The 56,779-nt window shown below is 61.6% G+C and carries 53 protein-coding genes (1 of these 53 cut by a window edge); 24 read left to right on the top strand and 29 right to left on the bottom strand.

What is annotated here, in order from left to right; genetic code table 11:
• The 3 genes from EPK99_RS16855 to EPK99_RS16840 all read right to left on the bottom strand — a co-directional run.
• On the bottom strand, window positions 1-1,065 hold the 5' portion of the coding sequence (locus EPK99_RS16855; RefSeq protein ID WP_128444215.1) for a cisplatin damage response ATP-dependent DNA ligase. It extends 591 nt beyond the left edge of the window; only the first 1,065 of its 1,656 coding nucleotides appear in the window; the start codon lies at window positions 1,063-1,065; the stop codon falls past the left edge of the window.
• A 238-nt stretch (window positions 1,066-1,303) separates the two neighbouring features.
• A complete protein-coding gene (locus EPK99_RS16845) occupies window positions 1,304-2,314 on the bottom strand; it encodes a ligase-associated DNA damage response exonuclease (protein WP_164901795.1) in 1,011 nt (336 codons plus the stop codon).
• Window positions 2,315-2,389: 75 nt separating this feature from the next.
• Window positions 2,390-3,928 carry an MDR family MFS transporter gene (locus EPK99_RS16840; RefSeq protein WP_128444214.1) on the bottom strand — a complete coding sequence of 513 codons (1,539 nt, stop codon included), beginning with the start codon at window positions 3,926-3,928 and terminating at the stop codon, window positions 2,390-2,392.
• Between the two features lie 118 nt (window positions 3,929-4,046).
• On the opposite strand from EPK99_RS16840, the gene EPK99_RS16835 reads away from it, so the two are divergent.
• Window positions 4,047-4,604 carry a MarR family winged helix-turn-helix transcriptional regulator gene (locus tag EPK99_RS16835; protein WP_128444213.1) on the top strand — a complete coding sequence of 186 codons (558 nt, stop codon included), beginning with the start codon at window positions 4,047-4,049 and terminating at the stop codon, window positions 4,602-4,604.
• A gap of 4 nt (window positions 4,605-4,608) precedes the next feature.
• Here the strand turns inward: EPK99_RS16835 and EPK99_RS16830 are convergent, their stop codons facing one another.
• Window positions 4,609-6,117, bottom strand: a complete 1,509-nt coding sequence (locus EPK99_RS16830) for a sensor domain-containing protein (protein ID WP_164901794.1) — start codon at window positions 6,115-6,117, stop codon at window positions 4,609-4,611.
• 166 nt (window positions 6,118-6,283) lie between these two features.
• Between EPK99_RS16830 and EPK99_RS16825 the strand changes: the two genes are divergently transcribed.
• Window positions 6,284-7,675 (top strand): TIGR03808 family TAT-translocated repetitive protein, encoded by a 1,392-nt coding sequence (locus EPK99_RS16825; protein ID WP_128444211.1) that lies wholly within the window; start codon window positions 6,284-6,286, stop codon window positions 7,673-7,675.
• Between the two features lie 73 nt (window positions 7,676-7,748).
• Here the strand turns inward: EPK99_RS16825 and EPK99_RS16820 are convergent, their stop codons facing one another.
• Window positions 7,749-8,036: a ribbon-helix-helix domain-containing protein gene (locus EPK99_RS16820; RefSeq protein WP_128444210.1), complete on the bottom strand. Its 288-nt coding sequence runs from the start codon at window positions 8,034-8,036 to the stop codon at window positions 7,749-7,751.
• Between the two features lie 131 nt (window positions 8,037-8,167).
• Here EPK99_RS16820 and EPK99_RS16815 point away from each other — a divergent pair, with 131 nt between their 5' ends.
• Entirely contained in the window at window positions 8,168-8,815 is a 648-nt protein-coding gene (locus EPK99_RS16815; RefSeq protein ID WP_128444209.1) for a glutathione S-transferase family protein, read from the top strand.
• A 71-nt stretch (window positions 8,816-8,886) separates the two neighbouring features.
• Here EPK99_RS16815 and EPK99_RS16810 read toward each other — a convergent pair whose 3' ends face one another.
• Window positions 8,887-9,510, bottom strand: a complete 624-nt coding sequence (locus EPK99_RS16810; protein WP_128444208.1) for a glutathione S-transferase family protein — start codon at window positions 9,508-9,510, stop codon at window positions 8,887-8,889.
• Window positions 9,511-9,827: 317 nt separating this feature from the next.
• A complete protein-coding gene (locus tag EPK99_RS16805) occupies window positions 9,828-10,184 on the bottom strand; it encodes a DUF4406 domain-containing protein (RefSeq protein ID WP_128444207.1) in 357 nt (118 codons plus the stop codon).
• A 115-nt stretch (window positions 10,185-10,299) separates the two neighbouring features.
• Between EPK99_RS16805 and EPK99_RS16800 the strand changes: the two genes are divergently transcribed.
• The gene (locus EPK99_RS16800; protein WP_128444206.1) at window positions 10,300-11,055 is read left to right on the top strand and encodes a DeoR/GlpR family DNA-binding transcription regulator; all 756 of its coding nucleotides are present in this window, start codon (window positions 10,300-10,302) and stop codon (window positions 11,053-11,055) included.
• Between the two features lie 56 nt (window positions 11,056-11,111).
• Here the strand turns inward: EPK99_RS16800 and EPK99_RS16795 are convergent, their stop codons facing one another.
• The 6 genes from EPK99_RS16795 to EPK99_RS16770 all read right to left on the bottom strand — a co-directional run bounded on the left by EPK99_RS16795 (window position 11,112) and on the right by EPK99_RS16770 (window position 16,616).
• Window positions 11,112-12,119 (bottom strand): asparaginase, encoded by a 1,008-nt coding sequence (locus tag EPK99_RS16795; RefSeq protein WP_128444205.1) that lies wholly within the window; start codon window positions 12,117-12,119, stop codon window positions 11,112-11,114.
• A 215-nt stretch (window positions 12,120-12,334) separates the two neighbouring features.
• Window positions 12,335-12,481, bottom strand: a complete 147-nt coding sequence (locus EPK99_RS16790) for a DUF1127 domain-containing protein (protein WP_128444204.1) — start codon at window positions 12,479-12,481, stop codon at window positions 12,335-12,337.
• 589 nt (window positions 12,482-13,070) lie between these two features.
• Entirely contained in the window at window positions 13,071-13,352 is a 282-nt protein-coding gene (locus tag EPK99_RS16785) for a helix-turn-helix domain-containing protein (RefSeq protein ID WP_128444203.1), read from the bottom strand.
• Window positions 13,353-13,363: 11 nt separating this feature from the next.
• A complete protein-coding gene (locus tag EPK99_RS16780; protein WP_128444202.1) occupies window positions 13,364-13,675 on the bottom strand; it encodes a type II toxin-antitoxin system RelE/ParE family toxin in 312 nt (103 codons plus the stop codon).
• 44 nt (window positions 13,676-13,719) lie between these two features.
• Complete coding sequence (locus EPK99_RS16775) at window positions 13,720-14,721, bottom strand: NAD(P)H-quinone oxidoreductase (RefSeq protein ID WP_128444201.1); 1,002 nt, start codon at window positions 14,719-14,721, stop codon at window positions 13,720-13,722.
• An 89-nt stretch (window positions 14,722-14,810) separates the two neighbouring features.
• Window positions 14,811-16,616 (bottom strand): GGDEF domain-containing protein, encoded by a 1,806-nt coding sequence (locus EPK99_RS16770; protein ID WP_128444200.1) that lies wholly within the window; start codon window positions 16,614-16,616, stop codon window positions 14,811-14,813.
• Window positions 16,617-16,893: 277 nt separating this feature from the next.
• On the opposite strand from EPK99_RS16770, the gene EPK99_RS16765 reads away from it, so the two are divergent.
• From EPK99_RS16765 to betA, 5 genes are all read left to right on the top strand, one after another.
• Complete coding sequence (locus EPK99_RS16765; protein ID WP_128444199.1) at window positions 16,894-17,121, top strand: DUF4160 domain-containing protein; 228 nt, start codon at window positions 16,894-16,896, stop codon at window positions 17,119-17,121.
• Complete coding sequence (locus EPK99_RS16760) at window positions 17,114-17,518, top strand: DUF2442 domain-containing protein (protein ID WP_128444198.1); 405 nt, start codon at window positions 17,114-17,116, stop codon at window positions 17,516-17,518. The genes EPK99_RS16765 and EPK99_RS16760 overlap by 8 nt, the downstream gene beginning before the upstream one ends.
• A gap of 153 nt (window positions 17,519-17,671) precedes the next feature.
• Complete coding sequence (gene betC, locus EPK99_RS16755; protein ID WP_128444197.1) at window positions 17,672-19,195, top strand: choline-sulfatase; 1,524 nt, start codon at window positions 17,672-17,674, stop codon at window positions 19,193-19,195.
• 8 nt (window positions 19,196-19,203) lie between these two features.
• Window positions 19,204-20,685 carry a betaine-aldehyde dehydrogenase gene (betB, locus tag EPK99_RS16750; RefSeq protein ID WP_425374207.1) on the top strand — a complete coding sequence of 494 codons (1,482 nt, stop codon included), beginning with the start codon at window positions 19,204-19,206 and terminating at the stop codon, window positions 20,683-20,685.
• 161 nt (window positions 20,686-20,846) lie between these two features.
• Window positions 20,847-22,496, top strand: coding sequence for a choline dehydrogenase (betA, locus tag EPK99_RS16745; protein ID WP_128444195.1), 1,650 nt, complete (start codon window positions 20,847-20,849; stop codon window positions 22,494-22,496).
• Here the strand turns inward: betA and EPK99_RS16740 are convergent, their stop codons facing one another.
• The 8 genes from EPK99_RS16740 to EPK99_RS16705 form a co-directional block, all read right to left on the bottom strand.
• Entirely contained in the window at window positions 22,497-22,796 is a 300-nt protein-coding gene (locus EPK99_RS16740) for a type II toxin-antitoxin system RelE/ParE family toxin (protein WP_128444194.1), read from the bottom strand. It lies immediately after the preceding gene.
• Entirely contained in the window at window positions 22,793-23,074 is a 282-nt protein-coding gene (locus EPK99_RS16735) for a YlcI/YnfO family protein (protein WP_128444193.1), read from the bottom strand. Before EPK99_RS16735 ends, EPK99_RS16740 begins: the two co-directional genes overlap by 4 nt.
• Before the next feature lie 63 nt (window positions 23,075-23,137).
• Complete coding sequence (locus tag EPK99_RS16730) at window positions 23,138-24,499, bottom strand: virulence factor family protein (protein WP_128444192.1); 1,362 nt, start codon at window positions 24,497-24,499, stop codon at window positions 23,138-23,140.
• Window positions 24,496-25,818 (bottom strand): GNAT family N-acetyltransferase, encoded by a 1,323-nt coding sequence (locus EPK99_RS16725; protein WP_128444191.1) that lies wholly within the window; start codon window positions 25,816-25,818, stop codon window positions 24,496-24,498. Before EPK99_RS16725 ends, EPK99_RS16730 begins: the two co-directional genes overlap by 4 nt.
• Window positions 25,819-25,981: 163 nt before the next feature.
• On the bottom strand, window positions 25,982-27,019 hold the full coding sequence (locus EPK99_RS16720) for a sulfate/molybdate ABC transporter ATP-binding protein (protein WP_128444190.1): 1,038 nt from the start codon (window positions 27,017-27,019) through the stop codon (window positions 25,982-25,984).
• A gap of 14 nt (window positions 27,020-27,033) precedes the next feature.
• Window positions 27,034-27,894, bottom strand: a complete 861-nt coding sequence (gene cysW, locus EPK99_RS16715; protein ID WP_128444189.1) for a sulfate ABC transporter permease subunit CysW — start codon at window positions 27,892-27,894, stop codon at window positions 27,034-27,036.
• Between the two features lie 172 nt (window positions 27,895-28,066).
• Window positions 28,067-28,924, bottom strand: coding sequence for a sulfate ABC transporter permease subunit CysT (gene cysT, locus EPK99_RS16710; protein WP_128444188.1), 858 nt, complete (start codon window positions 28,922-28,924; stop codon window positions 28,067-28,069).
• An 11-nt stretch (window positions 28,925-28,935) separates the two neighbouring features.
• Window positions 28,936-29,958: a sulfate ABC transporter substrate-binding protein gene (locus tag EPK99_RS16705; RefSeq protein ID WP_128444187.1), complete on the bottom strand. Its 1,023-nt coding sequence runs from the start codon at window positions 29,956-29,958 to the stop codon at window positions 28,936-28,938.
• Window positions 29,959-30,300: 342 nt separating this feature from the next.
• On the opposite strand from EPK99_RS16705, the gene EPK99_RS16700 reads away from it, so the two are divergent.
• On the top strand, window positions 30,301-30,942 hold the full coding sequence (locus EPK99_RS16700; protein WP_425374213.1) for a class I SAM-dependent methyltransferase: 642 nt from the start codon (window positions 30,301-30,303) through the stop codon (window positions 30,940-30,942).
• Between the two features lie 37 nt (window positions 30,943-30,979).
• On the opposite strand, the gene EPK99_RS16695 is transcribed toward EPK99_RS16700, so the two are convergent.
• From EPK99_RS16695 to EPK99_RS16685, 3 genes are all read right to left on the bottom strand, one after another.
• On the bottom strand, window positions 30,980-31,288 hold the full coding sequence (locus tag EPK99_RS16695; protein WP_128444185.1) for a type II toxin-antitoxin system RelE/ParE family toxin: 309 nt from the start codon (window positions 31,286-31,288) through the stop codon (window positions 30,980-30,982).
• Window positions 31,278-31,523 (bottom strand): type II toxin-antitoxin system ParD family antitoxin, encoded by a 246-nt coding sequence (locus EPK99_RS16690; protein ID WP_128444184.1) that lies wholly within the window; start codon window positions 31,521-31,523, stop codon window positions 31,278-31,280. The genes EPK99_RS16695 and EPK99_RS16690 overlap by 11 nt, the downstream gene beginning before the upstream one ends.
• A gap of 72 nt (window positions 31,524-31,595) precedes the next feature.
• Window positions 31,596-32,051 (bottom strand): RrF2 family transcriptional regulator, encoded by a 456-nt coding sequence (locus tag EPK99_RS16685; protein ID WP_128444183.1) that lies wholly within the window; start codon window positions 32,049-32,051, stop codon window positions 31,596-31,598.
• A 362-nt stretch (window positions 32,052-32,413) separates the two neighbouring features.
• Between EPK99_RS16685 and EPK99_RS16680 the strand changes: the two genes are divergently transcribed.
• From EPK99_RS16680 to cysN, 3 genes are read left to right on the top strand one after another with little or no spacing between them, the layout of a single operon-like run.
• A complete protein-coding gene (locus EPK99_RS16680; RefSeq protein ID WP_128444182.1) occupies window positions 32,414-33,229 on the top strand; it encodes a phosphoadenylyl-sulfate reductase in 816 nt (271 codons plus the stop codon).
• A 55-nt stretch (window positions 33,230-33,284) separates the two neighbouring features.
• Window positions 33,285-34,238, top strand: a complete 954-nt coding sequence (cysD, locus tag EPK99_RS16675; RefSeq protein ID WP_128444181.1) for a sulfate adenylyltransferase subunit CysD — start codon at window positions 33,285-33,287, stop codon at window positions 34,236-34,238.
• A complete protein-coding gene (gene cysN, locus EPK99_RS16670; RefSeq protein ID WP_128444180.1) occupies window positions 34,238-35,752 on the top strand; it encodes a sulfate adenylyltransferase subunit CysN in 1,515 nt (504 codons plus the stop codon). The genes cysD and cysN overlap by 1 nt, the downstream gene beginning before the upstream one ends.
• Window positions 35,753-35,801: 49 nt before the next feature.
• On the opposite strand, the gene EPK99_RS16665 is transcribed toward cysN, so the two are convergent.
• Window positions 35,802-36,758, bottom strand: a complete 957-nt coding sequence (locus EPK99_RS16665) for a bile acid:sodium symporter family protein (RefSeq protein ID WP_128444179.1) — start codon at window positions 36,756-36,758, stop codon at window positions 35,802-35,804.
• Window positions 36,759-36,889: 131 nt separating this feature from the next.
• Window positions 36,890-37,897 (bottom strand): LacI family DNA-binding transcriptional regulator, encoded by a 1,008-nt coding sequence (locus tag EPK99_RS16660; RefSeq protein ID WP_245582447.1) that lies wholly within the window; start codon window positions 37,895-37,897, stop codon window positions 36,890-36,892.
• Between the two features lie 394 nt (window positions 37,898-38,291).
• Here EPK99_RS16660 and EPK99_RS16655 point away from each other — a divergent pair, with 394 nt between their 5' ends.
• Both EPK99_RS16655 and EPK99_RS16650 read left to right on the top strand, forming a co-directional pair.
• On the top strand, window positions 38,292-41,012 hold the full coding sequence (locus tag EPK99_RS16655) for an ABC transporter transmembrane domain-containing protein (RefSeq protein ID WP_128444177.1): 2,721 nt from the start codon (window positions 38,292-38,294) through the stop codon (window positions 41,010-41,012).
• Between the two features lie 35 nt (window positions 41,013-41,047).
• Complete coding sequence (locus EPK99_RS16650; RefSeq protein ID WP_128444176.1) at window positions 41,048-41,503, top strand: cyclic nucleotide-binding domain-containing protein; 456 nt, start codon at window positions 41,048-41,050, stop codon at window positions 41,501-41,503.
• Between the two features lie 145 nt (window positions 41,504-41,648).
• Here the strand turns inward: EPK99_RS16650 and EPK99_RS16645 are convergent, their stop codons facing one another.
• On the bottom strand, window positions 41,649-42,131 hold the full coding sequence (locus EPK99_RS16645) for a class I SAM-dependent methyltransferase (protein WP_128444175.1): 483 nt from the start codon (window positions 42,129-42,131) through the stop codon (window positions 41,649-41,651).
• A 34-nt stretch (window positions 42,132-42,165) separates the two neighbouring features.
• Window positions 42,166-43,503, bottom strand: coding sequence for a nucleotide sugar dehydrogenase (locus EPK99_RS16640; RefSeq protein WP_128444268.1), 1,338 nt, complete (start codon window positions 43,501-43,503; stop codon window positions 42,166-42,168).
• 185 nt (window positions 43,504-43,688) lie between these two features.
• Here EPK99_RS16640 and EPK99_RS16635 point away from each other — a divergent pair, with 185 nt between their 5' ends.
• Together EPK99_RS16635 and EPK99_RS16630 are read left to right on the top strand one after the other, a co-directional pair.
• Window positions 43,689-44,783: a glycosyltransferase family 4 protein gene (locus EPK99_RS16635; RefSeq protein WP_128444267.1), complete on the top strand. Its 1,095-nt coding sequence runs from the start codon at window positions 43,689-43,691 to the stop codon at window positions 44,781-44,783.
• Window positions 44,780-45,511, top strand: coding sequence for a polysaccharide deacetylase family protein (locus EPK99_RS16630; RefSeq protein WP_128444174.1), 732 nt, complete (start codon window positions 44,780-44,782; stop codon window positions 45,509-45,511). Before EPK99_RS16635 ends, EPK99_RS16630 begins: the two co-directional genes overlap by 4 nt.
• 6 nt (window positions 45,512-45,517) lie before the next feature.
• Here EPK99_RS16630 and EPK99_RS16625 read toward each other — a convergent pair whose 3' ends face one another.
• On the bottom strand, window positions 45,518-46,501 hold the full coding sequence (locus tag EPK99_RS16625) for a glycosyltransferase family 32 protein (RefSeq protein ID WP_245582446.1): 984 nt from the start codon (window positions 46,499-46,501) through the stop codon (window positions 45,518-45,520).
• A 485-nt stretch (window positions 46,502-46,986) separates the two neighbouring features.
• Between EPK99_RS16625 and EPK99_RS16620 the strand changes: the two genes are divergently transcribed.
• The 7 genes from EPK99_RS16620 to EPK99_RS16590 all read left to right on the top strand — a co-directional run bounded on the left by EPK99_RS16620 (window position 46,987) and on the right by EPK99_RS16590 (window position 56,723).
• Window positions 46,987-48,873 carry a dipeptide ABC transporter ATP-binding protein gene (locus EPK99_RS16620; RefSeq protein WP_128444173.1) on the top strand — a complete coding sequence of 629 codons (1,887 nt, stop codon included), beginning with the start codon at window positions 46,987-46,989 and terminating at the stop codon, window positions 48,871-48,873.
• Window positions 48,870-50,771 (top strand): ABC transporter substrate-binding protein, encoded by a 1,902-nt coding sequence (locus EPK99_RS16615; protein WP_128444172.1) that lies wholly within the window; start codon window positions 48,870-48,872, stop codon window positions 50,769-50,771. The genes EPK99_RS16620 and EPK99_RS16615 overlap by 4 nt, the downstream gene beginning before the upstream one ends.
• A 1-nt stretch (window position 50,772) precedes the next feature.
• A complete protein-coding gene (locus EPK99_RS16610; RefSeq protein ID WP_128444171.1) occupies window positions 50,773-51,771 on the top strand; it encodes an ABC transporter permease in 999 nt (332 codons plus the stop codon).
• Window positions 51,768-52,940, top strand: a complete 1,173-nt coding sequence (locus EPK99_RS16605; protein ID WP_164901793.1) for an ABC transporter permease — start codon at window positions 51,768-51,770, stop codon at window positions 52,938-52,940. Before EPK99_RS16610 ends, EPK99_RS16605 begins: the two co-directional genes overlap by 4 nt.
• Window positions 52,941-53,097: 157 nt before the next feature.
• Window positions 53,098-54,300 (top strand): glycosyltransferase family protein, encoded by a 1,203-nt coding sequence (locus tag EPK99_RS16600; RefSeq protein WP_128444170.1) that lies wholly within the window; start codon window positions 53,098-53,100, stop codon window positions 54,298-54,300.
• A gap of 9 nt (window positions 54,301-54,309) precedes the next feature.
• The gene (locus EPK99_RS16595; protein ID WP_128444169.1) at window positions 54,310-55,575 is read left to right on the top strand and encodes a glycosyltransferase family 4 protein; all 1,266 of its coding nucleotides are present in this window, start codon (window positions 54,310-54,312) and stop codon (window positions 55,573-55,575) included.
• On the top strand, window positions 55,572-56,723 hold the full coding sequence (locus EPK99_RS16590) for a glycosyltransferase family protein (RefSeq protein WP_128444168.1): 1,152 nt from the start codon (window positions 55,572-55,574) through the stop codon (window positions 56,721-56,723). Before EPK99_RS16595 ends, EPK99_RS16590 begins: the two co-directional genes overlap by 4 nt.
• Window positions 56,724-56,779 lie beyond the last annotated feature (56 nt).

The raw sequence follows: 56,779 nt of genomic DNA, 5'->3' as shown, positions 1-56,779 counted from the left end.
ATCGATGATATCGCCAAGCCGGCCGCGGCGCTCCAGGAAGGATCTGGCGCGAACATCCACATCGCCTTCGAACAGAAGATCGTAGGCGCGCACGAAGGCCGGATACTCCTCCAGCATCTTGCCCGAGACCGTCTTGCGGTTGAGGCGCTGCTGGAGGTCGGAAAAGGTGCGGGTCGGGCTGTTGGAGCGCAGGGTGCCGCCGACCAGAAGCTCGCCGTCGATCACGCCGTCAAAATTGATCGCATCCACGATATCGGGAAAAGCGCCGGTAATGTCGTCGCCGGAGCGCGAATAGAGCTTGCGGGTGCCGCCATAGCTCGACATCTGGATGCGGATGCCATCCCATTTCCACTCGGCGGCGTAGTCGGCGGGATCGAGCTTGGCGAGATCGCCGTCCTCCACCGGATTGGCGAGCATGACCGAATGGAAAATGGCGGGCGTCGCCAGCACCGGCCGCTCGCCGCGCCCTTCGAGCCAGGCGAACAGCGGCTCATAAGGCGGCTCCAACCCATGCCACAGCGTCTCGATCTCGGTGACGTCGCGGCTATGGGCCGGCTTTTCCTCATCGCCGTGGCCGCTCATGTCCGACAGGGCCTGCTTGGCAAGCCGGGCCGAGACGCCGATGCGCAAGCTACCGGTGACGAGCTTCAGGAAGGCGAAGCGGCCGGACGGATCGAGATGCCCCAGGAGATCGCGGACGGCGGAGCGAACCTCGGTGCGGCCGAGCGCGTTCATGCGCGTGACGACTTCGGACAGGCTCGGCTGTTCCGCATCCGTGCTGTCGTCCTTCTCCCCGCCGTCCCAGACCAGCGCAATGGTTTCGGCCAGATCGCCGACATAATCGTAGGAATACTGAAAGAGCACCGGGTCCATGCGCTCCAGCACGAGTTCACGCAACATGGCCGGCTTGACGCTTTTCAGGTCCAGCACGCCCGCCAGCGCCGCCAGCCCATAGCCGCGGTCCGGATCGGGCGTATCGCGGAAATAATCGGCCAGCAGCTTCAGCTTGCCGTTGCGGGACGGGGTCAGCACGAGGCGGTCGAGCAGGGTCGCGAAGGCTTTCATGGGGTGGCCCCGATTTTATCATCCACAGCGCCCGTAGTAGTACCCCCCTCTGCCCTGGCGGGCATCTCCCCCTCAAGGGGGGAGATCACACGTAGCAGGACCTTCCCGACACATTGGCCGTTCATGTCGTTGATATGTTTATTGTTTGGGGAAGCCAGCGCGCCGATTCGATCTCCCCCCTTGAGGGGGAGATGCCCGGCAGGGCAGAGGGGGGTGGTTGCAGAATCCGGATGCACCATCAATCCCCCTCGTCCTCATAACCCACCAGATGCAGCGGGCGGGCGGGAATGTTCTTCAGCTCGCACCAGCGCACCAAGGCCTCCTCGCGGCCATGGGTCACCCAGACTTCCGACGGCGCGATCTCGCCGATCGTCTCCAGAAGCTCGGGCCAATCGCAATGATCCGAGATCACCAGCGGCAGTTCCACGCCACCCTGCTTGGCGCGCTGGCGCACCATCATCCAGCCGGACGCGAAGGCGATCAGCGGCTCGTTGAAACGTCTCGCCCAACGGTCTTGAAAGGCGGACGGCGGACCGACGACCACCGCACCCTTGAAGGCGTTGGGGTCCTTCTTTTCGAGCGTGGCAGGCCTGATATCGCCAAGCTCGATGCCCTGGCTCGTATAGTAATCGCACAGCCGCGCGAGCGCGCCATGGATGAAAATGGGTTCGTCATAGCCGCAGTCTCGGATCAGCCGAATGACCCGCTGCGCCTTGCCCAGCGCATAGGCGCCGATCAGGTGGCTGCGCTCCGGGAACTGCTTCAGCGAGGTCAGGAGCTTGCCGATCTCGTGCTTCGGGTCCGGATGATGGAAGACCGGCAGGCCGAAAGTCGCCTCGGTGATGAAGACGTCGCAGGCGACCGGCTCGAAGGGTGCGCAGGTGGGATCAACCCCGCGCTTGTAGTCACCCGACACGACGATCCGCAGCCCGTCCTTCTCCAGCGCGATCTGCGCCGAGCCCAGCACATGGCCAGCCGGATGGAAGCTCACCTTGACCCCGTCGACCTCGATCTCATCGCCGAAGGCTGCCGCCTGTTCGCTCTGGCAGAAGTCCTCGCCATAGCGGATGCGCATGATGTCGAGCGTCTGGCGGGTGGCGAGCACCCGGCCATGGCCCGCGCGGGCATGGTCCGAATGGCCATGGGTGATCAGGGCCCGTTCGACAGGGCGGACCGGATCGACATGGAAGCGGCCAATGGGGCAGAACAGCCCGGCCGGGGTAGGATGAAGCAGCGCCTCGGGTTTCATGCCGATGAAAGATAGGCGACAAGCCGAGGCTTGGAAGAGGCTAGCCGCGTTTCATTTTTCGCTGTCCGAACCCACTCAGGCGGCCGCCTGCTCTCCCTGTGCCGGCTCTGCCGCAGCCTTTGCTGTCGGCAGACGCTTCGGCTTGAGGCACAGCGCCGCGATAAGCCCGATAGCAGCGATAAAGGCGCTGGTGAGGAAGAGCGGCGTGAAGGCGTGGTAGTAGAGCGCGGCAACGGCCTGGCGAGAGGCCTCCGGAAGCTCGCCCAGCATTTTCGGCGTCAGCGCGCCGATATCAGCGACGCCGGGTATGGGCGATGTGGCACCCTTGACACTCGATCCGACGATCGCCCCATAAGTGGAGATGGCAATGGAAGCGCCGCCCATGCGCATCAGGGTCACAGCGCCGGTGGCAGCCCCGACATCCGCCCGCGGGGCAGAGTTCTGGACGCCGATGATCGGCGCCTGCTGGCCGCAGCCGACTGCAAAGCCGTGGAAGAGCATCAGAACTGCAACGACGGCGAGCGGCGTGCCCTGCCCCATCAGCGAGAACAGCAGGAAGGCGACGACGCTGAGGCTGAGGCCGATGACGGAAAACGGCTTGTAGCGGCCGGTGCTGGAAATGAGCCGGCCGGCAGTGAGCGAGCCGATCACGATGCCGCCGGTCAACCCGATGAACAACAGGCCGGCCATAGAGGGAGACAGGCCGGTCGTGGTCTGCAGGAAGAGCGAGAAATAATTGACCATGCCGATGCCGATCGCACCGGAGCACATGGTGACGATGAGATAGAGCGAGAATGTGCTGTCGCGGAACAGGCGCAGCGGCACGATGGGCTCCGGCACGCGCGATTCGATCCACACCCACAGAGCGGCGCAGACAACGCCGAAACCCAGCAGGGCCAGGGCTGCGGGCGCAACCATGGAGCCGAAGATTTGCTTGCTGTCGGCCCAGGCGACGACGCAGGTGATGGTGGCGGCCAGCACCACGGCGCCGGCATAGTCGATGCGCGGCTTGCGGGTGGGGCGGCTGTTGGGAAGCAGGAAGAGAAGGCCTCCGATGACGACAATGCCGATGGGCACATTGATGAGGAAGATCGAGCGCCAGCCGAAGAGATCGCTCATCGTGCCGCCGAGCACCGGGCCGAGGCTGCCCGACGCCATGATCATCAGGCTCGAATAGCTCTGGTATTTGGCACGCTCTCGCGGCTCGAACAGGTCGGCATTGATGGAGAAGATCGACACCATGATGCCGCCGCCGCCAAGACCCTGGAAGACGCGGGCGGCGATGAGGGAATCCATCGACCAGGCAAAGCCACAGACCACCGAGCCGAGGGTAAAGAGTACGATCGCGGTCAGCATGACATATTTGCGGCCGAAGAGATCGCCGAGCTTGCCGTAGATGGGCATGACGGCGCTGGTCGCCAGGAGGAATGCGGAGCTGACCCAGCCGAAGCGCTCCATCTCGCCGAATTCACCGACGATGGTCGGCAGGGCGGTGGAGACGATCTGGTTGTCGAGGGTGGCCATGAACAGCGCCGCCATCAGGAAGCAGAAGATGGCGAGCCGAAGTCCGTGGCTGGGGACGAGCGGCTTTGAGATTTGGGAGGTGGTATCCATGCGGCGGGACGATCCTGCAATGTTTTGACAAAGTTTGTGCCTTTCGCATATATTTGTCAACGACAAGCATTTGCCGTTCGCAAAAGTTTGATCGCGTCCCTTGAGAGAATAAGCCCGCATGACGAAAAAGCCCTTTGACCCCCATCCCAATCCGGCAGCGGACGCAACGATCGAGCAGATCGGCCAGGCCTTGGCGCGTATGCGGGTCATGATGGGGCGGCGGATCATTGGCCGGCTGACAATCGCCCATGCGGCCCCGGGCATAGACCTGTCACAGCTCGACATCCTCGAAGTGATCCGGCGTATTCACCGGAAGGGCGAAGAAGCCACGGTCGGCGCAATTGCGGATGCGATGCGCCTCGACCCCTCGCGCGGAAGCCGGCTCGTCGCGGATCTCGTCGGACGCGGTCTCCTGAAGCGCGACGTATCGCAGGAGGACGGGCGTCGCTCCATCATCAAGCTTACGGAGCAAGGCGAAGGCATTGCCGGCGAGACACGGGCCGTAAAGCAGGCCGTGGTCCAGCATATCGTGAGCGACTGGACGGAAGAGCAGCGCATTCAGTTCGCCGAACTGTTTTCGCGGTTCATCGACAGCTTCGAGCAGCTTTCCATCCCGGGAGACCGGCTGGAGGAAAATCCGCCGCCCTATCCCTTCGAGCACCCTCCGTCCAGGTAGATCGTCACACCCGCGGTTCGGCGGCCATCCGTCCCGAGATCTGGAGCATATTGCGGCCCATGCCCTTGGCCTCGTACATGGCCTTGTCGGCGCGGGCCAACAGGGCCTCCGGCGTTTCGCCATCCTGCGGGAAGAAGGCAACGCCCATGCTGCAGGTCGCAACCAGGCTTTGCCCTTCCAGAACGACGGGCCGGGCGATCTCGGCCCGCAATTGCTGCAGGCGGCGGATAACACCGATCTCGTCATGGCCGGGATTGCTGAAGACGACGGCAAACTCGTCGCCGCCGAGACGCGCCAGCAGATCGCTTGCACGGATGCAGTTGCTCATGCGGGCCGCCAGGCTTCGCAGGATCTCGTCGCCGGCGGCATGGCCGAGCGTGTCGTTGATCGTCTTGAAATTGTCGAGGTCGATATAGGCGACCGTCACCTTGCGTCGCTCGCGCTGTGCCTCATGAAGCGCGCGGCTGAACTGCGCCCAGAAGAAGGCCCGGTTGGGCAACCCCGTCAGCGGATCGTGATGGGCCATGTGCTGGATGCGCGCCTCGTTATGCGCCCGCTCAACCGCAATGCCGGCGATATCCGTCGCCATGGCGGTGAGCTCCGTTTCCAGCGGCGTCGGCTCCCGCACGGCCGCGGAATAAAGCGCAAAAGTACCCAGGACCCGCCCGTCCGGCCCGAGAAGAGGCGAAGACCAGCAAGAGCGAAAGCCGAACATGAGCGCCAGTTCGCGGAAATTCTCGTCCCAGAGGGGATCGGCCTGTATATCCCTGACGACCACTGCCTCCCGCCGCCAGGCAGCCGTTCCGCAGGAGCCCCGCCTGGGGCCGATCTCGAAACCGTCGATGAGCTTTACATAGGCAAGTGGAAGATTGGGCGACGAACCATTCATCAGGCGCTCGCCCGTCTCGTCCAGAAGCAGAACCGAGGCGATGATACCGTCAAGCTCCGCCTCCACGAGCCTTACCAGGGCGTCCAGCACCGCAGTCAAAGGCTGGCCGCGGGCGATCATTTCAAGAAGCCGCGCATGCCCATGCCTCAGGTCATCCTGGCGCTTGCGCTCGGTGATATTGCGGGAAATCCCGATCAGGCCGACGATCTGGCCGGAAGCATCGCGCAAGGGCGTCTTCGTGGTCATTAGCCACAAGATCCGCCCCTCCGGCAGCCGCACACGCTCTTCCAGCCCATTGATGGCCACGCCCGACGACATGACCTCCTGCTCGGTGATGAAAAGACGGCGCGCTGTCTCGTTGTCCAGAAGGTCGAAGTCCGTCTTGCCGACAAGGTCCGAGCCAAGCCGAGCCCGGCTTATGCGGTTGGCGGCGGCATTGGCGAAAACGAAGCGACTGCGACGATCCTTGACATAGATGAAGTCAGGCAATTGATCGAGCAGCGTGCGCGTCTCGAGTTCGCGGTTCACGCGGGCGGTATCGAGATCGATTTCGCTTTCGGTGGCAATACGCAGGAGCCTGCTGCAGAGCTCCTCCAAGGGCTCACGCGAAGAGTCTTCTGGCATGCCCTGTAACGCCGGGTCTACCATGAGCCGCCCATCCCTCCGAATATACTCGTGAACCACCCTGCGAGTGCCATGTAATATGAGGTAAAATCCCTTATCCTTGTTTAAGAACACCATGAAATTGTCATACTTGAAAGAAAGCGGCGCTCGCCGGAAAGATGATCGGATGATTTCGAGACGGACGCTTCTTGGCTTTGCGACAGGCGCAACGGGACTGGGGCTGTTGCCGCTCGCTGGGAGCGCCGCGCCGCTCAGCGGCCCGTCTATCGGAATGCGCGGATCGATCGATGCCGGCACCGAGGGCGTGATCCCAGGCCGCGGCAGCAAGGAAAGCGAAAAAACCAGCCGCCAGCTTGCCGATCTCATTGCCAAGGCCGCCCGGCAAAACCTGCCGGTCTTTTTGTCTCCGGGCACTTACGAAGTCTCCAACCTGATGCTGCCGGACGGCGCGCGGCTGACCGGAATTGCCGGCGCAACGCGGCTGGTCTATGGCGGCGGCGGCTTCCTGCTGCGGGCCGATGGCGGCAGCCGGATCGAGCTCTCCAATCTCGTCATCGACGGCGCTGGTCGCGGACTGGACGGTCAGACATCAGCTCTTGTTCACCTCAGCGGCGTGCAGGACGCGAGCATCGACAATTGCGAGATCCTCGCCTCCGCGAAGACAGGCCTGCAGCTTGAAGGCTGCGGCGGGCGGATCGAGCGCAGCAGCATCGGCGGGGCCGCCGAATACGGGTTTTATGCGGTCGATAGCCGCCGGCTTTCGGTGACCGCCAACAGCGTTTCCGACTGCGGCAATGGCGGCATCCTCATTCACCGACGGAGCAAGGGCTTCGACGGCACGATCATATCGGGCAATCGTATTGCGCAGATCGGCGCGACGAATGGCGGCACCGGCCAATACGGCAACGGCATCAACCTGTTCCGGGCGGACGGCGTGACTGTGACCGGCAACCAGATCACACAGGCCGCCTTTTCCGCCATCCGCGCCAACAGCGCCTCCAATGCACAGATCGCCAACAACCAATGCTTCCAGTCCGGCGAGACCGGCATCTATGCCGAGTTCGCCTTCGAGGGTGCGGTCATTTCCGGTAATATGGTCGACGGCGCCGCAAACGGCATCTCGGTCGTCAATTTCAACGAGGGCGGACGCTTGGCGACTGTCGCCAACAATATCGTCCGCAACCTCGCCGCCACAGGGCCTTACGTGCTGGAGGAGGCGATCTTCGGCGTCGGCATCAGCGTGGAGGCCGATACGGTCGTGACCGGAAATGTGGTGGAAAACGCCCCGCTCTGGGGACTGGCGCTCGGCTTCGGCGCCTATCTGCGCAATGTCGTTGCCAGCGGAAACATGGTGCGCCAGGCGCGGATCGGCTGCGCGGTCAGCGTGGTGGAGGGCGCGGGCAACGCCATCATCTCGGGCAATCTGTTTCAGGGCATGAAGGATGGCGCGATCATCGGGCATCGCTGGAAGGCCCCGGCGACGGCGGAACTTGCGCGCGGCGGACAAGAGGCGGGAAAATTTCCACAGTTGACCATAGAGGGCAACAGAATGATTTAGGGAAGATCGTCCTGTTCGTCGGCAAACTCGATAAGATCATCACTGGCCGACGGCGAGAAGACGACCCGGTAATTCACGCACTACCACTTCGCTTCAATAGCCCTGCCATTCGGGCATCAAGGCGAGCGCTGACCTGTTCACCGCTCAGCAGCTTTTCAGGATGCGCCATAACCTCATCATAAGCAGGCACGACCTCCTCGACCAACCACTTCTCGATGGCCGCATCGCGGGCGATAAGCGTACGCAGGCCGTCGCGGATCACCTCGCTCTCCGTGGCATATTCGCCTGAGCTGACCTTGGACTTGACCATCTCCGCCATCTCGATCGGCAGGGTGATGCTGAGGGACTGGGTAGTGCGCATGGTGGATCTCCTTCGGCCGTTCGACACGATTAAATCCTATCGAAAACTTTCATGAGCGTCCAACGCGGATTGATCTTCCGTTTTTCTCTTGCCGCCAATAGCGTGCGGCAGCATTTCAGGAGAGACGAAACATGCTGAAGATCTATGGTGTCTACCGCTCGCGCGCCACCCGGCCGCTCTGGCTTCTGGAGGAGATCGGCAAGCCGTTCGAGCTGGTGCCTGTGATCCAGTCCTACCGGCTTGCCGAGCCTATGGCACCGGGTGCGCCGACCAATACGCTGTCGCCGGAATTCCTGGCGGTGAACCCGATGGGTTCCGTGCCCTCCATGGAAGACGACGGCTTCATCCTGCACGAGTCGCTTGCCATCACGCTTTATCTTGCCCGCAAATATGGTGGAGAGATCGGTCCCCGCGACATACCGGAAGAGGGGTCGATGGTGCAGTGGTCGCTGTTTGCCGTGACCAGCATCGAAGCCCCGGCGCTGAAGCTTCAATCCGCCAAGGACGAGACGGATGAGGGCAAGGCCGAGATCGGCGTCGCTGCGCGCACGCTGAAGCGCCCGTTCGACGTGCTGGAGAAGCATCTTTCCGCCAATAGCCATCTGGTCGGCGGGCGGTTCTCGGTGGCGGATGTGAACGTTGCCGAAGTGGTGCGCTATGCGCAAGGCCACACCCCGCTGTTCGACAGCCGCCCAGCGCTGAAGGCTTGGCTGGAAGCCTGCCAGGCACGCCCGGGCTTCAAGGCAATGTGGGACAAGCGCACGGCCGAACCGGCCTGAGACGAACGCAAGCGTCACATCCCGTGGCCCGAGATGGGGCCGCGGGACAGACCTGGTTATGGACCGAAGCCTTACGAAACTTCGTGTTCGGCGAGCGCCCGTTGCACGGCCGGGCGCTCGCGCATGCGGCGATAATGATCCGCCACGGCCGGGAACTCGTCCCGAGCGATCCCGTAGCCGGGAAGCCAGTCGGCGAGCGTGAAGAGATAGCAGTCAGCAACAGAATAATTGTCGCCCAGGACCCAAGGTCCTTGCAGAAAATCCTCCTCGATGAGCGTGTAGCATTCGCGCAGGTTCTGCGGGACCTTTGCCGCCATGTCCTGCCATGACGCCTCGCTGTCGGCCCATCGATAGCCGCGCCGCTTGTGCGCCGAAGCGACATGGACGGTGCCTGCCAGATAGCTGGTGAACGCCTGCATGCGGGCAAACGCGAAGGGATCGTCGAGCGGCGCAAGCTTCGCTTCGGGCGCGGCCTGGGCGATATAGGCGAGGATCGCGACGTTCTCACTGATCACGCCCTGCTCTGTCGCCAGGGCCGGAACGCGGCCCTTGGGATTGAGCTTGAGATAATCCGCGGAACGCTGCTCGTTCTCCGCGAACTTCACCCGCTGGAGGCGGTAAGGCAGGCCAGATTCCGCAAGCGCGATGGCGCTTGCCAGCGAACAGGCGCCCGGTGAAAAGAACAGCGTGTACATCGAGATTCTCCTCGGTTCGTCAGCTTCATCCTTTTCACCTGCAGGCGGATTAGGATCAATAGGCATTCAGGTTTCGGGCGTGGCGCGAGCTGATTTTGTTTCTGAACAGGAGGGAAGGCCGTAGTGGAGCCTTCCCTCCACAAGGCCTTTCCGACGTCTTCAGAGGCAAAATTTGCCGCGTCCCGAAGGGATATGGTGAAAATCGCCCATTTCTGCGTCGCGAACCCTCGATGGATATAAGATCACCATCGGGTTCGCTCCTCGAACTAAACGATTTCCCCTCATACCACGCTCCAAATCCTGAATGTCGATTGGTCCTAGGCAACGCCCGGCACGTCCTCCAGACGATACCATACGGGAATTTCTCGCTCGGTCGCGATCCGCACGTCGTTGTCGGCGCCCTTGGAAGCACCCGGCAGACGCAGAACGCCGTCGCACAGCTGCAACAGACGCCCGGCGACCGGGTGGAAGATCTCCTCATAAAGATCATCGCCGATCTTGCCGCCGCCGGCCGCATGCCAGACCGGCAGCGCCACCCATTCCCCGATCATCGGGACATGTCCTGCCTTGAACAGGGCGTAGGACGGCGCTTCCAGCCGCTTCAGGTTTTCCGCCATCTTCTGCGGGTCGTCCCCTGTTCCTGAACGATAGGGGCCAGCGATCAAAATCAGCATCTTGTTTTCCTTTATGCGGTGGTAGAGGTACACGAACGTGCCGGCAATCTTGCTTATTCGGACAATACCTGCACAATCGTGTTTATTCGTGCAATTTCATGCAGAGTCAAGAATCATGCTAACAAGCCAGCGGAAAAACCTGATCCTCGACATGCTTCGCCGGGAAGGACAGGTAATCGCGAAGCGCGCCGCCGAGGAGTTCTCGCTTTCGGAAGATACGATCCGCCGGGATCTTCGCGAGCTGGCGGCAGAGGGCCTGCTGCGGCGCGTGCATGGGGGTGCCCTTCCCGCCTCGCCGGACCTGCCGGATTTCACCGCGCGGCGGGAGGTCTCGTCCGATGTGAAGGCGAGGCTGGGGGCTCGCGCGGCAAGTCTGGTCCGGCCAAGGCAGACGATCTTTATCGACGGCGGCACATCGACGGCGGAGATCGCCCGCGCGCTGCCGAGGGATTTCGCCTTTACGGTGGCCACTCACAGCCCGACCATCGCCGGTGAGCTGGAACATCACCCGACAGCCGACGTGATCCTGATCGGCGGCAGGCTCTACAAGCATTCCATGGTGGCGACCGGGGCTGTGGCGATGGAGCAGATCTCCCGGATCAGGCCGGACATCTTTTTCCTGGGCGTGACGGCCGCCCATCCCGCACGCGGGCTATCGACAGGGGATTTCGAGGAGGCCGCCATCAAGCGCCACGTTGCCGCATGCGCCGCCGAGACCGTCACGCTTCTGACGGCAGAAAAGCTCGATGCGCTTTCGCCGCATGTGATCATGCCGGCCTCGGCGCTTTCGTGCATGATCGTGCAGAATGGAGTCGCCGAAGAGCGGCTGTCACCATACCGGGCGCTGGGGGTGAATGTAGTGGAGGCGTGAGTCTGTTGGAGGCGGCGTCGCTCACCGGCCCGAGGAGACGAGCCTTGAGGGCAGCCTCAGGCGAAAAGGGCGTCCGTGACCCTGACATCGCCCACATGGATGCCGTTCCAGTTCTTCATGGACCTGTTGGCCATGGACATGAGCTTGGCCTGGGTCTCGCTGTCCTTCTCGAAGTAGCGAGCAATCAGGCCGAAGATCATCGCTTCGGCAGCACGGGTCGAACCGTCCTCGGCCTTGACCGCCATGGCAATGCCCTGCTCCGGAAGTGCGGCAATGAAGACGCCCTCGGCGCCGGTCTTGGCGAAGATCTTGCCGGGGGCCACCTGCATGAGCCTGGTGCAGGCGCGGTCGGTGCCGGCCACGTAGAAGGGCTCGGCCATGCAGGCTTCCATCAGCCGGCGGGAGGCCTTGGCACGGGCGGGTTCCAGCCCCTGACCGGTCAGCATCTTCGCAAACCCATGCGCCAAGCCTTTCAGCGGAACAGCATAGGTGGGGATAGAGCAGCCATCCGTGCCGCAATTGTCATGGCCGAGGGTTGCGCCCGTCAGGCTCTCCATGACGCCGCGGATTTCCGCCTGCAGCGGATGATCATAGCCGACATAGCCTTCAAGCTCGATTCCGCTGTGGACGCAGGTGCAGACGAAGCCGGAATGCTTGCCGGAACAATTGTTGTGAAGCGCCGTCGGCTTGTCCAGGGTGCGCGCCTGGTGGATCAGCACCGGCTGGTCGGACGCCCAATGCGCGCCGCATTCCAGGGCGGACACATCGCGGCCGGCCTTCGCCAGCATGGCTGCGGCCATGGCAACATGCTCGTCCTCGCCAGAATGGGAGGCGCAGGCAAAGGCAAGCTCCTTGTTGCCGAAGCCATAGGCGTCCGCGGCACCGCTTTCCATCAGCGGCAGTGCCTGCATGGCCTTGCAGGCCGAGCGCGGAAAAATGCTCGAGCCTGAATCGCCAAAGGCGAAAACTTCTCTGCCCTGGCCGTCCACCACCACACCCATGCCGCGATGGCGGCTTTCAACGATGGCGCCTCTTGTCACTTCGACGGTCACGGGGTTTTGCATGATCAGTCCTGGAGCTGCTGGCTTCGATGGCAATATTCGGCCTCATAGCCGTTTAGCCCAAGACTTGCACGGAAAATGCTTATGAAATCGGTAAAGTGCCTGTCGATTGTGATTTTGCATCGGCCGGCGCTATGACATGGCGAGTGAGCTATGCCAGAAATGCAAAACGCCCGCGATGGAGCGGGCGTTTCCCAAGTTTGCTGCCTTTTTCTTGATCAGAGGCCGCTGGCGTTACGAGCAAAGCGGCGGATGTTCGTGGGGTCGATCCCAACATCTTCCAGTTCACGCGGGGTCATGCGGCCCAGTTCGGTTACCGTCTGACGATACTTGCGCCAGTTGCTGAAGGTACGTGCGACGTTCATGATGATCCCCTTTCCTGGGCTTTCGAAGCCGGCTGCCGGTCCACGGCGCCTCGTTGCTTCGATGAGCCCGTTATATCCCAAACCTCGCATTTGCGGCAGCGCCCATTCATCACCGCACCCATGCGCTGGACGCATCAGTCTCTTGATCCGGGTCAATGCGGAGTATCACAACGAAGGAGGTGGGGAGACGTCAAGGGAGAGGGCTCGGCAGCCCAAAAATGGAAAAGGGCCGCGCGAGGCGACCCTTCCATGAGTTTGGTCCGGTTGAACGAACCCGGGCCGTCTCTCGACAGTCCGAAGGAAGATGAAGTTCAGGCCGAGGGCTGCCCCGTCAAAACCACACACTTTCCATTGTCCGTTGCGCAGACCGAAATCTCATTAGACATTGGATCACCTTCCTTTCATTACGTTGACGATGGGTAGAAGGTAGGCATCGATCCACAAATCTGCAAGGCAAGTTGTATGAACGTTTGCGAATTTAATTGAGTTGCCAGATAGGATTTGCCGGCTTAGCATTCGCCGGTCCTGATTCATCTTCCAGCCGATAACTCAATCCGAAAGTCGTTTAAGATAGCGCGCTTGGTTCCGATCATGCCGCATCCGAGATATTCAGGCGCACGGAAAGACCGGCCTGAGCCGCCAAGCCAATAAGCGCATCCAGGCTGAAATTGCTGATCCTACCACGCAAGAGGTCGTTCAAGCGAGGTTGAGTAATGCCCAGCCTCCCTGCTGCTTCCACCTGAGTCAGGTTCCAGCTTCTCACCTTCTGCTCGATGGCAATGAGCAGTGCTGACCGCATAGACATATTGGCGGCCTCCGTTTGCGTGTCTTCGAGTGCATCCCAGACATTGACGAATACCTGACGATCCATAGCCTGCTCCGTTATATCTGCCGATAGCGCGCGGAAGCCAATTCGACCTCACGCTTGGCCGTCTGCTGCGTCTTCTTCTGGAATGCATGAAGCACGTAGACCGCATCCCCCACCTTGACGACGTAGAGTACGCGAAAAGCGCCCTCGTCATCTCTTATCCGGATCTCCCGTGTACCTTTCCCTACCGTGACCATGGGCTTCCAATCGCTCGGTTCAAAGCCAAGCTGCACCTTGTGCAATTGGACGCCAGCTTCCTTGCGGACACTCTCTGGGAAATCTCGCAGTTGCTCCAAGGCATCACCCAAAAAGATGACCGGCTTCATGTTGCACCATATTATATCGTTTTCGATATAGCAGCAAGTTCATGCTAAACCCGCATCACGATCTTGCCGATATGGCTGCTGGTTTCCATCAGGCGGTGCGCCTCAGCGACCTCCTCGAAGGGCAGAACCGCATGGATGACGGGCGCGACCTTGCCCTCCTCCAGTTGCGGCCAGACCTGGGCCAGAAGGTCATCGCGGATGGCGCGCTTTTCTTCCGCCGTGCGCGGTCGCATGGTGGAACCGGTGACCGTCAGCCTTTTCACCATGATGGACGTCAGGTTGACCTTATCCGCCACGGCACCACCCAGGAAGGCGATCATCGACAGGCAGCCGTCCTTGGCAAGCGACGCAAGATTGCTCTCGAAATAGGAGGCTCCGATCATGTCGAGAATGACATCCACACCCTTGCCTTGCGTCTCGGATTTGATGACCTCGGCAAAATCTTCCGTTTTGTAGTCGATGCCTCTGGTCGCACCGAGCCGCTCGCAAGCCTCGCATTTTTCCCGGCTGCCTGCCGTGGCGTAGATCGCAGAAGCCCCGAAAGCCTTGGCAAGCTGAATGGCAGTCGTGCCGATGCCGCTCGATCCGCCATGGATCAATACGCTCTCTCCTTCCGTCAGCCCGGCCATCTGGAAGAGGTTGGCCCAGACGGTGAAGAAGGTTTCCGGCAGTGCCGCCGCCTTTACCGCGTCGTAGCCTTTCGGCCATGGCAGCGCCTGACCGACCGGAACGGCGCAATATTCCGCATAGCCGCCGCCATTCGCAAGCGCGCAGACCTTGTCGCCGATGCCGAATTCATTGACGCCTTCGCCAACCGCCACCACTTCGCCGGATATATCGAGACCAAGGATGGGGCTTGCATCCTTCGGTGCCGGATAGTTGCCCTTGCGCTGCTGCACGTCCGGCCGGTTGACGCCGGCCGCCTCCACCCGCACAAGGATTTCGCCTGGGCGCGCCACAGGTAACGGGCCGTGGGCCAGGGTCATGACCTCCGGCCCGCCAAAGGACGGCAGATCGACAAAGCGCATTTCGGACGGAAGCGACATAGGCTCTCCTTTCAGGGTTCGGCCACTGAGATAGGACAGCACAGCATCAAGAGAAAGGCGGCATCTCGCCGCTACGGTGAGGACCTACGTCACTTTGTCTCGCCGAAGAGCGCGAAGACCAGGCCGGATTCGCTTTCCTTGGCTTGCGCCTTGACAGCGGCGATCTCCGCGCCGATCCGCACCACATCGTCCAGCACAAGGCCCTGCGGCAGTTCCACTATGCCGACCGAGCACCGCATCAACGGAAAGTCCCGTTCCGCACCATAACGGTCATGGCCGCGAATCTTGCCAGCCGCTCTTTCCTCCTCGCCGTAGAGCATGACGACGTCGTCATGAAAATCGGACAGGAGACGGCCAAGGATCTCGCTCAGTTCCTCGCGCGTCCAGTCGCGTACGCCGATGAAGAAATCGTCACCGCCGACATGGCCGAGGAAATGCTCGTCAGAGAAGAAATAGCGTTTCATCAGGGCGGCGAAGAGCGAAATCGCATGATCGCCTATGTGAAAGCCGTAATGATCGTTGAACGGCTTGAAGTTGTCGAAGTCGCAATAGCAGAAGAAGCGCGTCTGATCGTCGTCGCGGCCGGATTCCTGCATGAAATCGCGGATGGCGAGATTGCCCGGCAGGCTGGTCAGCGGATTCTGATCCTGGGCGATCTTCAGCTGCTTTTCGTTGACGACCTTGATGAGCGAGGCAGCCGAGACGACGCCCGCGTAGCGCATGTTTTCCGTCAGAATGACGCAGGCGCTGTTTTCCATGTTGGCGAAGAGGCTCATCAGTTCCTCCGCCTCCGCATTGAGCCCGATGATCGGCGCCCGCTCCACGAAATGCGAGACAGTCCGCTCGTAGATCTTGTTCTTGAGCAGGTCGCGCCCAAAGGGCTGATAGATGAATTCCTTCATATGGTATTCGTTGATGACGCCGCGCGGCTCGCCATTGGCGTTCAGCACCGGGAAGAAAGCCTGGCGCGGATTGCGCCGGAAGAGCTCGAACACATTGTCGATACTCTCGTTCTCGTAGACGGCCGGCAGATGCTCGATCTGCTTGCGGATGAGGATCTCGTCCAGCGACTGGCTGGAGCGGCGGGAACGGCCGATATCCGCCAGGTGCGGGAATGAGGGCTGCAACTCGCTGAGAAAGGTCGTCGGACGGGCGATGAACCAGCCCTGCACGAGATCCACGCCATATTCGCGGCAGGTGACGAATTCGGCCTCGGTCTCGATGCCTTCCGCTATCACCCTTATGCCGAGCACATGGGCGATGTTGACGATATTCTTGACCAGATGCCGCTTGCGCGGGCTGTCGTCTATGCCGGCGATGAAATGCCGATCAATCTTCAGGTAATCGACCGGGTAGTCGCAGAGCAGCTTCATTTCGCCATGGCCGACGCCGAAATCGTCGATCGCCAGCTTGAAGCCCGCCTTGCGCAACTCGACCACGAGGCCGGCAAACTCCGGAACGCTGGTGTTGTCAAAACGCTCGGAGAATTCGAAGCAGACGGACGAGGGCGGGATATTGGCCTTGTGCAGATGGGCGGTCAGCTTTTCGAGGAAATAGCTGCCATGCCGGATCAGCCGCACGTCGAGGTTCAGGAAAAGTGTGGCAGAGGAGAACGCCGGCAGGGAGGCGAATTTCGCCAGCGCCCGGGCGCCCATCATCTGTTCCAGCGCCAGAAGCTGGCCGCTTTCATGGGCCTGGTCCAGCAGTTCGACAGGCGAGGAAAATCCAATCCCCTCGTGCCCCCGCATCAGGGATTCATAACCGAAGACGGTGCCGGTGCCGATTTCGACGATCGGCTGGAAGGCATTCTCAAGCACAAGCTTGGCAAGCGTTACCAGTTGATCATTGGCATAACGGCGGAAGACGCCCGGCTCCAGAATGGCCGCAGACGACATGACTGACTACTCCACTGCGCAATGGCCTTAAGTGATGGCCGCAGCTTGGTCCAATCTCCGTCAACAATCCCTTTCCGTCATGTGAAAGATGGATGAAAGTTTTGTGACAAGCAGGCGACAAATCCTTCAGATACAATGAATTGGCCAACTGCCGCCGTCATGAACCCTGTGGTGTCGACAGGATCAGACCGACTGCGCTTCAAGTGCCAAAATCCCGCCGGAAGCCTGCGGCCAGCCTTTCGATTGATTTACCCAAGACGTTGGGTTATTGGTGCTCATGGTCACTGTCCTTCGCCAGTATGGGATGCGTTTCGTTGTTTACACCGCCGATCATGAGCCGCCTCATGTGCATGTCGTCGGCGAGGGTGAAGCCCGCATCGACATCACCAACCTTGCGGTGATTACCCAAGGCGGCATGTCTGACAGAGACGTTCGTCGGGCGGTTTCGGTTATTGAAGAGAACCAGGAATTATTCCTGGAAACATGGAGGAAACACCATGGTTAAAACTACCGATGCAGAACTCTCTCAGGCAAAGCAGCGTTGGGAAAACGAGCGGGCCGGAAGACCTATCCCCACTTCTGTTCGGTTCGACGAATCCTCGGAACGGGTGATCGTCGAATTCACGAATGGCGCATCTTTTATATTCCCCGCCCGGTCCTTGGAAGGAATGGAGGAGGCAACCACTCAGCAATTGGGAGAGGTGGAGCTTCTTGGGGAGACGGGTTTGCACTGGGAAAGCCTCGATGCAGATTATTCGATCACAGGCCTGATGAACGGGATATTCGGCACAAGGGCATTTATGGATATCCAGCGTCGCGGAGGACAATCCCGCTCTCCAGCAAAGATTGCAGCGAGCCGCGCGAACGGTGCAAAAGGCGGTCGCCCCAAAAAAGTGGGGTAGCCTTTCTGTATGGCAGCTACACCTCATAAGCGCCGTGGTCAGCAACCATACATGCGTTTTTGAGATAGCGCTGTTCGTATTCCCCGCTTGATCGCAGACGCGATCAAAAATAACTGATCTGGTAAGCTTCACCATCACCAGAACAGCGATTCCATGGCCCGACCGAATATCCTCATCATCATGGTCGATCAGCTGAACGGGAAGCTGTTTCCCGATGGCCCGGTGGATTGGCTGCATGCGCCGCACCTGAAGGCGCTGGCGGCTCGCTCCGCCCGCTTCGCCAACAACTACACGTCTTCGCCGCTCTGCGCTCCGGCGCGTGCCTCCTTCATGGCCGGCCAATTGCCAAGCCGAACGGGCGTCTATGACAATGCGGCAGAATATGTTTCGTCCATCCCCACCTACGCGCATCATCTGCGGCGCGCCGGCTATTACACGGCGCTATCGGGCAAGATGCACTTCGTCGGACCGGACCAGCTGCACGGGTTCGAGGAGCGGCTGACCACGGATATTTATCCTGCCGATTTCGGCTGGACGCCGGATTATCGCAAGCCCGGCGAACGGATCGACTGGTGGTATCACAATCTCGGTTCGGTGACGGGTGCGGGCGTCGCCGAGATCACTAACCAGATGGAATATGACGACGAGGTGGCCTTCCTCGCCAACCAGAAGCTCTATCACCTGTCTCGCGAAAGTGACGACCCGAACCGCCGGCCCTGGGCGCTGACCGTCTCCTTCACCCATCCGCACGACCCCTATGTGGCACGCAAGGCATACTGGGATCTCTACGAAGATTGTGAGCACCTAGCTCCCGAAATCGGCCCGCTTGCCGAGGACGAGCAGGACCCCCATTCCAGGCGCATCATCCATTCGTGCGACTACAAGAACTTCGACGTGAGGCAAGAGGACGTGCGCCGGTCGCGCCGCGCCTATTTCGCCAACATCTCCTATATCGACGACAAGGTGGGCAAGCTTATCGACACGCTGACCCGCACGCGGATGCTGGACGACACCGTCATTCTGTTCTGCTCCGACCATGGCGACATGCTGGGCGAGCGCGGGCTGTGGTTCAAAATGAACTTCTTCGAAGGCTCCGCACGCGTCCCCCTGATGATCGCAGGACCCGGGATTGCCCCTGCCCTTCACGAGGCGCCCGTCTCCAATCTCGACGTGACGCCGACGCTCTGCGACCTTGCTGGCATTTCCATGGACGACATCATGCCCTGGACGGACGGCGAGAGCCTGAAGCCTGTGATGGAGGGCGGCGAGCGAACCTCGCCCGTTCTTCTCGAATATGCGGCCGAGGGTTCCTATTCACCGCTGGTCTGCATCCGCGAGGGGCAGTGGAAATACACCCACTGCATGCTCGATCCAGACCAGTTGTTCGATCTCGAAGCCGATCCGTTGGAGCTTGCCAACCTTGCCGACAATCCCGAATTCGAGGATGTCGTGGCGATGTTCCGCCGCAAGCGCGGGGAGCGCTGGGACATGGGTGCCTTCGACGCCGCCGTGCGCGAAAGCCAGGCGCGCCGCTGGGTGGTTTATGAAGCCCTACGGAACGGATCCTACTATCCTTGGGACTACCAGCCCTTGCAGAAGGCATCGGAGCGCTACATGCGCAATCATATGGATCTGAACATCCTGGAAGAATCCAAACGCTATCCCAGGGGCGAATAAGGCGGAGAATGACGATGAAAGCCCAGCCGAAAGTCCAGCCCCCTGGCAGCCACTTCATCGACGGCGAATATGTGGAAGATACCGCCGGCACTTTGATCGAAAGCCTCTATCCGGCAACCGGCGAGGTGATCGCGCGCGTGCATGCGGCAACGCCTGCGATTGTCGAACGCGCCATTGCCGCGGCAAAGCGAGCCCAGCCGGAATGGGCTGCGATGAGCCCGACCGCGCGCGGCCGTATCCTGAAACGGGCCGCGGACATCATGCGGGCGCGCAACCGGGAGCTTTCCGAGCTGGAGACGCTGGACACCGGCAAGCCGATCCAGGAGACAATCGTCGCCGATCCCACCTCCGGGGCAGACAGCTTCGAGTTCTTCGGCGGTGTCATCGCAACTGGAATGAACGGCAGCTACATTCCGCTCGGCGGCGATTGGGCCTATACCAAGCGTGTGCCGCTCGGCGTCTGCGTAGGCATCGGCGCCTGGAACTATCCGCAGCAGATCGCCTGCTGGAAGGGCGCCCCGGCGCTTGCCGCCGGCAATGCCATGGTCTTCAAGCCCTCCGAGAACACGCCGCTCGGCGCGCTGAAGATCGCCGAAATCCTTCACGAGGCGGGTCTTCCCAAAGGGCTCTATAACGTCATACAGGGCGACCGCGACACCGGCCCGCTGCTGGTCAACCACTCCGATGTCGCCAAGGTGTCGTTGACCGGCTCCGTGCCGACGGGCCGCAAAGTGGCGGCCGCCGCTGCCGGCAACCTCAAGCATGTAACGATGGAGCTTGGCGGAAAATCGCCGCTAATCGTCTTCGAGGATGCGGATATCGACAGTGCCATTGGCGGCGCCATGCTCGGCAATTTCTATTCGACCGGCCAGGTCTGCTCCAATGGAACGCGCGTCTTCGTGCAGAGGGACATCAAGCAAGAATTCCTGTCGCGCCTCAAGGAGCGGACGGAGAAGATTTCCATCGGCGACCCGATGGACGAGGCGACGCAGATGGGGCCGATGGTCTCGTTCGACCAGCGCGAGAAGGTACTGTCCTATATCGACAAGGGAAAGACAGAGGGTGCGACGCTGCTGACCGGCGGCGGCATTCCCAACAATGTCTCTGGCGAAGGCTATTACATTCAGCCGACCGTGTTTGCCGACGTGACCGACGAGATGACGATCGCCCGCGAAGAGATCTTCGGGCCGGTCATGTGCGTGCTCGACTTCGAGCATGAGGACGAAGTGATCGCCCGCGCCAACGCCACCGAATTCGGCCTGTCGGCCGGCGTCTTCACGGCAGACATCACCCGCGCCCACCGGGTGGTGGACCAGCTGGAAGCGGGAACCTTGTGGATCAACACCTACAATCTCTGCCCGGTCGAAATGCCCTTCGGCGGCTCCAAGCAATCCGGCTTCGGTCGTGAGAATTCGCTTGCGGCGCTGGATCATTATTCCGAGCTGAAAACAGTCTATGTTGGCATGGCACCAGTCGAGGCGCCGTATTGAGGCCCGCGCTATGCCGCCCCCTCATCCGGCTGCCGCCACCTTCTCCCCGCTGGGGAGAAGAGGGAACGAAGCGGCGCGGCATATCTCTTCTCCCCTCGGGGAGAAGGTGGCGGCAGCCGGATGAGGGGGCGACGTCGCCAGGAAATGAAGAAAGAGACATAATGCAGGCAGATTACGTTATCATCGGTTCCGGCTCGGCGGGATCTGCCATGGCCTATCGCCTGTCAGAGGACGGCAAGCATTCTGTGATCGTCATCGAGGCGGGCGGCACGGATTTCGGGCCGTTCATCCAGATGCCGGGGGCACTTGCCTGGCCGATGAGCATGAAGCGCTACAATTGGGGCTATCTCTCCGAGCCCGAGCCGAACCTCAACAATCGCCGCATTACCGCGCCAAGGGGCAAGGTGATCGGCGGGTCGTCCTCCATCAACGGCCTCGTTTATGTACGGGGGCATGCGGAGGACTATAACCGCTGGGAAGAGCTTGGCGCGACCGGCTGGGCCTATGCGGACGTACTGCCCTATTTCAAGCGCATGGAACATTCCCATGGCGGCGAAAAAGGCTGGCGCGGCACGGATGGACCTCTGCATGTGCGGCGCGGGCCGATGACGAACCCGCTCTTTCATGCCTTCATCCAGGCAGGCGCCCAGGCCGGTTTCGAGATGACGGAGGACTATAACGGCTCGAAGCAGGAAGGCTTCGGGCTGATGGAACAGACCATCCATAACGGCCGGCGCTGGTCGGCCGCCAATGCCTATCTACGGCCTGCGCTAAAGCGACCGAATGTCTCGCTGGTGCGCGGCTTCGCCAATCGCGTGGTGATCGAGAACGGCCGCGCCACCGGCGTCGAGATCGAACAGCGTGGCGGCACGAAGATCATCAAGGCCAATCGCGAAGTCATTGTCGCAGCGTCCTCGTTCAACTCGCCAAAGCTCCTGATGCTGTCCGGCATCGGCCCGGCGGACCATCTCAAGCAGATGGGAATCGAGGTGAAGGCCGATCGGCCGGGCGTGGGTGCCAATCTGCAGGACCATATGGAATTCTATTTCCAACAGGTCTCCACAAAGCCGGTCTCACTCTATTCATGGCTGCCATGGTTCTGGCAGGGCGTCGCAGGCGCGCAGTGGCTGCTGTCCAAGGGCGGCCTTGGCGCATCCAACCAGTTCGAGGCCTGCGCCTTCCTGCGCTCCACCCCCGGTTTGAAGCAGCCGGACATCCAGTATCATTTCCTGCCCGTCGCCATTTCCTATGACGGCAAGGCGGCTGCCAAGAGCCATGGTTTCCAGGTGCATGTGGGCTACAACCTGTCGAAGTCGCGCGGTTCGGTGACGCTGCGCTCAGCCGATCCGCATGACGATCCGGTGCTGCGCTTCAACTATATGAGCCATCCGGAAGACTGGGAGAAGTTCCGCCACTGCGTGCGGCTGACCCGCGACATCTTCCGCCAGAAGGCTTTCGACGACTATCGCGGACCGGAGATCCAGCCGGGCGAGACGGTGGAAACGGACGCGCAGATCGACGATTTCCTGCGCGAGCATCTGGAAAGTGCCTATCACCCCTGCGGGACCTGCCGTATGGGACGGGCCGAGGACCCTATGGCGGTAGTCGATCCCGAATGCCGAGTGATCGGCGTGGAAGGGTTGCGGGTGGCAGACAGCTCCATCTTCCCGCACGTGACTTACGGCAACCTCAACGGCCCGTCGATCATGACCGGCGAAAAGGCCGCGGACCATATTCTGGGCAGGCAGCCTCTGCCGCGCTCCAACCAGGAGCCCTGGGTCAATCCGCGGGCCGCGGCGAGCGACCGATGATCAGTGGTAATCGTCCTCGCGCTGGTGACGGATGGCGGCAACGGTCACCGTATCGCTGTCGTCGATACGGAAAAGGACGATATAACCGGAAGCACCGAACGGAACCAGCAATTCGCGAAGTAGCGGGTTTCCGCCCGCTGCTTTTCGAAAGGAAAACGGGAATTGCTCCAGCAGTTTGATCGCCTCCTTGATTTCGCTATAGGCGCGATCCGCCAGGTTGAGATCATAAGCGATGAGAAAATCGTATAGCCTGTCGAAATCCTCGATCGCTTCATCAGTGTAGCGAATCTGATAGCTCATTGCTCTTTCGCTGCCCGCGCTGCCTTAGCCGCATCGAGTTTGGCTTTTAGCATTGCAAGGACGTCTTCAGAGCTATGGTAGCGTCCGGTGCGCTCGGCCTCCGCCAGCGATGCCAGACCGCGCGCAATAAACTCGGCTTGCGTCGTGCGATATTCTACCTGCCGGCGAAGAGAGCTTTCTACGAATGCCGACAGCGTCTCGCCTTCCTGGAGCACGCTTTCGGCGGCGGCGCGCAGTTCCGGATCGACACGTAGCGAAGGAATGGTGGCGGTTTTCATGGGGATGATTTCCTGCATCGCAAATGCAACGCATTATGCGCTTCGTCCAGCAAAAATCAAGCCTTAGTGGCTGGCCAGCAGCGCATCGGCCCGCTCGACGATCAGGCGGCTGAGCGCCCGGTAGTCGCCGTCGAAATGGTGGCCGCCCTTGCGGGCCAGAACTTGCGCTCCGGCAATGTCTCGCACATCCGGGCAGGCACTGTCGTCCTCGGCATCGCCATGGATGCACTGGATCTTGAACCCTTCGATCTCGCGCAAATCATCGATGGGATCTCCGTATTTGCCGTCGCTGGCAAAACCGAGCCATCCGGTCACATCGACCTGGAAATCCGCCTGGTGCGACAGCGCCAGAAGAGAGAGGAGCGATACCGCCTGCCTGTCCGTTTCCGGCAACAGCCGATAGGTGGCCGGCAGGATGTTTGCGCCGAAGGAATAGCCGATCAAGAGCACATGATCGACCTTCCAACGCTTCCGGTAGGTGGCGATAATGCGGGAGAGATCGGCCGCCGTTTCATCGGGGGTTTTCTCGTTCCAGAAATACCGGAGAGCATCGACGCCCACCACCGGAATGCCTTGCCCCTGCAGGTAGCCGCCAAGCTTCTGGTCGATGTCGCGCCAGCCGCCATCGCCGGAATAGACGATCGCCATCAGGTTCCGGCTGGGCTTCGCCTCCAATGGAATAACCGGCAGATCCAGCGGCGAGCTAGAATGAGCCAGGTTGCGAAAGGCCAGCGTCAGGCTTTGCTGAAGCGCCGAGTCGGCATCCCCGTCCATGTCGGAAAGCTCGATATCGGCGTGGCTCTGCTTCAGTTCGTCCGCATGCCGGCGCCCCTCTGCACCGGCCGCGCTGCTGAAGACGATCTGCACAGGGTTCGGAAGCTCCCCCGCTGTCAGGCCGTAGATCGTGCCGCCCGTGGCAGGCGTCTTGGGAGCCGGTGTGCAGAGCACGGTGGAGAGCGGAATGACCGCGCCGGGATCGACCGCCACCGTTCCGGCAATTGTCGAGTTGGGCGTCTGCGCCGCAATTGCCAGCGCCAGGGTGGCTCCATCTCCGATACCGGCGACGAGAGGAGGATGGTATTCGGCTATATGGGCGTGGCGGTGCAACTGCCGGGTCAGGTCCTCGATTTCCGAGACAAGGTAGAGACAATCGCCCTGCTGCTCTGCCAAGGCGGCATAATAGTCCGGCAGGTCGATGCCGACCACGACTGCACCGTCGCGGTTCAGGGACTGAACAACCCGATCTTCCCCTTCGGACCAGCCTTCCCTGCCTGAAAACAGGACGACGACGCCCTTGGCCTGGCCGCTCGGATAGCTGATCCGCGTGGCCGGCAGGGTATCGGTTACGATTTCAGGGTCTGCGGCGAAGTGTGACGCAGCCACCACAGCCAATAGCCCCGCGAGGAGGAGCGGCAGGAGCCTCATCGGCGAAGCAGACCCTTCAAGCCGCCGCCGATCAGCACCGTCACGTCGAACAGGGATGCTAAAGGCACGCCGCGGCCGCTGACGGCGAGATAGCGCGGCTGCCACTGTGGATCGAACTTGGACTTGAAGGCCAGCACGCCCTGAAAGTTGTAGAAGCGCTCGCCGTTCCTGAAGATGCGTTGCGCGATGTGGTTCCACAGCGGGGCGCGGCGATGGGTGGAAAGGCCGGCCAGCGGCGCCATGCCGAGGTTCAGCGTCCGGAACCCTTGCGCTTTCATATGTTCCATGATGCGCACGAAAAGCAGATCCATCATGCCGCGATGCGTATTCGGCATGTGGCGCATGAGGTCGATGAAGGCATCGCCCCTGGAACTTGCGGAGAGAATATTGGCGAAAGCGACGATCCGTCCCTCGAAACGGATAACGGCGACCGGGCCGGCCGCCACATAACCAGGCTGAAAGGTGCCCAGCGAAAAACCCTTTTCGGCGGCGTTCTGTGCCTTGAGCCAAGTGCGGGAAACATCCAGCAATTCGTCCAAAACCGCCGGCACATCCTCTGCAGCGATCATCGAGAACTGGAGCCCGTCCCGTTCGGCCCGGTTGATGGAGCGGCGCAGTTTAAGCCAGGCGCCCCCCTTCAGGTCAAACGATGTGAGGTCAACCACCGCCTGTTCGCCCAGCTTGTAGGGCTTCAACCCTGCCTCTACCGAACAGGGAAGAAACTGCGGCGAGACCTGATAGAAGACCGCACGGCAGCCATCCTTGCGGGCGGCCTCCATGAACTTGATGACAAGCCCTGACCACGCCCCGCTGTCACCGACCGGATCGAACAGCGCGACCCAGGAACGTCCCGAGCGGGCATACATGATGAAGGCCTTGCGGCAATCGGAAAACAGCACCCGCTTGTCGCCCAGCCGCACCAGGCCGGCGCTGGCATTGGGTTGCGCGGCAAGGATATCGATCGCCTCCGCCAGATCCTCGCCCGACGGGGTTTCCGCAGAGGTGGTGCGCAGGTTGCGCAGCATCCGACCCGCCGCCACGGTGGCGATGGTCATGACGAGGGCAAATGCCGGCGAAAGCTGAAACGCGCTATTGGCAAGCGTAGTTCGCCAGACGATGCTGAGGAACTGCTCTTCCAAGAAGACATAAAGCGACAGCAAAGCAGTGAAGCCCAAAACCGACATAAACAGCACTGTGCCGCGATCCGGCCGTAGGCGATCCAACAGGGCCTTGCCAAAACCGCTAGCAGCATAGACGAGCCGCACCGGTGCCGTTTGCGGCGGCACAGCATTCTCGGTTTCGTTAGCAAAATCCGCCATAGACGCCCTGTCGTGACAATAGACCGGCGCCCTTTTACCTGAGGTTTGTTTACCGAAACTTGCGCCTGCGCGCTGTAGCTTCCGCAAAAAGCCTCCAGAGATGACGATCATCAATAGTGCCGTAATAAATCTTAGATGAGATCCGCGTCTTCGGAGTTGTGCCCTATCCCCGGAAGATCTTCCACCGTGTCGGACGAAAGCGGATGTCGCTGCCCAGTTCCACCGGCGCATGCAGCGGCACCTCGATCTCGACGTGATAGGGGGCATGGCCATGATTGGCGATGTCGATCTCGGCGATGCGGGTGCCGGCCAGACGGCGACAGGCCGTGACCTTGCCGGAAAGCGCGTCATACGCCTGGCTGAGTTCCACATCCTCGGGACGGAAAAACATCTGGCCCGGCCCCTCGCCCGCTTCCGTGATGCCGAGCGGCTCGCCCTGGAAGAGCACGGTGCCGCTCTTCAACTCTACCGGCAGCTGGGTGGATTCGCCGATAAAGGAGAAGACGAAGGGTGAGCTCGGGCGATCGTATACATCGTCGGCGGAGCCGACCTGCTCGATCTTGCCCTGGCTCATGACCACGACGCGGTCGGCCAGTTCCAGCGCCTCTTCCTGATCGTGAGTGACGAAAACGGTGGTGTGGCCGGTGCGGTCATGGAACTCGCGCAGCCAGCGGCGCAGTTCCTTGCGCACCTTGGCGTCGAGCGCGCCGAAGGGCTCGTCGAGCAACAGGATGCGCGGTTCGATCGCCATGGCGCGGGCCAGCGCCACGCGTTGCCGCTGGCCACCCGAGAGCTGGTTCGGATAGCGCTTTTCAAGGCCTGACAGTTGCACCATGTCGAGAAGCTCGGACACGCGCCGGCGGATTTCCGCCTTCGCGGGCCGTGTAGATGCGGGACGGACCTTGAGGCCGAAGCCGATGTTCTCTGCGACCGTCATATGCCGGAAGAGCGCATAGCTCTGGAAGACGAAGCCGACATTGCGCTCCTGCACGGAATGATGCGAGGCATCCTCGTCGCCAAAGAAGATCTGGCCGGCAGTCGGGAAATCAAGCCCTGCAATCAGCCGCAGCAGCGTCGTCTTGCCCGAACCGGAAGGCCCCAGCAGCGCGATGAGCTCACCCGAGGCAATCTTCAGCGACACGTCGTTCAGAGCGGGAAAGCGGCCGAACTCCTTGCGGATATTGTTGATCTTGACGTCCATGAACGCGGAGCCTTTCAATGCCTGCCGCCGGCAGCGCCGGCACCGAACCGAAGTTCGAGAATGGTTTTCAATGCGAGAGTGACGAGCGCCAGCAGAGCCAGCAGCGATGCCACGGCAAAGGCCGCCACGAAGTTATACTCATTATAAAGAATCTCCACATGCAGCGGCATGGTGTTGGTCAGCCCGCGGATATGGCCGGACACGACCGAGACGGCGCCGAACTCGCCCATGGCGCGGGCATTGCAGAGTAGCACGCCGTAGAGCAGGCCCCATTTGATGTTCGGCAGGGTCACAAACCAGAATGTCTGCCAGCCGGAGGCACCGAGCGAAAGCGCCGCTTCCTCGTCGCCTGTGCCCTGGTCCTGCATCAGCGGAATGAGCTCGCGCGCCACGAAGGGAAAAGTGACGAAGATCGTCGCCAGCACGATGCCTGGAACGGCAAACAGGATCTCGATGCCGTGGCTTTTCAGGATCGGACCAAGCACGCTGTTCGAGCCGAAGAGCAGCACATAGACCAGGCCCGAGATGACCGGCGAGATCGAAAACGGCAGGTCGATCAGGGTGATCAGGAACGACTTGCCGCGGAACTCGAACTTGGCGATGGCCCAGGCGGCGCAAAGCCCGAACAGGAGATTGAGCGGCACGGCAATGGCGGCCACCGTGAGTGTCAGGCGAATGGCTGCGACCGCATCGGGCTCGACCAGCGCCTCGTAATATTCCTCCCAGCCCTTGCGGAAGGCTTCCACGAAGACCGAAACCAGCGGCAGGAACAGGAAGAAGACAAGGAAGGCGAGCGACAGCGCGATCAGCAGGACTTTGGCAAGCGGACGCTCGTCGGCCGGATTGCGAAATTTGATGTGCGACGGTTCGGACATCGGCTAAGTCCCCCTCTGCCTGCCGGCATCTCCCCCACAAGGGGGGAGAGTGCAAATCGCCTGCTCCACCGTCCCTCTTGGCGCGAGACGGTGCCGCACCTTAAACCCTCCCCCTTGTGGGGAGGGCGGCCGGCAGGCGGGAGGGGCTTCCATCTTGAGCGAAATCCGGTGATCAGCCATTGCCGTACCTCCTGCGGCTCCAGGCCTGGATGAAGTTGATCACGAACAGCATGACGAAGGAGATGATCAGCATGATGGTGGCGACGGCCGTTGCGCCGGCGTAGTTGAACTCTTCCAGACGAATGACGATCAGCAGCGGGGCGATTTCGGAAACATACGGGATATTGCCGGCAATGAAGACGACCGAGCCATATTCCCCGACGCCGCGGGCGAAGGCCAGCGCAAAGCCTGTCAGGAGAGCCGGCGTCAGAGCTGGCAGGACGATGCTGACGATGGTCTGCAGCCTGTTGGCACCCAGAGTCGCCGCCGCCTCCTCCATTTCGCGATCCAGTTCCTCCATGACAGGCTGCACGGTGCGCACCACGAAAGGAAGGCCGATGAAAATCAGCGCGACGACGATGCCCAAAGGCGTGAAGGCAATGCGGAAAGGCATGAAGAACGAACCTATCCAGCCGTTCGGCCCGTAAAGGGCGGCAAGCGCAATACCGGCAACGGCCGTCGGCAGCGCAAATGGCAGATCCACCATGGCATCGATCAGTCGGCGGCCGGGGAAATTGTAGCGAGAGAGGATCCAGGCGACGAGCGTTCCGAAGACGACGTTGACGATTGCTGCCAGGAAGGCCGTGCCGAAGGATATATAAAGTGCCCTCAACGTTCGATAGTCCGTCAGGACGGCGAAGAACCCGCCCCAGCCGAGCCCGGCGGTGCGCCAGAGCAGACCCGCAACGGGAATGAGGATGATGAGCGACAGGTAGGCGAGCGAAAAGCCGAGCGTCATTCCGAAACCCGGAATAATGCTCGGCTGTTTCAGTCGCCACCGTGCCGTAGAGGCGGTGGCGCTATGCGTCATTCAGTATCCGATCACTTGCCTGGCTTGTAGATCTGATCAAAAATTCCGCCATCGCCAAAGTGTTCCGGCTGCGCCTTCTTCCAGCCGCCGAAGATCGGATCGTCGATGGTGACGAGCTTGATCTGCGGCAGGGCCTTCAGCAGTTCGGGCTTGACCACTTCCGGCTTGGACGGCCGGTAGAAGTGCTTGGCCGCGATGTTCTGGCCCTCGTCGGAATAGAGGTATTGGAGATAGGCTTCCGCCACCTTGCGGGTGCCCTTGGAATCGACGTTGGCGTCCACTACGGCAACCGGAGGTTCGGCCAGGATGGAAATCGGCGGCACGACGATCTCGAAGGCATCCTTGCCGAACTCCTCGCCGGCCAGATAGGCCTCGTTTTCCCAGGCCAGCAGCACGTCGCCGATCTGGCGCTGTGCGAAGGTGACGGTCGCGCCGCGTGCGCCGCTATCGAGAACCGGAGCGCGCTTATAGAGATCGGCGATATAAGCCTTGATCTTGTCGTTGTCGCCCTTGAACTCCTCGTTCGCCCAGGCCCAGGCGGCCAGATAATTCCAGCGCGCGCCGCCGGAGGTCTTCGGGTTCGGCGTCACGATCTGCACGTCGCCCTTCACCAGGTCGCCCCAGTTGTGGATGTTCTTCGGGTTGCCCTTGCGCACCAGGAAAACGATCGTGGACGTGTAGGGAGAGGAATGGTTGGGCAGGCGATCGCGCCAGCCGGCCTTGATCTTGCCCGTCTTCTCGATGGCGTTGATGTCGCTTTCCAGCGCCAGCGTCACCACATCGGCTTCCAGCCCGTCGATCACCGAGCGCGCCTGGGCGCCGGAGCCGCCATGGGACTGGCGGATGCTGACATCCTCGCCGCCCTTGGCCTTCCAGTATTCGGCGAAGGCCGCATTGTAATCCTTGTAGAGCTCCCGGGTGGGATCGTAGGACACGTTGAGAAGCTGCGTCTCGGCAAAGGCCGGAGCGATTGCGCCCGCAGTCACCGCCACGGTGAGTGCGGCTGCCGCCAGTGCCTTGGCAAATTTGATCATGAGGTTCCCTCCAATGGTGCTGGAGGAAACTCTATCGGGTCGGTCGTCTTAGTCAATCGATGGCAAAAAGAAGGCAAAACTGTTTCCCTCTGCCGGACCCAAGGGCAAAGAACACATCATCGGCAACTGATCGGCGCAACAGCGGCGTTGCCAACAGGGGCTGCGGCAAAAAGCCAATCCGGCCAAACACGCTCCCAGAGGAAGATTTTCGCCTCTCGCAGCCCAGCATGCGGGTCCGCAGCCAGATTGCCGCGGCGGAATGTCGTGGATGTTTCACCGAGAATACCTATCTCTCCTTCCAGACTTTCGAGGTAACATTGCAGGGAGGCCATCTTGGCAGGCATGAACAACAGCCCCGAACATCAGAGCCGCGTCTATCGTCACTGGGCGCCGATCTATGACCGCGTCTATCGGGGCCTGCTGCGCGACGGCCACAGGACGACGGCAACGCTTGCGGCCGCGGCCGGGCCGGACATACTGGAAGTGGGCGTGGGCACGGGCCTCGTGCTGCCCCACTATCCGGCCCATTGCCGGGTCACCGGCATCGACCTTTCCGAACACATGATCGCCAAGGCGCGCGAAAAGGTGGAGCGCAAGGGTTTCGCGCATGTAAAGGCCCTGCGGGTGATGAATGCGCAGCATCTGGATTTTGCCGATGACAGTTTCGACGCCGTCTGCCTGCCTTTCGTGGTGACGCTGATCCCCGAGCCCGAGCGGGCGCTCGATGAATGCGCCCGGGTTCTGCGACCGGGCGGCGAGATCATCATTGCAAGCAAGCTCGGCGACGGACGCGGCATTCAGGGCAGAATCGAGGAGGCGGTGGCGCCGCTGGTGCACAAGGTCGGCTGGAGCTCGGCTTTCCGGATCTCGCGCATCGGCGAATGGGCCAGGCATCGCGGCGACTTCGACCTCCTGGAGATCCGCCCCGTCTTCCCGAACGGCTTCTTCAAGGTGATCCGGTTGAAGCAGCGTGCGAGGAGCTGAGGCTCACGGAGGCGTCAGGCAGGCCTCGGGATCGATGTCACGTATCGTCGACCAAATGCAGGCTGACATCCATTCGCTGATGGAGGATGCGGACGACGTCGATCCCGACATCATGGCTGCGGAAGAAAATCACGTGCGACCCGACCCGATACTTCAGGTAGCCGCGCCTTACATCGACGTGCCGCCCTGTCGAGCTCCCCTCAGCAAGCTGTCCGAGAACTTTCAAAAGCATCCCGTGGTAGTGCTCTGCCTGCTCAATTGACCACCGGTCCGCAGTGTAGGACCAGATGTCTTCCAGATCCGCCTCTGCCAGTGGTGAGAGACGAAAAGTTCGTTCAGCGGGCATTCCGCTGCCGCATGCGCCTGACAAAGGCCTCGTTATCGAAAGATCTCGGCGCGCCGGATTTCTCACCCGCGATCAGGGCGTTCTGCAGCCCTTTGACGCGCATCTCATGCTCTTCGAGAAGCTTCAATCCCGCCTGCACCACTTCGCTCGCTGAGCCAAACCGGCCGATCTCAACCTGTCGCTCAACGAAACCAGAAAAGTGCTCGCCCAGTTCGATCGTTGCATCGTCAACCACGGGATGCCCTCCTGGGGCCTTTGGACATTTTCATTCTGAAGGATAGCAAATTCAGTCGCTGGACTGAAGCCTTCAAGCCGTCAGAAGTTCGCGGACAGGTGCTGCCGGTTCCCCTGCACCTTCGACAGCGTCGGCAATGGTGGTGTTGAACAGCACGTCGCGGGTCGCTTGCGCCACTCGGGCGAAAACGTGACGTATCTCGCAGAGCTGTTCGCCGTCGCAATCCTCGCATTTGCGGTAGGCCGTCTGCGACAAGCAGGGAAGCGGCGCGATCGGCCCGTCGACCAGGCGCAGCACTTCGCCGAAGGTGATCGCGTCGGCGCGTTTGAGGAGAAGATATCCGCCCTGCTTGCCGCGCCGGCTGACGACGATACCCGAGCGCTTGAGGTCCAGCAGGATCTGCTCCAGGAACTTCTTCGGGATACTCTGCTGGAGCGCGATCTCGGAGATCAACATCGGCTCGTCCGGATCTGCCTGCGCAAGGGCGGCGAGCGCCCTCAGCGCGTATTTCGCTTTTTGGGATATCATAACTCGACCATCGGCAATAGCGCCGTCGCGAAGCTCGAACCGCTCCTCGCAACGCCGCTCACTCGGCTTCTATCAGGGCATCCGCGGTTGCGCCGGAGAGCGCTTAAAGGGGTGCATGACGGCATCGGCCAAAAGCCCACGCCTTCATATTTTTCTGTTAGCGCAAATCCCTCAAAAAGACAAACTATTGCGCAGGTTTAGCAGCTGAAAAACACTCACTTTTGGTTAAGGCGGTAGGTTTTCTGTGTGCAGCGAACTTTGGAGAGGAATTTGCTCTTCATCCCCCCTGCCATGAAACGGGTTTTCCTGTTCTCCCGCACCATGAAATGGGATATTTAGCCACAGCTCACGGAACCTCCAAAATGACACTACAGACACCCGCCGGCCTGGGCCATCCGGAAATGGCCGCGACGCTCGATACGCAGCTCGAAAACCTCGATCTCGCGGGCCGTCTGGCGCTCGCGGCGGAGCTCGGCCGCGCCGTGTTCACGACAAGCCTCGGCATAGAGGATCAGGTGATCACTGCTGCCATCGGGACGCACCGGCTGCCGATCACGGTGGCGACGCTGGAAACCGGGCGGCTGTTCAAGGAGACCGTGGATCTGATCGCCGAGACGGAAGAGCGTTACGGCATGGCCATTCAACGCTTTCTGCCCGAGCAGGATGATATCGACGCCTATGCCGCCAAATACGGCCTCAACGGCTTTTACGACAGCGTCGAGGCCCGGCATGCCTGCTGTCATGTGCGCAAGCTGAAGCCGCTCGGTCGCGCCCTTGCCGGTGCCGAAATCTGGATCACCGGCCTGCGCCGCGGCCAGTCCGGCAACCGCGCAACGACGCCCTTTGCCGACTACGATTCCGAGCGCAACCTGATCAAGATCAACCCGTTGGCGGACTGGGATATCGAAGCGATCCGTGCCCATGTGGCGGCGGAAAGCATTCCCGTGAACCCGATGCACGCCCGCGGCTACCCATCGATCGGCTGCGAGCCCTGTACGCGCGCCATTAAGGCGGGCGAACCAGAGCGCGCCGGTCGCTGGTGGTGGGAAAACGACGAGACGCGCGAGTGCGGCCTGCATGTGGCCGAGAACGCCGTTCGTGGGGAAGGCGAGCCAGTGGTTGCGCCCATGGGGCAGCCCGCCGCCAGCCCCATACCGCAGGTGAGCGTCGTCCTCTAAGGCGATCTGCCCGCCCAATTTTGTGTTTGTGATTTTAGACGTACCGGAGACCGCAATGCCATTGTCTGCCCAGGAAACGGAAGTCAAAAATCCACCCGTTTCCAGACCGCCGCTCGATCCCCACCTGAAGGCCCTCGAAAACGAAGCCATCCACATTTTCCGCGAAGTGGCCGCCGAGTTCGAAAACCCGGTGATGCTGTATTCCATCGGCAAGGATTCGTCCGTGCTGCTGCATCTGGCGCGCAAGGCCTTCTTCCCAGGTCGCGTGCCCTTCCCGCTCCTGCATGTGGACACGACGTGGAAGTTCCGCGAGATGATCGAGTTCCGCAACGAGATCGCGGAGAAATACGATCTGGACCTCGTCGTGCATAGCAATCCGCGAGGCAAGGCCGAAAACATCACGCCCTTCACCCACGGTTCCTCGATCTATACCGACATCATGAAGACCGAGGCGTTGCGTCAGGCGCTGGACGCCGGCGGCTATGATGCCGCCTTCGGCGGTGCGCGACGTGACGAAGAAGCTTCTCGCGCCAAGGAGCGGATCTACTCGTTCCGCACGCCGGACCATAAATGGGACCCGCGCAACCAACGGCCGGAACTTTGGAATATCTATAACGGCATGATCAAAAAGGGCGAGAGCGTCCGCGCCTTCCCGCTCTCCAATTGGACCGAGGTGGATATCTGGCGCTATATCCAGGCGGAAGACATCCCGCTCGTGCCGCTCTACTACGCGGCAGAACGCCCTTATGTGGAGCGCGACGGCATGATGATCCTGGCCGAGGACCCCCGGCTGGAGCTTCTGCCCGGCGAAGAGGTGCAGCACGGGATGATCCGGTTCCGCACGCTTGGCTGCTTCCCGCTGACGGGCGCAATCCGCTCCTCGGCGACGACACTGGAAGAGGTGATCGCCGAACTGGAGATCGCCACAGTGTCCGAACGCCAGGGCCGCGCCATCGACCGCGACCAGTCCGGCTCGATGGAAAAGAAGAAGCGCGAGGGGTATTTCTGATGACGGCTCCTGCAAGCACGATCGCCGCATCCACCGGCGCGACCATTCTTCCCTTCGCCGAATCGTTGGCCAAGGCCGGAGCGCGGGATATGCGACCGTTGCGGCTCATCACCTGCGGCTCCGTGGACGACGGAAAGTCCACGCTGATCGGCCGGCTGCTTTGGGACACCAAGGCGGTCAAGGAAGATCAGGCGGTGACCCTTGCGCGCGATAGCGGTGGCCAGAACGATCTCGGCCTGCCCGATTTCGCGCTGCTGCTCGACGGCCTGCAGGCCGAGCGGGAGCAGGGCATCACGATCGACGTCGCCTATCGCTATTTCGCGACAGACCGCCGCTCCTTCATCGTGGCGGATACGCCCGGCCACGAGCAATACACGCGCAACATGGCGACCGGCGCCTCGACTGCAGATCTTGCCGTGCTCTTGGCCGATGCGCGGGTGGGGCTTTTGGAACAGACCCGCCGCCACGCCACGATAGCGGCGCTAATGGGCATCCGGCAGTTTGTGCTGGCCGTCAACAAGATCGACCTGGTTGGTTACGACAAGGCAATCTTCGAGCAGATCAGCCATGATTTCCGGCAGTTTGCGCAAGGGCTCGGTATTCGCCAGATCACCGCCATTCCCATGTCGGCGCTGAAGGGCGAAAATGTCGTCTTTCCCGCCGGCAACGGCGCCATGCCCTGGTATGACGGGCCGACGCTTGTCGAGGCGCTGGAGCTTGCCACGGTGCGCTCGGCCCAGGCGGGCGGGTTCCGTCTGCCGGTCCAGCGCGTGTCGCGCCCGGGCGAAAGCTTCCGCGGCTACCAGGGCACTGTTTCTGGCGGCGCAGTCAGACCCGGCGATTCGGTCGCCATCCTGCCCTCGGGCACGGTCGCCAATGTGAAGCAGATCGTGACCTTCGATTTGGTGCGCAATGCCGCCGTCGCGGGCGATGCCGTTACCCTGGTACTCGACCGCCAGGTGGACGTGTCGCGCGGCGACATGATCGTCTCGATCGACGTCCAGCCGATGACAGGCCTTCACTTCGACGGGCATCTCGTGGCGCTTCAGCCGGGCGGCATCGAGCCCGGCAAGCGCTATTGGCTGAAAAGCGGTACGCGGCGGCAGCGGGTGATGATCGAGCCGGTGTCGCAGTTGGAGCTCTCGACGGGAAACTGGCTGCCGCACGCCTCGACGCTTGCCATGAACGCGATCGGCAAGGTTCGGCTCTCCTTTCAGGAGCAGGCGATCTTCGACACCTACGAGCAGAACCGCTCCACCGGCGCCTTCATCCTGATCGATCCGGACACGCTGAACACGGTTGCAGGCGGGATGATCACCGCCAAGCGCGAGGATTTCGGCGGCATCGAGATTCATCGGGACGGCGAACGGGTCATCCTTTCGCTGCCGGCCGACCTTGCGGAGCAGTTGATGGCGACGGACATCTTCCTCAAGCGTCGCAACGAGACGGAGATCCGCCGCGTGACCGCCGCCCAGGCCGTCGAGTTCTTTTCCGACGCGGCAAGCGACATCTGATGCCATGTGACGGACGTTGAAAACGGGGGCCGAATGCCCCCGTTGATTATCAACGTATGACAGTCCTGACCGGCTCTTCCCCGTCCGTGCGACCCGAGAAATAGTTGGCAAGGAGCGCGCCGGAAATATTGTGCCAGACGCTGAAGATGGCGCTCGGCACAGCGGCGATCGGGGAGAAATAAGCGGTGGCGAGTGCAGCGCCAAGACCGGAATTCTGCATGCCGACCTCGATCGCCAAAGCCTTGCGCTTGTAGAGGTTGAGACCGAGGGCCTTGGCCGCAAAGAAGCCGAGCAGATAGCCCAGGCCATTGTGCAGGACGACGACGGCGAAAATCAGCAGGCCCGATTGGGCGATTGCCCCCTTGGATGCGCCGACCACCGCCGCGACGATCAGGACGATGCCGACGACGCTGACGAGCGGCAGGATCGGCAGCGTTTTGCGCACGACGCCCGGCAGCAGTTTCTGGACGATGAAGCCCAGCGCCAGCGGCACGATGATCACCTGCAGGATCGACAGGAACATGGCCCAGGCGTTGACCGGCAGATACTGGCTGGCGAACATCCAGACCAGGAAGGGCGTGACGATGGGCGCAGCAAGCGTGGTGACGGACGTGCAGGCGACCGACAGAGCCACGTCGCCCTTGGCAAGGTAAGTCATCACATTGCTCGACGTGCCGCCCGGGCAGCAGCCGACGAGGATGACGCCTGCGGCGACTTCCGGCGGCATGGGAATGATCCGGGTCAGGAGAACGGCGAGCAAGGGCATGATGACGAAATGCGCCACGACGCCGATCGCCACCTCATAGGGTCGCCTGGCAAGCTCGCGGAAGTCGTCCACGGAAATGGTGAGACCCATGCCGAACATGATGATGCCAAGCAGGGTGACGATGTAGGGGCCGATCTGCTTGAACACGTCCGGCAGAAGATAGCCGAGCACGGCAAACAGAATGACCCAAAGAGCGAATGTTCTGCCAACCATGGCAGAGAATGCAGCCAGCGCTTTCAAGGAAGCCTCCCTTCGATAAGGAGGCTGGGCAATACGCTTCCTGAGTTTTCGGTCAAGGCCGCAGGGCGGCGAAAGAGTTCGCACGCCGGCATTGTCTGGATGAATGGCCGCTTGGAATGCTTCATGGGCTGCTACTGAACGCGGCGTGTGGAGCCGCGCTGGATCAGCTCGAAAGGCATGTGCTCCACATGGTTGCGTTTGCCGCCGTTCGCGACGGCCCGGATCAGCAGCTCGGCGGCACGGTAGCCGAGCTCGAAGCGTGGCACGTGCACTGTGGTCAGTCCCGGCTCGCTACAGGCAGCGAAGTCGAGATCGTTAAAGCCGCAAATGCCGAAATCCTCCGGCACCCGAATTCCGAGCCGCCGACACTCGAAAAGGACGCCGAGCGCAAGATCGTCATTCTCGCAGAAGACCGCATCGAGATCCGGCACTCGCTGAAGCAATTGGCGCAACAGCCGGCAGCCAAGCTCGACGCTGTTGACGGAAGCCTCCGTCTCGACCAGTGCAGGGTCGTAGCCTCCAGCCTCCTGCATGACCATGATATAGCCTTCATGGCGTCGCTGGGAGCGCAGGCTGCGCCGTCCCGCGATCATGCCGACGCGGCTGTATCCGCATTCAAGAAGGTGGCGCACGGCCGTGGCGGAAGCTTCCCGGTGACTGATGCCAAGTGAAATGCCAACGGTCACCAGTTCGATATCGACGATCTGCACCACGGGACAAGGAACTCCACTCAAAAGATCGACGACCCGCTGCTCCTTCTGCAGGCTGGTCAGCACGATGCCGGCCGGATGCTGCGACAGGAAAAGCTGGAGCTGGCGGAATTCCATATCCGAATCGTAGTGGGAATTGGCATATTGAATGCGCAGGTCGGACGACCGCACCCTTTCCTCGATGCCGGCCATGATGCCTATGAAGGCGAGGTCGGTCAGCGCCGGCGTCAGCACGCCGATGATGCCGTTGTGGCGGCTGGCCAGTGCGCGTGCGGCTAGATCGGGCACGTAGCCCATATCCTCCACCTGCCGGAGAATACGGTCGCGCAGGGTGGACGACACTTTCTCCGGTTCGCGCAACGCCCTGGACACCGTGATGGAGCTTACTCCCAAGGCAGAGGCCACATCCAGCAATGTTACTCTCTGCATTCCGATGCGCCGGTGCGGCATAGTATTCGGCTCCCTGACCCGGATGCAGTGTAAAGGGTGCGTGATTCACGCCAAGCGCGTCCTTCAACAAAACTGTGGGTGGAAGACCGGCTTGCGGAAAACGCAATCACATTTGCGTGGTCGTATCAGCCGCACTCAAAACCCCTGGCTGGCAAGGTACGAAGGGGTTTAGGAAGCTTTTTCCGCGCGCTCCATAAGTTTTGCTCAGGCAGTTCATCCCCGCATCCATGGGCAGCTACAATATCAGTGAATACTAAGATAAATGGCTGGTGCTCGGACGGATTTGCATGACTCAAGCAATGGCCTATATCATGTTCCCCTTAACCTTCCGGCTGACGGCTTATCTGTCGCCGCCCCGGACGAAGATTTGCTGATGGAAAAAAACCTACTCCGTTATATCTGGAACCACACGCGTCCCCATCAGATCTTTATTCTGGGCATCGTGCTGCTTTCGATGATCCCCTATTTCATGGCCTTCGACCTGCCGAAGCAGATCATCAACGGGCCTATCCAAGGGGGCGGATTCGAAACGCCAGGCGCCACCAAGGCCTTTCTCGACTTCTCCTACACGATCCCCGTCGTGCAGTGGTCGATCAGCTTCGACGGCTTCGATCTTACCCGCCTGGAAATGCTGATGGCGCTGAGCGCCGTCTTCCTGCTGCTCGTCATCATCAACGGGCTGTTCAAATTCTACATCAACAATTTCAAGGGCAAGCTTGGCGAGCGCCTGCTGCGGCGCATCCGCTATGAGCTTGTGGACCGACTGCTGCGGTTTCCGCCAACCACCATGCGCCAGGTGCGCGCGGCGGAAGTTTCCAGCATGGTCAAGGACGAGGTCGAGCCCTTCGGCGGCTTTACCGGCGATGCCTTCGTGCAGCCGGCACTGCTTGGCGGGCAAGCCATGGCGGCACTGTTCTTCATCATCCTGCAGAATCTGTGGCTAGGTCTCATCGCTGGGCTGATGGTGGGAATACAGATCGGCATCATCCCGAAGATGCGTCGGCGGCTGATCGATCTTGGCCGCCAGCGGCAGATCACGGCTCGGCATCTAGCCGGCAAGGTAGGCGAGATCGTCGACGGTATCGACACGATCCATGCCTATGACACGACGAACTACGAGCGCGCCGACATTTCGTATCGGCTCGGGCAGATCTACAGGATCCGCTACGACCTCTACTACTGGAAATTCCTCGTCAAATTCGTCAATAACTTCCTGTCCCAGCTGACACCCTTCCTGTTCTACTCGATCGGCGGCTATTTCGCACTGCGCGGAACGCTCGATGTCGGCCAGCTGGTAGCGGTCATCAATGCCTACAAGGATCTGCCGGGGCCGCTCAAGGAACTGATCGACTGGGACCAGGCCCGCCAGGACGTGCAGGTGAAATACGAACAGGTGCGCGAACAGTTCGAACCCGGCCAACTGCTCGATCCGGCGCTGCAGACGCTTTCGCTGAAGATGCCGGATCACATACCGCACCCACTTTCCACCCTGAACTTGACCATTTCGGACGGGAGCGGTGCGCATGTGGCCGAGAACGTGACGCTGAAGATCGACATCGGCGAAACAGTCGCCATGGTCGACAATGCAGGGATCGGCGCCGAGTCAGTCGCTGAGGCCTTCGGTCGGGCCGTCTGGCCGACATCCGGCAGGGTTATGCTGGGCGAGACCGAGCTGCTGGAGCTGCCGGAGGCGGTGACGGGACGGCAGATCACCTATGCCTCGTCCGACAGCTATTTCTTCCACGGCACCCTGAAGGACAATCTGCTCTATGGGCTGAAGCATGCACCTTCCACCCCCGAACCGGAGAATGCGGACGATGCAACGGCCCGTCGCTGGGAGATCGAGGAAGCGGAACGCGCGGGCAATTCCATCCATCACCCGGATGCGGACTGGATCGACATCCGCTCCACCTCCGTCTCCACGGGCGGGCCGGACGATCTGGCACGGTCGATCACCGGGGCCTTGGACGCGGTGCAGCTGACACCCGACGTCATGGAGCTTGCCCTCCATTCCTTCGTCGATCCGAAGGAAAACCCTGTTCTGACCGAGCGCGTCGTGCAGATGCGGTTCGCCTTGCGCGAGGAGCTCGACAAGGCCGGCATCGGCGGCATCGTCGCGCATTTCGATTTCAGCACCTACAACAAGGAAGCGACCGTTCGTGAAAACCTGCTCTTTGCCGCGAGCCGGCAGACGACGGCCTTCGATGCGGAAGTGGCCGAGGGCGAATATGTCTTCGAGGTCCTGAAGACCGCAAACCTGTTCGAGCTCCTGTACAATATGGGTTTGACGATCGCCGAGAACGTGGTGGAAATCTTCGCCGGTCTGCCGCCGGAGCACCCGCTCTTCCAGCAGATGGAACACATTACGGTCGATGACATCGGCTTCTACCAGCAGTTCATGCAGAAACGCCGCCGCAAGCCAGGCCTTGCCGTCAGCGAAAACGAGCGGAAGGCCATCGTCAAGCTCAGCCTCTATTATATCGAGCCGCGTTACCGCTTCGGCGTGCTGAGCAAAGACATCATGGACCAGATCGTCGCCGCCCGCGACCTCTTCTACACCAATTTGCCGGCAGCGCTGCGCGACCGGATAGAGCGCTACGACCCTCACCGCTACATGGGCGCGGCGACGCTGCGCGAAAACATCCTGTTCGGCAAGCTGACCCATCGCAGCCCCGATGCGCCGGTCAAGATCCGCAAGATCGCGGCGCGCCTGACACGCGAGATGGGCCTCTACGACAGCTTCATCGATCTAGGCCTTTCTTACGACGTGGGCGCCAGCGGTCGACGGCTGACCCTGGTACAAAGACACAAACTTAGTTTAGCAAGGGCTTTAATTCGCAGATCGAACTATTACATCTTCAATAAGCCGCTTCCGGGGCTCGACCGACGGGTCCAGGAAGAGATTGTAAAGAACGTGCTTCAATTCCTGCAGGAGCAGGATAATAATCCCTCAGTGGTGTGGGTTTTGTCGAACACATCCCTGTCACGAATGTTTCACCGTGTTATCGTATTCGACAGAGGCTCAGTGGTGGAAGACGGTTCCTACGAGACTCTTGACATGAAGAGTGGTATATTTCGAACGTTGGTGGCATAATTATTTGCCACCACAAAGACCAGATGGTGCAAACCATGTTGCTGAACGACGAAGTGCAGTTGCTACGCAAGGTCCCATATTTTTGCCGGGTCGATCCCTGCAAACTGAAGCTGCTTGCCTTTACATCCGACCGGGTCTGCTTCGAGCCGGGGCAGGAACTGTTTTGCCAGGGTGACAGCGCTGAAGCGGCTTATGTGATCCTGAGCGGCATTGCCGAATTGTTCACCAACACTTCCGGTGAAGACATAAAGATCGGCGAGGCATCCTGCAATTCAATCATTGGTGAGATGTGCTTGATCTCCAATTCTTTGCAGGCGGTTACCGCACGTGCGAAGACGGAGGTTGAGGCACTGCGCATTGCCAAGGATACGTTCTTCAAGGTCATTGCCGACAATCCGCGCATCAACATGGAGATCAGCCGGACGCTGGCTGAGAACTTACGCGGTTCACGTTTCAACGGCAGCAACCGCATCGATCAGCCTGCTATCTAATCATCACTTCGTCTTCAACTCGGCTCCACTGGAGCCGAGTAATGCTGTTCGCGCCCTTGAATGGTGCGTCGCAGCGAATGTCTCGTTGCAGTGGGACTATGGCCGAAACGGGGCGAATCACTTCACCCCGCCGTGATCCAGCCGACTATCTCTTCCGGTAATAAAAGTAGCGGCCCTCTTCCACGGACGGCAGGCGCGGCAGCTCTTCAAGCTCCGGATGGATGAGCGGCAGGCCGCTGACCGCATAGGCACCTTGAGCCAGCATGCCCGCCACCATCTGCGGCAGCCAGGTGAGCGTCACGGCATCCTTTTCCGGGTAGCCTTGGCCGATATCCGCATGGACCAGGGCGGCGTCCTTCCCGATATAATCCTGGCCGGTTTCCTTGATCTCGCCAAGCACCACATCCTCCGGCTCAGGAGCTTCGGTCTTATGCGCGCCCATGTAACGGTCGAAGGCGATGATGCGGCGATCGGGAAAAAGCTGCCGCAAATGGCTGTAGGTGCGTCCATTGCCCAGCCCCACCTCGAAGATGTCGCCTTCCGTCGGCAGACCGAGCGTGCCTTCGACGTGGTTCAGAATGTCGCGCTGGGCCGTCATGCGGCTGATGAAACTGTCTAGTCTGCTCATGAGAGACGCTTTTCCTTGTCTTGCTATCGGCCGCTCAGGCCTTGACGATATTGGCGGAGGCAATGCCCCGGGAGCCGAATGTGTTCCTCGTATCGACCACGAGAGGAATGAGCTCTGCCACGCGCTGGTAATCGACCTGGTCGTGATCGGTCGCGACGATTGCCGCATCGAAGCCCGCCAGTTCCTCGGCCGTGAAGGGCACGGATTTGCGACCCTTGAGGTGGCCGTATTCGCGGGTGCGCGGCACTTCGGCGATATGGGGATCGTGGTAGGCCACATCCGCGCCACGCTCGATCAGCAGCTCCATCAGCCGCAGCGAGGGGCTTTCACGGATGTCGGGCACGTTCTTCTTGTAGGCGAGACCGAGGATCAGGATGCGCGAGCGGCTAAGCGCCTTGCCGAGTGACCGATCCAGCGCTTCCGCCAGCCGGTCCACCACATAGCGCGGCATGGCCGTGTTGATTTCGCCGGCAAGCTCGATAAAGCGGGTCGGCTGGTCGTATTCCCGCGACTTCCAAGTGAGGTAAAAGGGATCGATCGGGATGCAATGGCCCCCGAGGCCGGGGCCAGGATAGAAGGGCATGTAGCCGAATGGCTTGGTCTTGGCGGCGTTAACGACCTCCCAGATGTCGATGCCCATCCGCTCGTAGACGAGCTTCAGTTCGTTGACGAGCGCGATATTGACGGCGCGAAACACATTCTCGGTCAGCTTCACGGCCTCGGCCGTCCGGGTGCTGGAGACGGGCACGACGGTCTTCACCACCGCGCCGTAGAAGGCCGCGACCAAGGCGGCAGCCGCCTCCCCGTCGCCTGCGACGATCTTGGGGATGGTAGAGGTTTCGAAATCGCGATTGCCGGGATCTTCACGTTCTGGGGAGTAGCCCAGGAAGAAATCAGTCCCCGCAACAAGGCCGCTCTCTTCGAGGATCGGCTTCATCACCTCTTCCGTCGTACCGGGATAGGTGGTGGATTCCAGCACGATGAGCTGGCCGTGCCGCAGCGTGCCGAGGATCTGGCGACATGTGCCGCTGACATAGGAAAGATCCGGCTCGCGATGACGGGTCAGCGGGGTCGGCACGCAGATGGCGATGACGTCGCATTCGCCGAGCCTCATGAAGTCGGTGGTGGCGGAGAAGCGCCCGGCTTCGCGCTCGGAAGCGAGCACGGCATCCGGCACCGCGTCGATATAGCTGCGGCCGGCATCGATGGCGGTCATCTTGTCCGGGTCGATATCGAAGCCAAGCACGGTGAAGCCGGCGCGTGACGCCGTCATGGCGAGCGGCAGGCCGACATAGCCAAGCCCGATTACGCCGATGCGGGCCTGTTTCGCGCCGATGGCAGCGAGAAGCGCCGCCGCCTTTTCCTGTTGCATGCTCAAAAGGGAATAACTCCGCTGCCTGCCTGTATGACGGCCCTCAGGTGAGACGAATGACAGGCTCTGTCAAGACGTGCGCAAACGGGCTCGATGCCGCGGCAGGCGCGAAAAATTGGTACGCCCGACAGATTTTCGAAAGCGCGGGCCTTGCCAGATCGCTGCCGCTTGGGCTTATCGGGGCCATGAACATCGCCTTTTATGCGCCGCTCAAATCGCCGCATCATCCCGTTCCCTCCGGCGACCGGCTGATGGCCCGCCAGCTGATGGCGGCGCTCACGCTTGCCGGGCATAAGGTCACAGTCGTCTCCGAGCTGCGTTCCTTCCTGCCCTCGGCGGACAGCGCCACCGAAGCGAGAGACCGTGAAGCTGAGCAGGAAATCGGCCGCATTTCCGGGCTTTGGGCAGCATCCGGCACACCGGACCTGTGGGTCTCCTACCACCCCTATTACAAGGCGCCGGACCTGCTCGGCCCTGCCCTCTGCCGCCGTTTCGACATTCCTTACATGACCGCAGAGACCTCCTATTCGGGGCGCCGCAACGTCGGCTGTTGGGCGCAAGCGCAGGAGCGAGTGCTGGACGGCGGGCGGCTGGCGGCTGCCAATATCTGTTTCACGGAACGCGACCGGGCCGGCCTCGCGCAGGCCGCACCCGATGCCCGTCTCGTTCGCCTGGCCCCGTTCATCGATCCGCAGCCTTATCTGGTGCGGTCGCCGGAGCCGGAGGCAAACCACCTGATGACGGTGGCGATGATGCGGCCGGGCGACAAGCTGAGCAGCTACGAGGCGCTGGCCGCAGCGCTGCGCCTTATCCTCGATCTTCCCTGGACGCTCGGCATCGTCGGGGATGGACCGGCGCGGGAGCAGATCGAACGGCTGTTTGCAGGCGAGCTGGCAAACCGCGTCGTCTGGCATGGCCAGAAGGATCGGGCAGAGATCGCCGATCTGCTGGCGACGGCGGCGCTGTATCTCTGGCCCGGACATGGGGAGGCCTATGGGCTCGCCTATCTGGAGGCGCAGGCGGCGGGCGTGCCGGTCGTGGCCGAGGCGGTCGCCGGCGTGCCGGAAGCGGTTGCCGATGGCCGTAGCGGCATACTGACGCCGCCGGGAGACGCCAAAGCCTATGCGAGTGCGATCGCCTCCCTTCTGCGGGATGACCAAACGCGGACGCGGCTTGCAGCCGGCGCTCGCCGTTTCGTGACCGAAGAGCGAGCGATTGGCATTATCGCCGGGCAGCTCAACGACATCGTTGTCAGAGCCTGCGAAGGACAAACGGAATGAGCCTCGACATGTTGAAACAGACGCTGGAGCGACTGCAGGCATCCGGTCATGGGGTTCGGTTCTGGCTGCGGGACGACGATGCCGTCGAGCCGACGCCAGCGCTCGAACGCCTTCTCGCGCTGACGGCTATCCATGACGTGCCGCTGACGCTGGCGATCATCCCTGAAGGTACGGGAGCCGCCCTTGCCGAGGCTCTTCGAGGGGGCGACGACGTTTTGGTCGCTGTGCATGGCTGGTCGCATGCAAATCATGCGGGTCCGCGCGAGAAGAAGCAGGAACTGGGCTCGCACCGGCCGCTTGATGAAACCCTGCAGGAGCTGGCGAAAGGGTTCGACAAGCTCTCAGGCCTCTATCCGCAGCAATTCATTCCCATGCTGGTGCCGCCGTGGAACCGCATCGCGCCTTCAGTGGTGGAGGCCCTGCCTTCGCTTGGCTTCCGCGCGCTTTCCGTTTTTGGGGCGGAGCAGCCGGGCGCGCTGCCCCTTCTCAACACCCATGTCGATATCATGAACTGGCACGGCATCCGAGGCGGGCGCGATCCGGCAGAGCTTTTCCGGGATCTGGCGGAACTGCTTGAGGCGCCCGAGCGGCCAGTGGCGATCGGCATTCTCACTCATCACCTGGTGCATGACGAAAATGCCTGGCGCTTCCTGGAAGAGTTGTTCGAGGCGACGGCAGATCATCCGGCCTGCACCTGGATCAGCGCCAGGGAAGCGCTCGATCTCTGAACGAGGTTACCAGGATTTCCAGCCAATGAGCAGGCCGTGACCCTCTGCGACCGCAGTTGCGCAGGCAGCTTCGACTTCGCCGAAGGGGGCGCGGCGCGGCAGGTTAGCGGCAACAAGGTCGGCATCGGGAACACAGACGCTTGTGCTGCGGAACAGCACGGTCAGGACCAGCGGGCCGGTGGACCACCATGCGGGCGCGCCGGGAAGCACGGCCATAACCTCCGGCATGACATCCAGCAGCCGCGCGAAAACCGGATGCCCGGCCGGCGCGGCAAGCAGCGAATTGGTGAAGAGCAGCGAGCCGCGCCCGGTTTCCCGGGGCGTGTCTTCCGCAAGCGCGGTCAGGCCGACAAGCGGCAGGAGATCGGCAAAGCCCAGATCGTCACGAGCCGGATACCAGTCGCAGTCGATATAGATGCCGCCCAGCGTATGCAGCACGACATAGCGCGCCACATCGACCGCGCCGGGATAATCCCCCTCGTCCAGCATCTGCCGATAGGCCGGATGCTCCGTGACGCCAAGCGCCTCCAGATCCGCCTCCCGCCACAACCGGTATTCGAAGCCGGTCTTGTGCGCGTGCTCGGCCCAGCGCGCCGTCGATGAAGGCAGCCCGAGGCCGCCCAGCCATATCTGGTGCAGGACACGCGGCACGGCCGTACGGCCGAGCTCCGTCATCCGCCGCGTTTCGCCGAGGTCGAACCGGGCGAACGCTTCCAGCAAGGCGGGATCTGGCACGAGGCCGTGTTGCAGGCCGATGCGCGCGACCGGATCGCCCTCTGCCTTGGCAAGCTTCAGATAAGCGGAATGCAGACGGCGCGGCAGGCCAAGCACCGTCTTCTGGCCCAGCATGTCGCCTGCCATCAGCGTGCCGTCCCCCTTCAAGGCATCCAGCGCCTCCCGCGCCTCGCCCAGCCTCCCCGCCTCGATCATGGCGCGTGCCGCAACGAGACGTTCCCGGTATGCCGCCCTGATCTGTCCACTCGATTTCAAGACATCGCCCTTCCTGCTGCTTGGCAGTCGATCCGTACAAGGCCAGTGTAAACAGTAATTGTCATTCGCCTGCAATGAACTTGAGGACCAATTGACATTCAGGATTTGGAGCGTGGTATGAGAGAAAATCGTTCAGTTCGAGGAGCGAAACCGATGGTGGATCCTATATCCATCGAGGGTTCGCGACGCGGAAATGGGCGATTTTCACCATATCCCTGCGGGACGCGGCGGATTTTGTCTCTGAAGACGTCGGAAAGGCCTTGTGGAGGAAAGGCTCCACTGCGGCCTTCCCTCCTGTTCAGAAACAAAATCCGCTCGCGCCACGCCCGAAACCTGAATGTCGATTGGTCCTAATATACATCGCGTCCAGGCGCCTGATCTGGGCTATCGTTCTTCATGGACAGGTGCAAAAGCCTGAGCTACGGTATGATCCTGTTGACGTTTTCGCTTAACTTCTCCCCACCGAAGAGCCGGAATGACTGCGTATGAATGAGCGTCCAGAACTGCTGCGCATCGAAGGACTGAATGTGTCCTTCCCGGTGTGGGGCAGCTCCATCCACGCGGTCAAGGATTTCAGCATGCGGCTGAGGCCGGGCAAGGTAACGGCCCTTGTCGGCGAATCCGGATCCGGCAAATCGGCCCTCGGCCGGGCGGTGATGGGCATCGAGACCAAGGCCGCGCAGATCAGCGGCAAGGCGATCTTCAACGATCCCGTCTCCAGCGAAAGCGTCGATCTGATCGCGCTGCCCCGCGACGGGCGGACGATCCGCGCCATTCGTGGCGGGCGGATCGGCATGATCTTCCAGGAGCCGATGACCTCGTTTTCGCCGCTGCACACGGTCGGCAACCAGATCGAGGAGACGCTGCGGATCCATACCGGGCTTTCCACGGCCGAACGGCGGGAGCGCAGCGAGGAAATGCTGCAGCTCGTGGGCTTCGAGCATCCGCAGAAAGTGTTCGACATGTATCCGTTCGAGCTTTCGGGCGGCATGCGGCAGCGGGCGATGATCGCCATGGCACTGATCTGTCGGCCGGCGCTGCTGATCGCGGACGAGCCGACGACCGCGCTCGACGTAACGATCCAGGCACAGATCCTCAAGCTTCTGCAACAGCTCCAGTCGCAGCTCGGCATGGCCATGCTGCTGATCACTCATGATCTCGGCGTCGTGGCCAGCATGGCGGACGAAGTGGTCGTCATGTATCGCGGCGAGGTGATGGAAGCCGGCACGGCATCGGACATTTTCCGCGATGCGCAGCATCCCTATACGAAAGGGCTGATGGCGGCGGTTCCGGATTTCGACCGGCCGCGCAGCGAACGGCTGAAGCCGCTGCGGGAAATCCAGGTGGATGCCAGCGGCCTGATGGACAAGCGCAAGTCGCTGGCCGCGATGCCCGAGGTGCTTCTCTCGGTGCGGCATGTGACGAAATCCTTCGCGTCCAAGCGTTCCGGCGGCTTCGGCTTTCGACCGGCGCCGCGCACGATCGCGGTCAACGATGTCAGCTTCGACATCAAGCGTGGCGAGACGCTGGGTCTTGTCGGCGAAAGCGGCTGCGGCAAGACCACGCTCAGCAAGATCCTGATGCGCGGCCTGAAAGCGGACCAGGGCGAAGTGAATTACTACGGCGAGAACGGCGCGATCGACGTGCTGGGTGTCCGTGGCAACGGCCTGCAGGAATTGCGCACCCGCATCCAGATGGTCTTCCAGGACCCGGTATCGTCGCTTTCGCCACGCATGACGGTGCGCGGCATCGTGCGCGAACCGCTCGACATTCACGGTCGCGGCGACCGCGCCAAGCGCAACGCGGCGATCCGCAAGCTCATCCACGCGGTCGGCCTGCCCGACAATACGCTGGTCCGCTATCCGCACAGCTTTTCCGGCGGACAGCGCCAGCGCATCGGCATTGCCCGCGCGCTCGCGCTCGGTCCCGACATGCTGATCCTCGACGAGCCGGTTTCGGCGCTCGACGTGTCCATCCAGGCGCAGATCCTCAACCTGATGAAGGACCTGAAGGACGAGTTGGGCCTCACCTACCTGTTCATTTCCCACAACCTTGCGGTCGTCAACTACATGGCGGACCGGGTGGCCGTGATGTATGCCGGCCGTATCGTGGAAATGGGACCCTGCGAAACCATCATGCGCCAGCCGGTTCACCCCTATACGAAGAAGCTGCTGGCGGCCGTGCCGCTGCCGAGCCTCGACCACAAGATCGACTTCAACACGGCTGGCGTTTCCAGCGTCTCGGCACGCAAGATATGGGGCAAGCAGTTCCTGGACGACAGCGCTGCGGGCGACCTCGCCCATGTGGATCTGGGCAATGGGCACATGGTGCTCGCCCGCCGCAATGTGGATGCGCGGGAGCTGGTGCCATGATCTCGCGCCGGCATGTCCTTGCACTGATGGCGGGAACGCTTGTCGCCCGTCCTTCCTTTGCAGCCTACAGCCAGTCCGACTTCGTCAATACGATTTCGCCGACGGCGCCACTGCCGCCCGTGGACGAACGGCTGCCCAAGGTGCCGCGTGTCCTCAAGCTGTCAGAGATGGGGCTGGAACCCGGGCGTCACGGCGGCACGTTCCGGATGCTGATCGGCGGACAGCGCGACATTCGCTACATGCCGATCTTCTCCTATAGCCGGCTGATCGGGTATAACCGCCACCTGACGGTGGAGCCGGATATTCTCGAGGCTTTCGAGGTGGATAACGAGCGGGTGTTCACCTTCCACCTGCGCGAGGGACATCGCTGGTCGGACGGCAGCCCGTTCACGACCGAGGATTTCCGCTATGTCTGGGAGGACGTTTTCCACGTCAAGGATCTGGCGCGCGGCGGGCCGCCGGCAACGCTGCTGATCAACGGCAAGGCGCCGCGCTTCGAGGTGATCGACGCGCTGACCGTCCGTTACAGCTGGGACGAACCCAATCCGGACTTCCTCGCCGACCAGGCCTCCCCTTCGCCGACGCGGCTGATGTTTCCGTCGGCCTATCTCAAGCAGTTCCACGCCAAGTACCAGACCAAGGCACTGCTGGACCAGTACATTGCCAAGTACCGGGTTCAGGACTGGGCGGCGCTGCACCAGACCCAGTCGCGGACGGTGCGCCCGGAAAACCCGGACCTGCCGACGCTGGATGCCTGGCGCAACCGGACGCAGCCTCCGGCCGAGCAGTTCATCTTCGAGCGCAACCCCTATTACCACCGCGTGGACGAACAGGGCCGGCAGCTTCCCTATGTGGACCGGATCGTGCTGGGCGTGAGTTCCGCCGAGCTGATTTCCGCCAAGACGGGAACCGGCGAGAGCGATCTCCAGATGACCAATCTGGATTTCGCCGACTACACCTATCTGAAGAATGCCGAGCAGCGCTATCCGATCACGGTCAACCTGTGGAAGCGGACGCAGGGGTCGCGCATGGCGCTGATGCCCAATCTCAACTGCAAGGACGAGGTGTGGCGCAAGCTGTTCCAGGACGTGCGGGTGCGGCGGGCGCTGTCGCTTGCCATCAACCGGGCCGAGATCAACAAGGCCGTGTTCTACGGTCTGGCGAAGGAAAGCGCCAATTCGGTCCTGCCGGAAAGCCCGCTGTTCAAGCCGGACTATCGCGACGCCTGGGCCGGCTTCGAACCCGACCGCGCCAATGCGCTGCTCGACGAAGCGGGGCTGCCTGTCGATGAGGAGACCGGCCTGCGGCGGCTGCCGGACGGTCGCCCGGCCACCATCATCGTGGAGATTACCGGCGAATACAGTTTCGAGACGGACGTGCTGGAGCTACTTGCCGACCATTGGCGGCAGATCGGCATCAAGATCTTCGTGCATGTGGCACAGCGGGAGCTTTTGCGTCGGCGGGTGAAGAGCGGCGATACGATCATGTCCGTATCGGCCGGGCTGGACAACGGTGTGCCGACGCCCGACATGTCGCCCAAGGAGCTTGCACCGACCAGCGACGACCAGATGCAGTGGCCGCTCTGGGGCCTGCATTCCCTCTCTGTCGGTCACGACGGGCACCCGCCGGATCTGGCCGAGGCCCAGCAGCTTCTCGCCTTCATGAAAGACTGGCGCAACGCGCTGGACACGGCACAGCGCGCCGAAATCTGGCACAAGATGCTGTCGCTCTACACCGACCAGGTCTTCACCATCGGCATCGTCAATTCAACGTTGCAGCCGGTAGTTCATTCCCGGCGCCTGAAGAACATCCCGGCCGAGGCGCTCTACGGCTTCGACCCGACATCCTATCTCGGCGTCTACCTGCCCGATACGTTCTGGTACGAGGGAGGAGCGTGATATGATCCGCTATATCCTGTGGCGCATCATGGTGATGATCCCGACCCTCGTGCTGATCTCGATGCTGATCTTCACGATCATCGAACTGCCGCCCGGCGACTATTTCGAGAGCTATGTAGAGCAGCTGAAAGCGATCGGCGAAAAGGCCGACCTGCAGGAGATCGAGGATCTGCGGGCTCGCTACGGCTTCGACCAGCCGGAGCCGATCCGCTACCTGAACTGGGTGGGCGGCATGCTGCACGGCGATTTCGGCTACTCCTTCGAATACCGCATGCCGGTGACCGACGTGGTCGGCGACCGCGTCTGGCTGACCATTCTGGTATCGACGGTCACGATCATCGTGACCTGGCTGCTCGCCTTCCCGATCGGCGTCTATTCCGCCACCCACCAGTATAGCTGGGGCGATTACGGGCTGACGCTGCTCGGCCTGATCGGGCTTGCGGTGCCTAATTTCATCTTCGCGCTGATCCTGATGTATTTCGCCAATATCTGGTTCGGTACGTCCATCGGCCATCTGATGGACCAGCAATACCTGTCCGAGCCGATGAGCCATGCGAAGTTCATCTCCATCCTCGAACATATCTGGATCCCGGTCCTCATCATCGGAACCGCTGGGACGGCCGGCATGGTGCGGCGGCTGCGCGCCAATCTGCTGGACGAACTCAACAAGCAATATGTGATGACGGCGCGGGCCAAGGGGCTTCACCCCTTCCGCGTGCTCGTCAAATATCCGCTGCGCATGGCGCTCAACTTCTTCATCTCGGACATCGGCTCTATTCTCCCTGCGGTGATTTCCGGGGCCGAAATCACCGCCGTGGTGCTTTCGCTGGAAACGACCGGCCCGATGCTGATCCGCGCGCTGCAGAGCCAGGACATGTATCTCGCGGGCTCCTTCCTGATGTTCCTCAGCTTCCTGACGGTGGTGGGCGTGCTGATTTCCGACATCGCACTGGCCCTGTTCGATCCGCGGATCAGACTGCGCGGCGGGAGAACCCGGTGACAGCAACGCCCCACACAGATGCGGATCTCCCGCACTACGTCCATCAGGGGCATTTCGACCCCTACGCGCTTGAAAAGGCAGCCGAGGGCGGCTCGACCATCAACGAGGCCTCGCAGCTGCGCATGGTCTGGATGCGTTTCAGCAAGCACAGGCTGGCGCTGATCTCCGGCGTGCTGCTGGCGATCGCCTATCTGATGATCATCGTGGTCGAGGTGCTTGCTCCCTACAAGGTGCATTCCCGCAACGTGGACTTCATCTACTCACCGCCCCAGAGCGTGCATCTGTTCAACGACGGCGAGTTCGTCGGGCCATTCGTCTATGGACGCAAGATGACGATCGACATGGTCAACCTGCGGCGCGTCTATACGGACGATACGACCGACGTCCAGAAGCTGCGCTTCTTCTGCCAGGGCGAAAGCTACAGGTTCTGGGGCATGTTCGAAGGGAATTTCCATGTCGTCTGCCCAGCCGAAAAGGGACAGTTCTACCTCTTCGGCACCGACCGCCTCGGCCGCGACGTGTTTTCGCGCATCCTCTACGGTGCCCGCATCTCACTCACCATCGGGCTTTTGGGCGTCGCGACCAGCTTCATCCTCGGTATCGTAATCGGCGGGATTGCCGGCTATTGGGGCGGCTGGTTCGACCTCGTCGTGCAGCGCGTCATCGAAGTGCTGCAATCGATCCCGAGCATACCGCTCTGGCTGGCGCTGGCCGCCATCATGCCGGCCGACTGGAGCCCGCTGCTGATCTATCTCGGGATAACCTTCATTCTCGGCCTGCTCGACTGGACGGGGCTGGCGCGGGCGGTCCGATCGAAGCTGCTTTCGCTGCGCGAGGAGGACTATGTGCTTGCGGCACAGCTGATGGGCGCCGGCAGCGCGCGCATCATCGGGCGGCATCTGGTGCCGGGCTTCATGTCGCATCTGATCGCCAGCGCGACGCTGACCATTCCCGGCATGATTCTCGGCGAAACGACGCTCAGCTTCCTGGGCCTTGGCTTGCGCCCGCCGATCACCAGCTGGGGCGTGCTGTTGACGGAAGCGCGCAGCGTCAGCATTCTGGCGCTCTATCCCTGGCTTCTTCTGCCGGTCGTGCCCGTTATTTTCGTCATTCTCGCTTTCAATTTCCTTGGCGATGGTCTTAGAGATGCAGCTGATCCGTATAAATGATCTCGGACCGCACGAAGAAACTCGTTCGGCATTCAAGCATGTCGCGGAACAGTGCCTTCCGTTTCGCGGTGTCGCCATGTGTCAACCAAGGACCTGAAGCATGTTGCCCGCCACCGATCCCATGCAACACGCCGTAGATTTCAGGAGGAAATAGGACATGGCGAAACACCTCCGAAATGCGCGAATCCTGATGTACAGCCATGATACGTTCGGGCTTGGACATCTGCGCCGCTGTCGCACGATCGCCCATTCGCTGGTCGAGAATTATCGCGGGCTACAGGTGCTGATCATCTCGGGCGCCACGATTGCCGGCGCTTTCGATTACCGGACGCGTGTGGACTTCGTGAAGATCCCGAGTGTCATCAAGCTGCGCAACGGCGAATACACCTCCATCGACAAGCACATGGACCTGCACGAGACCATGAAGATGCGCCAGTCGATCATCCGCCATACGGCGGAGAGCTTCGACCCGGATATCTTCATCATCGACAAGGAGCCGCTCGGACTGCGCGGCGAGGTCGAGGAGACGCTGGTCTATCTCAAGACACGCGGCACCACCTGCGTGCTGGGCCTGCGCGACGTGATGGATGCGCCGCATCTTCTCGAAGCCGAGTGGCAGCGCAACGACGTTCTCCGCAAGATCGGACAGCTTTATGACGACATCTGGGTCTATGGACCACCGGATTTCTACGATCCGCTGAGCGAGATGGACGTGCCGACTTCGGTTCGTTCCAAGATGAAGTTCGTCGGCTTCCTGCAGCGCAAGGCCTCGATCAACCGGCAGGAGACCCGTCCGGAAGACGAGTATCTGCTGGTGACCACCGGCGGCGGCGGCGATGGGGCCGATCTGGTCCGCGACGTGATCGCCGCCTATGCTGCCGATCCGGAGCTGACCTACAAGGCGGTGATCGTGCTCGGCCCCTATATGCCGGCAGAACAGCGCGCCGCCTTTGCCGAAGCCTGCAAGGGCCACCCGCATCTGGAAGTGCTGGAATTCGACAACCGCATGGAAGACCGGATCGCCGGCGCCAAGGCAGTGATCGCCATGGGCGGCTACAACACCTATTGCGAGATCCTGTCCTTCGACAAGCCGGCGCTGATCGTGCCCCGCACCCAGCCGCGCGAGGAACAGCTGATCCGCGCCAGCCGCGCGGAGGAACTGGGTCTCGTCAGCATGCTGGGCGCCGAAGAGTCATGCGACAGCGCCAAGTTCTCCCAAGCGATCAAGGATCTGCTGAAACGGGACCCGCCTTCCGTCAGCGCGCCCGGCATGCATCTGGAAGGTCTGGTTCACATCGCCGAAATCGTCGAAGACTGGCTGAAGCACAAGGGTCTTCATCTTTCGGTGGCGCAAGGATAGCCTTGGCGAATGACGAAGAAAACCATGGTCGTGCTGCTGAAGGGTTATCCGCGCCTGTCGGAAACCTTCATCGCGCAGGAACTGCTCGGCCTGGAGCGGGCGGGGTTCGACCTCGTTCTCGTGGCGATGCGCCGGCCGACCGACAAGAAGCGGCATCCGGTGCATGACGAGATCAAGGCGCCCGTGCACTACCTGCCCGAATATCTGCACGAGGAACCGCTGCGGGTGTTGCGCGGGCTGGTGAAGGCTTCCGCAAAGCCCGGCTTCTGGCGTGCCGCAAAGGCCTTCCTCGGCGATCTGCCCAGGGATTTCAACCGCAACCGCTTCCGGCGCTTCGGGCAGGCCGCCGTGCTGGTGGCGGAATGGCCGCAGACAGCCGGCTGGCTGCATGTCCACTTCATCCATACGCCCGCCTCGGTCGCCCGCTATGCAAGCCTGATCGGCGGCATTCCCTGGACGGTCTCCGCGCATGCCAAGGATATCTGGACCTCGAAGGCCTGGGATCTGCAGGCCAAGCTTTCGCACGCGCAATGGGCAGTGACCTGCACCCAGACCGGGTTCGAGCGGCTGCGGGCGCTGGCAGGCCAGCCCAATGTGCATTTGAGCTATCACGGCCTCGATCTGGACCGCTTCCCGCATGACCCCGGCGTGCGCCCGCCGCGCGACGGCAGCGATCCGGCCGATCCGGTGCGGCTTCTCAGCGTCGGACGCGCCGTGAAGAAAAAGGGTTACGACGTGCTGCTGAGCGCACTGGCGCTCTTGCCGGCGGATCTTGCCTGGCGCTTCACCCATGTGGGCGGCGGAGACGAACTGCTCCGGCTGAAGACGATGGCGTCCGAGCTTGGTATCGAAAGCCGCATCACCTGGAAGGGCGCGCTCGACCAGCGGGACATTTTGCAGCATTACCGCGACAGCGACCTCTTCGCGCTCGCCTGCCGCATTACCGCCGACGGCGACCGCGACGGGCTGCCAAATGTACTGGTGGAAGCATCCAGCCAGGCGCTGCCGGTCATCTCGACCCATATTTCCGGCATTACCGAACTCTTCACCACGGAGGAGAACGGGCTGCTGGTGGCGCCGGACAATGCCCCGGCGCTGGCCGTGGCGCTGGCCCGCGCCATCCGCGAGCCGCTTCTGCGGCGCAGGCTTGGCCAGGCTGCCGAGGATAAGGTGCGCCGGGATTTCGACCATCATAGCAGTATCCACGACCTTGAACGGCTGTTTTCCGCCAGCTGGCAGAGTGCGGATGCGGATGCAACAGGTTCCAGCCGATGATCGACCGCCCGCGCCGCGTCTTCTTCTACGTGCAGCACCTGCTCGGCATCGGCCATCTGGTGCGCGCCAGCCGGATTGCACAGGCACTGCAGAAGGCCGGCATGGAGGTGACGCTCGTGACCGGCGGCAGCACCGTGCAGGGTTTTCCTCCCAAGGGCATTACCCAGGTTCAGCTTCCGGCGGTTCTGGCTTCCAATAGCGGCTTCTCGGCGCTGGCCGATGCGGACGGCAATCCGATCGACCGGGCTTTCGAGGAACGGCGGACGGCGATGCTGCTCGATGCCTTCCGGAACGCGGCGCCGGATGTGGTCATCATCGAGGCCTTCCCGTTCGGCCGCCGGCAGATGCGCTTCGAGCTGATGCCGCTCATCGAGGCGGTGCGGCAGGTAGAGCCCAAGCCGCTCCTGCTCGCTTCCGTGCGCGACATCCTGCAGGAAAACCGCAAGGCGGGCCGCGACGAGGAAACCATATTGCTGGTCAACGACTATTTCGACGGCATTCTCGTGCATGGCGACGAGCGGTTCGTGCGGCTGGAGGAGACTTTTCCCCGCGCCGCGGAATTTGCCGACAAGATCTACTATACAGGGCTGGTGGCGCCAGAGGAGCCGGCCCCCTCTGCCGATCGTTTCGACGTGATCGTGTCGGCAGGCGGCGGTGCCGTGGGTGCCGGGCTGATCAGGGCGGCGCTCGAGGCGCAGAAGATCCTGGGCGACAGGCGCAAATGGTGCGTCATCACCGGCCCCAATCTTCCCATGGCGGAATTCGAGAGCCTAAGTGCGGTGGCCCCCGAAAATGTCGCTGTGGTGCGGTTTCGGCCGGACCTGCCCTCGCTTCTGGCAGGCGCCGAGCTGTCGATCTCGCAGGCGGGATACAACACGGTCTGCGACCTGTTGCGCGCCGGGTGTCGCCCTGTGCTGGTGCCGTTTGCCGCCGGCGGGGAAACCGAGCAGACGGTGCGGGCGCAAAAGCTCAGCGCTCTTGGAGTTGCCGAGGTGGTGGCGGAAACGGAGATTTCAGGGGAGACCATCGCGGCCGCTGCACGGCGGGCGTTGCAGCTGCGGCCGGGCAAGGCCGAGGCGCTTTCGCTCGATGGTGCCAACGGCACTGCACGGATCATCGAAAGCCTGCTTGCGCAACGCGGGAACTGACGCTGACGCCAGTAAAAACAGACATTTAATCAAAGGCTTGGGGGATTTTCGGGAGG

Source organism: Neorhizobium lilium (assembly GCF_004053875.1).
In the GTDB taxonomy this organism is placed as follows: Bacteria; Pseudomonadota; Alphaproteobacteria; order Rhizobiales; family Rhizobiaceae; genus Neorhizobium; species Neorhizobium lilii.
Note: the sequence above shows the minus strand (reverse complement) of the source record. Positions and strands in the feature narration are given on the sequence as shown.

Coding starts and splice junctions, on each gene's coding strand:
- EPK99_RS16845 (WP_164901795.1), bottom strand. CDS start 2,314: ATGAAACCCGAGGCGCTGCTTCATCCTACCCCGGCCGGGCTGTTCTGC.
- EPK99_RS16840 (WP_128444214.1), bottom strand. CDS start 3,928: ATGGATACCACCTCCCAAATCTCAAAGCCGCTCGTCCCCAGCCACGGA.
- EPK99_RS16835 (WP_128444213.1), top strand. CDS start 4,047: ATGACGAAAAAGCCCTTTGACCCCCATCCCAATCCGGCAGCGGACGCA.
- EPK99_RS16830 (WP_164901794.1), bottom strand. CDS start 6,117: ATGCCAGAAGACTCTTCGCGTGAGCCCTTGGAGGAGCTCTGCAGCAGG.
- EPK99_RS16825 (WP_128444211.1), top strand. CDS start 6,284: ATGATTTCGAGACGGACGCTTCTTGGCTTTGCGACAGGCGCAACGGGA.
- EPK99_RS16820 (WP_128444210.1), bottom strand. CDS start 8,036: ATGCGCACTACCCAGTCCCTCAGCATCACCCTGCCGATCGAGATGGCG.
- EPK99_RS16815 (WP_128444209.1), top strand. CDS start 8,168: ATGCTGAAGATCTATGGTGTCTACCGCTCGCGCGCCACCCGGCCGCTC.
- EPK99_RS16810 (WP_128444208.1), bottom strand. CDS start 9,510: ATGTACACGCTGTTCTTTTCACCGGGCGCCTGTTCGCTGGCAAGCGCC.
- EPK99_RS16805 (WP_128444207.1), bottom strand. CDS start 10,184: ATGCTGATTTTGATCGCTGGCCCCTATCGTTCAGGAACAGGGGACGAC.
- EPK99_RS16800 (WP_128444206.1), top strand. CDS start 10,300: ATGCTAACAAGCCAGCGGAAAAACCTGATCCTCGACATGCTTCGCCGG.
- EPK99_RS16795 (WP_128444205.1), bottom strand. CDS start 12,119: ATGCAAAACCCCGTGACCGTCGAAGTGACAAGAGGCGCCATCGTTGAA.
- EPK99_RS16790 (WP_128444204.1), bottom strand. CDS start 12,481: ATGAACGTCGCACGTACCTTCAGCAACTGGCGCAAGTATCGTCAGACG.
- EPK99_RS16785 (WP_128444203.1), bottom strand. CDS start 13,352: ATGGATCGTCAGGTATTCGTCAATGTCTGGGATGCACTCGAAGACACG.
- EPK99_RS16780 (WP_128444202.1), bottom strand. CDS start 13,675: ATGAAGCCGGTCATCTTTTTGGGTGATGCCTTGGAGCAACTGCGAGAT.
- EPK99_RS16775 (WP_128444201.1), bottom strand. CDS start 14,721: ATGTCGCTTCCGTCCGAAATGCGCTTTGTCGATCTGCCGTCCTTTGGC.
- EPK99_RS16770 (WP_128444200.1), bottom strand. CDS start 16,616: ATGTCGTCTGCGGCCATTCTGGAGCCGGGCGTCTTCCGCCGTTATGCC.
- EPK99_RS16765 (WP_128444199.1), top strand. CDS start 16,894: ATGGTCACTGTCCTTCGCCAGTATGGGATGCGTTTCGTTGTTTACACC.
- EPK99_RS16760 (WP_128444198.1), top strand. CDS start 17,114: ATGGTTAAAACTACCGATGCAGAACTCTCTCAGGCAAAGCAGCGTTGG.
- betC (WP_128444197.1), top strand. CDS start 17,672: ATGGCCCGACCGAATATCCTCATCATCATGGTCGATCAGCTGAACGGG.
- betB (WP_425374207.1), top strand. CDS start 19,204: ATGACGATGAAAGCCCAGCCGAAAGTCCAGCCCCCTGGCAGCCACTTC.
- betA (WP_128444195.1), top strand. CDS start 20,847: ATGCAGGCAGATTACGTTATCATCGGTTCCGGCTCGGCGGGATCTGCC.
- EPK99_RS16740 (WP_128444194.1), bottom strand. CDS start 22,796: ATGAGCTATCAGATTCGCTACACTGATGAAGCGATCGAGGATTTCGAC.
- EPK99_RS16735 (WP_128444193.1), bottom strand. CDS start 23,074: ATGAAAACCGCCACCATTCCTTCGCTACGTGTCGATCCGGAACTGCGC.
- EPK99_RS16730 (WP_128444192.1), bottom strand. CDS start 24,499: ATGAGGCTCCTGCCGCTCCTCCTCGCGGGGCTATTGGCTGTGGTGGCT.
- EPK99_RS16725 (WP_128444191.1), bottom strand. CDS start 25,818: ATGGCGGATTTTGCTAACGAAACCGAGAATGCTGTGCCGCCGCAAACG.
- EPK99_RS16720 (WP_128444190.1), bottom strand. CDS start 27,019: ATGGACGTCAAGATCAACAATATCCGCAAGGAGTTCGGCCGCTTTCCC.
- cysW (WP_128444189.1), bottom strand. CDS start 27,894: ATGTCCGAACCGTCGCACATCAAATTTCGCAATCCGGCCGACGAGCGT.
- cysT (WP_128444188.1), bottom strand. CDS start 28,924: ATGACGCATAGCGCCACCGCCTCTACGGCACGGTGGCGACTGAAACAG.
- EPK99_RS16705 (WP_128444187.1), bottom strand. CDS start 29,958: ATGATCAAATTTGCCAAGGCACTGGCGGCAGCCGCACTCACCGTGGCG.
- EPK99_RS16700 (WP_425374213.1), top strand. CDS start 30,301: ATGAACAACAGCCCCGAACATCAGAGCCGCGTCTATCGTCACTGGGCG.
- EPK99_RS16695 (WP_128444185.1), bottom strand. CDS start 31,288: ATGCCCGCTGAACGAACTTTTCGTCTCTCACCACTGGCAGAGGCGGAT.
- EPK99_RS16685 (WP_128444183.1), bottom strand. CDS start 32,051: ATGATATCCCAAAAAGCGAAATACGCGCTGAGGGCGCTCGCCGCCCTT.
- EPK99_RS16680 (WP_128444182.1), top strand. CDS start 32,414: ATGACACTACAGACACCCGCCGGCCTGGGCCATCCGGAAATGGCCGCG.
- cysD (WP_128444181.1), top strand. CDS start 33,285: ATGCCATTGTCTGCCCAGGAAACGGAAGTCAAAAATCCACCCGTTTCC.
- cysN (WP_128444180.1), top strand. CDS start 34,238: ATGACGGCTCCTGCAAGCACGATCGCCGCATCCACCGGCGCGACCATT.
- EPK99_RS16660 (WP_245582447.1), bottom strand. CDS start 37,897: ATGCAGAGAGTAACATTGCTGGATGTGGCCTCTGCCTTGGGAGTAAGC.
- EPK99_RS16655 (WP_128444177.1), top strand. CDS start 38,292: ATGGAAAAAAACCTACTCCGTTATATCTGGAACCACACGCGTCCCCAT.
- EPK99_RS16650 (WP_128444176.1), top strand. CDS start 41,048: ATGTTGCTGAACGACGAAGTGCAGTTGCTACGCAAGGTCCCATATTTT.
- EPK99_RS16645 (WP_128444175.1), bottom strand. CDS start 42,131: ATGAGCAGACTAGACAGTTTCATCAGCCGCATGACGGCCCAGCGCGAC.
- EPK99_RS16640 (WP_128444268.1), bottom strand. CDS start 43,503: ATGCAACAGGAAAAGGCGGCGGCGCTTCTCGCTGCCATCGGCGCGAAA.
- EPK99_RS16635 (WP_128444267.1), top strand. CDS start 43,689: ATGAACATCGCCTTTTATGCGCCGCTCAAATCGCCGCATCATCCCGTT.
- EPK99_RS16630 (WP_128444174.1), top strand. CDS start 44,780: ATGAGCCTCGACATGTTGAAACAGACGCTGGAGCGACTGCAGGCATCC.
- EPK99_RS16620 (WP_128444173.1), top strand. CDS start 46,987: ATGAATGAGCGTCCAGAACTGCTGCGCATCGAAGGACTGAATGTGTCC.
- EPK99_RS16615 (WP_128444172.1), top strand. CDS start 48,870: ATGATCTCGCGCCGGCATGTCCTTGCACTGATGGCGGGAACGCTTGTC.
- EPK99_RS16610 (WP_128444171.1), top strand. CDS start 50,773: ATGATCCGCTATATCCTGTGGCGCATCATGGTGATGATCCCGACCCTC.
- EPK99_RS16600 (WP_128444170.1), top strand. CDS start 53,098: ATGGCGAAACACCTCCGAAATGCGCGAATCCTGATGTACAGCCATGAT.
- EPK99_RS16595 (WP_128444169.1), top strand. CDS start 54,310: ATGACGAAGAAAACCATGGTCGTGCTGCTGAAGGGTTATCCGCGCCTG.
- EPK99_RS16590 (WP_128444168.1), top strand. CDS start 55,572: ATGATCGACCGCCCGCGCCGCGTCTTCTTCTACGTGCAGCACCTGCTC.